Annotated in this window: 49 protein-coding genes (1 of these 49 running past the window's edge); 8 read left to right on the top strand and 41 right to left on the bottom strand. The window is 63.2% G+C overall.

Going from position 1 to position 57671, the window contains the following annotated elements; genetic code table 11:
• The 7 genes from AC1ROW_RS20040 to AC1ROW_RS20010 all read right to left on the bottom strand — a co-directional run.
• On the bottom strand, window positions 1-66 hold the start of the coding sequence (locus AC1ROW_RS20040; protein ID WP_493021177.1) for a GntR family transcriptional regulator. 603 nt of this gene lie to the left of the window's left edge; 66 of the gene's 669 nt are visible here — the first part of the coding sequence; the start codon lies at window positions 64-66; the stop codon falls past the left edge of the window.
• A gap of 85 nt (window positions 67-151) precedes the next feature.
• On the bottom strand, window positions 152-1054 hold the full coding sequence (locus AC1ROW_RS20035) for a carbohydrate ABC transporter permease (protein WP_493021159.1): 903 nt from the start codon (window positions 1052-1054) through the stop codon (window positions 152-154).
• Window positions 1051-1929 carry a carbohydrate ABC transporter permease gene (locus AC1ROW_RS20030; RefSeq protein WP_493021157.1) on the bottom strand — a complete coding sequence of 293 codons (879 nt, stop codon included), beginning with the start codon at window positions 1927-1929 and terminating at the stop codon, window positions 1051-1053. Before AC1ROW_RS20030 ends, AC1ROW_RS20035 begins: the two co-directional genes overlap by 4 nt.
• Window positions 1930-2018: 89 nt before the next feature.
• The gene (locus AC1ROW_RS20025) at window positions 2019-3194 is read right to left on the bottom strand and encodes an ABC transporter substrate-binding protein (RefSeq protein WP_493021155.1); all 1176 of its coding nucleotides are present in this window, start codon (window positions 3192-3194) and stop codon (window positions 2019-2021) included.
• Between the two features lie 301 nt (window positions 3195-3495).
• The gene (locus AC1ROW_RS20020; RefSeq protein ID WP_493021175.1) at window positions 3496-3999 is read right to left on the bottom strand and encodes a nuclear transport factor 2 family protein; all 504 of its coding nucleotides are present in this window, start codon (window positions 3997-3999) and stop codon (window positions 3496-3498) included.
• Window positions 3999-5516, bottom strand: coding sequence for a GMC family oxidoreductase (locus AC1ROW_RS20015; RefSeq protein WP_493021153.1), 1518 nt, complete (start codon window positions 5514-5516; stop codon window positions 3999-4001). Before AC1ROW_RS20015 ends, AC1ROW_RS20020 begins: the two co-directional genes overlap by 1 nt.
• Before the next feature lie 301 nt (window positions 5517-5817).
• Entirely contained in the window at window positions 5818-6654 is an 837-nt protein-coding gene (locus AC1ROW_RS20010; protein WP_493021151.1) for a class II fructose-bisphosphate aldolase, read from the bottom strand.
• An 80-nt stretch (window positions 6655-6734) separates the two neighbouring features.
• Between AC1ROW_RS20010 and AC1ROW_RS20005 the strand changes: the two genes are divergently transcribed.
• The gene (locus AC1ROW_RS20005; RefSeq protein ID WP_493021149.1) at window positions 6735-7703 is read left to right on the top strand and encodes a 1-phosphofructokinase family hexose kinase; all 969 of its coding nucleotides are present in this window, start codon (window positions 6735-6737) and stop codon (window positions 7701-7703) included.
• A gap of 30 nt (window positions 7704-7733) precedes the next feature.
• Here AC1ROW_RS20005 and AC1ROW_RS20000 read toward each other — a convergent pair whose 3' ends face one another.
• The 9 genes from AC1ROW_RS20000 to AC1ROW_RS19960 form a co-directional block, all read right to left on the bottom strand.
• Complete coding sequence (locus tag AC1ROW_RS20000) at window positions 7734-8513, bottom strand: DeoR/GlpR family DNA-binding transcription regulator (RefSeq protein WP_493021147.1); 780 nt, start codon at window positions 8511-8513, stop codon at window positions 7734-7736.
• A 22-nt stretch (window positions 8514-8535) separates the two neighbouring features.
• Complete coding sequence (locus AC1ROW_RS19995) at window positions 8536-9831, bottom strand: FGGY-family carbohydrate kinase (RefSeq protein ID WP_493021145.1); 1296 nt, start codon at window positions 9829-9831, stop codon at window positions 8536-8538.
• 1158 nt (window positions 9832-10989) lie between these two features.
• Window positions 10990-11880: a carbohydrate kinase family protein gene (locus AC1ROW_RS19990; RefSeq protein ID WP_493021143.1), complete on the bottom strand. Its 891-nt coding sequence runs from the start codon at window positions 11878-11880 to the stop codon at window positions 10990-10992.
• Window positions 11877-12875: a LacI family DNA-binding transcriptional regulator gene (locus AC1ROW_RS19985; protein WP_493021141.1), complete on the bottom strand. Its 999-nt coding sequence runs from the start codon at window positions 12873-12875 to the stop codon at window positions 11877-11879. Before AC1ROW_RS19985 ends, AC1ROW_RS19990 begins: the two co-directional genes overlap by 4 nt.
• Complete coding sequence (locus tag AC1ROW_RS19980) at window positions 12875-14944, bottom strand: glucosidase family protein (protein ID WP_493021139.1); 2070 nt, start codon at window positions 14942-14944, stop codon at window positions 12875-12877. The genes AC1ROW_RS19985 and AC1ROW_RS19980 overlap by 1 nt, the downstream gene beginning before the upstream one ends.
• Window positions 14945-14976: 32 nt before the next feature.
• Window positions 14977-15783: a carbohydrate ABC transporter permease gene (locus AC1ROW_RS19975; RefSeq protein ID WP_493021137.1), complete on the bottom strand. Its 807-nt coding sequence runs from the start codon at window positions 15781-15783 to the stop codon at window positions 14977-14979.
• Between the two features lie 2 nt (window positions 15784-15785).
• A complete protein-coding gene (locus AC1ROW_RS19970) occupies window positions 15786-16730 on the bottom strand; it encodes a carbohydrate ABC transporter permease (RefSeq protein ID WP_493021135.1) in 945 nt (314 codons plus the stop codon).
• Between the two features lie 52 nt (window positions 16731-16782).
• The gene (locus AC1ROW_RS19965) at window positions 16783-18042 is read right to left on the bottom strand and encodes an ABC transporter substrate-binding protein (protein WP_493021133.1); all 1260 of its coding nucleotides are present in this window, start codon (window positions 18040-18042) and stop codon (window positions 16783-16785) included.
• 46 nt (window positions 18043-18088) lie between these two features.
• A complete protein-coding gene (locus AC1ROW_RS19960; RefSeq protein ID WP_493021131.1) occupies window positions 18089-19264 on the bottom strand; it encodes a glycoside hydrolase family 172 protein in 1176 nt (391 codons plus the stop codon).
• 303 nt (window positions 19265-19567) lie between these two features.
• On the opposite strand from AC1ROW_RS19960, the gene AC1ROW_RS19955 reads away from it, so the two are divergent.
• The gene (locus tag AC1ROW_RS19955; protein ID WP_493021129.1) at window positions 19568-19942 is read left to right on the top strand and encodes a TetR family transcriptional regulator; all 375 of its coding nucleotides are present in this window, start codon (window positions 19568-19570) and stop codon (window positions 19940-19942) included.
• A gap of 708 nt (window positions 19943-20650) precedes the next feature.
• A complete protein-coding gene (locus AC1ROW_RS19950) occupies window positions 20651-22045 on the top strand; it encodes a ParB/RepB/Spo0J family partition protein (RefSeq protein ID WP_493021127.1) in 1395 nt (464 codons plus the stop codon).
• 51 nt (window positions 22046-22096) lie between these two features.
• Here AC1ROW_RS19950 and AC1ROW_RS19945 read toward each other — a convergent pair whose 3' ends face one another.
• Window positions 22097-22399, bottom strand: coding sequence for a hypothetical protein (locus tag AC1ROW_RS19945; protein WP_493021125.1), 303 nt, complete (start codon window positions 22397-22399; stop codon window positions 22097-22099).
• Window positions 22400-23028: 629 nt separating this feature from the next.
• On the opposite strand from AC1ROW_RS19945, the gene AC1ROW_RS19940 reads away from it, so the two are divergent.
• Window positions 23029-24045, top strand: coding sequence for an ArdC-like ssDNA-binding domain-containing protein (locus tag AC1ROW_RS19940; protein WP_493021123.1), 1017 nt, complete (start codon window positions 23029-23031; stop codon window positions 24043-24045).
• Window positions 24046-24667: 622 nt separating this feature from the next.
• On the top strand, window positions 24668-27388 hold the full coding sequence (locus tag AC1ROW_RS19935) for an AAA family ATPase (protein WP_493021121.1): 2721 nt from the start codon (window positions 24668-24670) through the stop codon (window positions 27386-27388).
• A 10-nt stretch (window positions 27389-27398) separates the two neighbouring features.
• Here AC1ROW_RS19935 and AC1ROW_RS19930 read toward each other — a convergent pair whose 3' ends face one another.
• The gene (locus tag AC1ROW_RS19930; RefSeq protein WP_493021119.1) at window positions 27399-27800 is read right to left on the bottom strand and encodes a hypothetical protein; all 402 of its coding nucleotides are present in this window, start codon (window positions 27798-27800) and stop codon (window positions 27399-27401) included.
• A gap of 265 nt (window positions 27801-28065) precedes the next feature.
• Here AC1ROW_RS19930 and AC1ROW_RS19925 point away from each other — a divergent pair, with 265 nt between their 5' ends.
• Window positions 28066-32730, top strand: a complete 4665-nt coding sequence (locus AC1ROW_RS19925; RefSeq protein WP_493021117.1) for an AAA family ATPase — start codon at window positions 28066-28068, stop codon at window positions 32728-32730.
• Between the two features lie 205 nt (window positions 32731-32935).
• On the opposite strand, the gene AC1ROW_RS19920 is transcribed toward AC1ROW_RS19925, so the two are convergent.
• The 16 genes from AC1ROW_RS19920 to AC1ROW_RS19845 all read right to left on the bottom strand — a co-directional run bounded on the left by AC1ROW_RS19920 (window position 32936) and on the right by AC1ROW_RS19845 (window position 47166).
• Window positions 32936-34303 carry a caspase family protein gene (locus AC1ROW_RS19920; RefSeq protein ID WP_493021115.1) on the bottom strand — a complete coding sequence of 456 codons (1368 nt, stop codon included), beginning with the start codon at window positions 34301-34303 and terminating at the stop codon, window positions 32936-32938.
• Between the two features lie 107 nt (window positions 34304-34410).
• Window positions 34411-34764 (bottom strand): hypothetical protein, encoded by a 354-nt coding sequence (locus AC1ROW_RS19915; RefSeq protein WP_493021113.1) that lies wholly within the window; start codon window positions 34762-34764, stop codon window positions 34411-34413.
• 620 nt (window positions 34765-35384) lie between these two features.
• Window positions 35385-35987 (bottom strand): AAA family ATPase, encoded by a 603-nt coding sequence (locus tag AC1ROW_RS19910; protein WP_493021111.1) that lies wholly within the window; start codon window positions 35985-35987, stop codon window positions 35385-35387.
• A 181-nt stretch (window positions 35988-36168) separates the two neighbouring features.
• Entirely contained in the window at window positions 36169-36612 is a 444-nt protein-coding gene (locus tag AC1ROW_RS19905; protein WP_493021109.1) for a single-stranded DNA-binding protein, read from the bottom strand.
• 110 nt (window positions 36613-36722) lie between these two features.
• Window positions 36723-37193 carry a hypothetical protein gene (locus tag AC1ROW_RS19900; RefSeq protein ID WP_493021107.1) on the bottom strand — a complete coding sequence of 157 codons (471 nt, stop codon included), beginning with the start codon at window positions 37191-37193 and terminating at the stop codon, window positions 36723-36725.
• On the bottom strand, window positions 37190-37594 hold the full coding sequence (locus AC1ROW_RS19895) for a hypothetical protein (protein ID WP_493021105.1): 405 nt from the start codon (window positions 37592-37594) through the stop codon (window positions 37190-37192). Before AC1ROW_RS19895 ends, AC1ROW_RS19900 begins: the two co-directional genes overlap by 4 nt.
• Complete coding sequence (locus AC1ROW_RS19890) at window positions 37594-39399, bottom strand: type IV secretory system conjugative DNA transfer family protein (RefSeq protein WP_493021103.1); 1806 nt, start codon at window positions 39397-39399, stop codon at window positions 37594-37596. Before AC1ROW_RS19890 ends, AC1ROW_RS19895 begins: the two co-directional genes overlap by 1 nt.
• Window positions 39396-40844, bottom strand: coding sequence for a putative type IV secretion/conjugal transfer ATPase (locus AC1ROW_RS19885; RefSeq protein ID WP_493021101.1), 1449 nt, complete (start codon window positions 40842-40844; stop codon window positions 39396-39398). The genes AC1ROW_RS19890 and AC1ROW_RS19885 overlap by 4 nt, the downstream gene beginning before the upstream one ends.
• 2 nt (window positions 40845-40846) lie before the next feature.
• Window positions 40847-42379 (bottom strand): SCO6880 family protein, encoded by a 1533-nt coding sequence (locus AC1ROW_RS19880; protein ID WP_493021099.1) that lies wholly within the window; start codon window positions 42377-42379, stop codon window positions 40847-40849.
• 3 nt (window positions 42380-42382) lie between these two features.
• Window positions 42383-43321 carry a hypothetical protein gene (locus tag AC1ROW_RS19875; RefSeq protein WP_493021097.1) on the bottom strand — a complete coding sequence of 313 codons (939 nt, stop codon included), beginning with the start codon at window positions 43319-43321 and terminating at the stop codon, window positions 42383-42385.
• A 110-nt stretch (window positions 43322-43431) separates the two neighbouring features.
• Window positions 43432-43755: a hypothetical protein gene (locus AC1ROW_RS19870; protein WP_493021095.1), complete on the bottom strand. Its 324-nt coding sequence runs from the start codon at window positions 43753-43755 to the stop codon at window positions 43432-43434.
• The gene (locus tag AC1ROW_RS19865) at window positions 43752-43907 is read right to left on the bottom strand and encodes a hypothetical protein (protein WP_493021093.1); all 156 of its coding nucleotides are present in this window, start codon (window positions 43905-43907) and stop codon (window positions 43752-43754) included. The genes AC1ROW_RS19870 and AC1ROW_RS19865 overlap by 4 nt, the downstream gene beginning before the upstream one ends.
• A 5-nt stretch (window positions 43908-43912) precedes the next feature.
• Window positions 43913-44566 (bottom strand): hypothetical protein, encoded by a 654-nt coding sequence (locus AC1ROW_RS19860; protein ID WP_493021091.1) that lies wholly within the window; start codon window positions 44564-44566, stop codon window positions 43913-43915.
• Window positions 44567-44654: 88 nt separating this feature from the next.
• Entirely contained in the window at window positions 44655-45758 is a 1104-nt protein-coding gene (locus tag AC1ROW_RS19855; RefSeq protein WP_493021089.1) for a hypothetical protein, read from the bottom strand.
• Window positions 45755-46498: a hypothetical protein gene (locus tag AC1ROW_RS19850; protein WP_493021087.1), complete on the bottom strand. Its 744-nt coding sequence runs from the start codon at window positions 46496-46498 to the stop codon at window positions 45755-45757. The genes AC1ROW_RS19855 and AC1ROW_RS19850 overlap by 4 nt, the downstream gene beginning before the upstream one ends.
• A gap of 470 nt (window positions 46499-46968) precedes the next feature.
• Window positions 46969-47166 carry a helix-turn-helix transcriptional regulator gene (locus AC1ROW_RS19845; protein WP_493021085.1) on the bottom strand — a complete coding sequence of 66 codons (198 nt, stop codon included), beginning with the start codon at window positions 47164-47166 and terminating at the stop codon, window positions 46969-46971.
• Window positions 47167-47268: 102 nt separating this feature from the next.
• Here AC1ROW_RS19845 and AC1ROW_RS19840 point away from each other — a divergent pair, with 102 nt between their 5' ends.
• Together AC1ROW_RS19840 and AC1ROW_RS19835 are read left to right on the top strand one after the other, a co-directional pair.
• Window positions 47269-47862 carry a helix-turn-helix transcriptional regulator gene (locus AC1ROW_RS19840; RefSeq protein WP_493021083.1) on the top strand — a complete coding sequence of 198 codons (594 nt, stop codon included), beginning with the start codon at window positions 47269-47271 and terminating at the stop codon, window positions 47860-47862.
• Window positions 47863-47903: 41 nt separating this feature from the next.
• Window positions 47904-49013, top strand: a complete 1110-nt coding sequence (locus tag AC1ROW_RS19835) for a site-specific integrase (RefSeq protein ID WP_493021081.1) — start codon at window positions 47904-47906, stop codon at window positions 49011-49013.
• 371 nt (window positions 49014-49384) lie between these two features.
• Here the strand turns inward: AC1ROW_RS19835 and AC1ROW_RS19830 are convergent, their stop codons facing one another.
• From AC1ROW_RS19830 to AC1ROW_RS19800, 7 genes are all read right to left on the bottom strand, one after another.
• Window positions 49385-50338 carry an IS481 family transposase gene (locus tag AC1ROW_RS19830; RefSeq protein ID WP_493021079.1) on the bottom strand — a complete coding sequence of 318 codons (954 nt, stop codon included), beginning with the start codon at window positions 50336-50338 and terminating at the stop codon, window positions 49385-49387.
• Window positions 50339-50395: 57 nt separating this feature from the next.
• Window positions 50396-51298: a carbohydrate kinase family protein gene (locus AC1ROW_RS19825; protein ID WP_493021077.1), complete on the bottom strand. Its 903-nt coding sequence runs from the start codon at window positions 51296-51298 to the stop codon at window positions 50396-50398.
• A 3-nt stretch (window positions 51299-51301) separates the two neighbouring features.
• Window positions 51302-52399 carry a glycoside hydrolase family 172 protein gene (locus AC1ROW_RS19820; RefSeq protein ID WP_493021075.1) on the bottom strand — a complete coding sequence of 366 codons (1098 nt, stop codon included), beginning with the start codon at window positions 52397-52399 and terminating at the stop codon, window positions 51302-51304.
• Window positions 52400-52445: 46 nt separating this feature from the next.
• The gene (locus AC1ROW_RS19815; protein WP_493021073.1) at window positions 52446-53342 is read right to left on the bottom strand and encodes a carbohydrate ABC transporter permease; all 897 of its coding nucleotides are present in this window, start codon (window positions 53340-53342) and stop codon (window positions 52446-52448) included.
• A complete protein-coding gene (locus AC1ROW_RS19810) occupies window positions 53339-54292 on the bottom strand; it encodes a carbohydrate ABC transporter permease (RefSeq protein WP_493021071.1) in 954 nt (317 codons plus the stop codon). Before AC1ROW_RS19810 ends, AC1ROW_RS19815 begins: the two co-directional genes overlap by 4 nt.
• Window positions 54293-54352: 60 nt before the next feature.
• Entirely contained in the window at window positions 54353-55690 is a 1338-nt protein-coding gene (locus AC1ROW_RS19805) for an ABC transporter substrate-binding protein (RefSeq protein WP_493021069.1), read from the bottom strand.
• Between the two features lie 147 nt (window positions 55691-55837).
• A complete protein-coding gene (locus AC1ROW_RS19800) occupies window positions 55838-56872 on the bottom strand; it encodes a LacI family DNA-binding transcriptional regulator (RefSeq protein WP_493021067.1) in 1035 nt (344 codons plus the stop codon).
• Window positions 56873-57671 lie beyond the last annotated feature (799 nt).

Here is a 57671-nt window from a genome sequence, read left to right as displayed (position 1 = left end):
ACCCGGCGCAAATTCCTTTTCGCGGATCGCTTTGGCGATCTGGCGAGCGATCATCTCCGGTGTCATGCTCACAGCTCCACCCTTCTACCCATAGCGTACCGCAAGGCGTTCAATGTCTTCCTTGTCCGCAACCCAACGCGGCCGGGCGACGTTACCCCTTCACCGCTCCGAGAGTCATGCCCGCGACAACATGACGCTGGAACACGGCGTAGATCACCACTTGCGGGACGAGCACCAGCATTGCTGCCGCCATGATGGCGCCATAATCCACGCTGTATTGGCCTTGAAATTGAGACACCGCTAGCGACACCGTGGTCATGGCGGGGTCGGTAACCAAAATCGACACCAAAGGAAACTCGTTGAACACGTACACCACGTTGAAGATCAGGACCGTCGCGAGGGCGGGACGCATGAGCGGCACAACAACGCGCCAGCACAGCGTGAACAGCCCGCAGCCGTCGATGATCGCCGCTTCCTCGATCTCGCGAGGCAACTCACGCAGGAAGCCGGTAAGCAGCAGAGTGTTGAAAGGAATCGAGATCGCAACGTATGGAACGATCAGCGACGCATATGTTCCGTAGATTCCGAACGCAAGGTCCAGCCGATAGACCGGGAACAGAAGGATATAAACGGGAACCGCAAGCCCGGCCAGGAAGTAGTACCTCAGAGTTGACTGAAGTTTGGGTCGGCGAAACACCATGTTGACGAGCGCAAATGAAGCCATGAACGAAATGAGCGCTCCAACCGTGACCGAAACCACGGCAAGGAGGAGGGTGTTTCCATACATCTGCAGCAGAGGCAGCGTGGATACCGCGTTGATGTAGTTGTCAAACGACAGCGTGCTCAAAGACAGCGGATTTGAGAGTATTTCATCGCTTTTCTGGAACGAGAGTAGGGCGATCCACAGAAGCGGTAACAGGATCAAGAAAGTGACAAGGTAAGCGGCGATGCCGCCGATAACCGTGCTCTTGCGCAGCCTACGCGGTCGCCCCTCACGGGATGGCGCGGGTTGCCTTGGCTCGCTGCGGGTTGCAATCAGGGTTTCAGCGGTCATGATTCGCTCGTTTTCCTTTCACGCAGGAGCAGGATGTACCCCAAGGACCCGATCGCCCCAAGCACAGTGATCACCACAGCCAAGGCCATTCCCTGGCCGTAGTGTTGGAGACTAAAGGTGACGTAGTACATATAGCTAACGAGCACTTCCGACAAGTGAACTGGACCGCCACCAGTCAGCTGGTACACAAGCTCGAAGACACGCAACGCTCCCGTAACTACGAGCACGATGCATATTGTGAATGTTCCGCGCAACATGGGGATTACGACGTACCGAATCTGCTGGAACCGTGAGGCACCATCTAGTGAACTGGCCTCGAGCACGTCAGCTGGCAGCATCTGCAAACCCGCGTAGAAGATTGTCATCAGGAAGCCGATCGTTTGCCACATGAACACCACCGACACCGAGTAGGGGGTCAACACCGTGCCACCGATCCAGGCGATGTGGGAGTGCACGCCGAACGCATTCAGCACGGTATTTATCAACCCCAACTTCGGGTCCAAGATGAACACCCAAATCAGACCAACAAGGATGGGGGCGACGATGTTGGGGGCAAAAGCAAGCGCACGAAGTGTGCCGGCTCCGCGCACTCTGAGGTTAAGCAACAATGCGAGGCCGAAGGCAGCTGGAACTAGCACCACCAGCGAAATGACCAGGACAATCGCCGTGTTGAGGAGCGAGCTCCAAAAGATCCGGTCGTTCCACATTGTCGCGTAGTTTGCTCCGCCGACAAACTTCGGATCGCCCAGACCAGAGTCATTCGTGAAGCTTGTGTAAACGGAGTAGATCACCGAATACACGATGAACACTGAATAGACCGCGAACGCCGGCAGCACCATGACTGTCAGTTTCCAACGGCTGCTGAGCCACCTCACGGACGGACCCTCCTTGCGGTTTTACGGTCGTAGCACATTCGGTCGTGTGGGCGCGGCAGTAGTCGTGCCGCGCCCACACGGCAAGCCGCCTACTTTGCTGCAAACGCCTGCTGGACGGCCTGAACTGCCGCCTTCGGCGTGGTGGATCCCTCGATAACGCCGTAGATACTGTCGTACATCGCGTTGGCGACAGCGGTGGGAACAACGAGGTCAGGCTGCGCTTGAGGGCTGCTCCAACCTGGCTTCGTCGATTCTGCAAGTGCAGCGGCGAAAGTGGGCTGCTGCGAAGCATCGACCTTCGGCGAATACTTCGTCACCGGCGGCTGGCCGTTGTCCACCAGGATCTGCTGTCCCTGATCGCTGTAGTAGAAGGCTAGGAACTTCTTCACGGCGTCAAGTTTCGTGCTGTCTTTCTTGACGCTGGCAGCGACCGCGAACGGCGCAGACGGGACATTCATCGCGAGCTTCTGATTGCCAACACCATCAGCGAACGTCGGGCCGGCCCAAAATCCGACCTTGCCCTTGAGCGACGCGTCGATCTGCGTCGCCTGCCAAATTCCGGAATCCAACATCGCCGCTTTGGCCTGCGTGAAGGAGTCAACTGCTTGCACGTACGACTGCGTGGTGACGTTGCTGGGGAAGCATCCTGCCGACTTCATCTGCGCAATGTATTCGTACAGCTTGAGGAAGTCCGGGTTATCATAGCTGGCTTTGCCGGCAAGGATTTGCTTGTACTTGCTCTCATAACCGAACCGATCGAGCATGGTGAGGAAGGCCCAAACGCTGAAGGCGCTTTGGTTCGCGCCCTTTGCGATCGGGACTACGCCGGCGTCGCTGAGCTTTTTGCAAACATTCAGGAGATCATCTGAGGTCTCGGGCGGCGTCACGCCGTACTTGCTGAAGATCTCTTTGTTGAAATAGAACCCTGTGATCAAGGCCTGGTACGGCAGTCCGTACTGAGCCGACCCATCCTTGTAAGCGCCCAGCACGCTGTCTCTGAAATTGCCAGTCAAGTTCATATCCGTGACAACGGAACTAAGATCCATGACTTTGCCCGCTTTGTACATCTGCTGGGCGTTCGAAGCATAGATCCAGAAGATGTCAGGCAGCGTGTTGCCCTGAGCTGCCACGGTCATTGCCTGGATGTGTGCCGGAACCGAGGACTGTCCCTCCAATTTGACCTTGATCTTGGGGTACTTCTTCTCGAAAGCCTGCACGACCTTAAACGTTGCCGGGTCGTTCTTCGCGAGATTTTGCTGCTGCATCGAAAGCCGGATCGTGGTCGCTCCAGGGCTTCCTGCCGAGGAACAGCCGCTCAAGGCCGCACCCACAGCGATTGCGCTTACCGCCACAGCTGCGACTAGCTTCAACCCGCGAAGTCGTCGAGGTGAGTGATTCATGAACATCTCCAATGATGATCGGTAAGTAGATGAGAAAGAGAACGAGTTTCCGCACATTACGCGGTGCGGACACTGAAGACACTAAGAGCCTCCTCAGAGCAAAGTCAAGCGTTTTGCAGACATTGTCCGCAATGCGTTCTCTTGGGCGCCCGGTAAATGGCAGTCGTCAGCGCAAACCGGACTTCGGCTGAAACTCAGAAGGGCGCCAAGGCGTGCCGTATGGCGTTCGTAGAGCGATCACCTGCTCGGACCGGGCGATGCGCCATCCACCTGGAGTCCGTCGGTAGTTTTCCAGGTAGCGCGCCGAAAACCAGCCAGCATCTTCGTCTTCGCCCACCGCAACGAGGACGGTCCATTGCCCTTCAGCGATGTCGCCATCCACGTTTATTATCCCGTTGGTAACGAAGTGCAGAGCGAACGACGTTCGACGGTGGTGGGCCCGCATGAACGCCTTCATGGCTGCCATTCCCCGCGTTACAACCATCCCATCGCCCACGGGCGCGACAAATTCCACGTCTTCTGTAAAAAGAGACTCCGTAAGCTCATCTAGGTCCCGTGGCAGGCCCGCCCGCCAATCCGTGTCGACTGCGTCCTGGTACCTGTGCTTCAGGGAGCGAATCGCCTCGATGTCCTCAAGTCGCTGGAGGCGATCGGCGAACTTTTCATCCATCACTGGCCAACGCTCATTTGCTCAGCGCGGATGAAGCCCGCTGCACGCTCTCCTATGAGCATGGCGGTCGCATTGGGATTAGCTCCAACGATGCTCGGCATCACCGAGGCATCGGCGATGCGCAAACCATCGACACCGAATACCCGCAGCTCGGGGTCCACGACAGCGCCAATCGCGCAAGTACTAGTCGGGTGCTGATAGCCGCCACCAAACTCATCAAGGTAGTTCGATAGCCCCTGGTCACTCCTGTCTTCCGGGTACAACAGGGAGCCTGTGATGATGCTCTGCAGGGGGCTTCGGTCGATGATGTCGAGGTTCAGCCGTAGGGCGTCGATGATGGTGCGCCGGTCGTCAGGGTCGGTGAAATGGTTATGGACAATGGCCGGGTTCGCGGCCGGGTGCGGCGAACGCAGACGCACTGTGCCGCGGCTTTTCGGGCGCGAGACCTGCACGAGGATGGAGAAGTGGCCACCCTCCCCCATCTGGTACTCACTAAATGGCCCGTGGTTAGAGGGGTAAACCATTGTCTCCGTGTCAGGCACGTCTAAGCCCTCCCGGGTCCGGAAGAAGCCGCCACTCTCACCCAGCGCAGACCACTCGTGCGGGCCGGGAGTGTTTGAGGTGAAATAGAAGCCAACCCCTGGATGATCCTGCATCCCGTCGCCGACAGGCAGGTCGATAAGCGGTTGGATTCCGAACGAACGTAAGTGGTCCGGGTGTCCGATGCCAGAAAGCATCAGAAGTTGTGGGGTGTTATAGGTCCCGCCACACACCACGACTTCGCGGACTGCCTCGAGGATGCGCGACTCCCCGAGGTGCTCGATCTGGACCCCCACCGCCCTGGTGCCATCGAAGAGGATTCGCTGGGCCTGGCTATACGTGAAGATGTCAAGGTTTTCGCGGTTTCGTGCCGGGTCCAGGTAAGCCGTTGCCGCAGAGACACGCTTTCCATTTTCGGCACTCAGCCAGAAGTAACCCACGCCCTCATTGGAAGCACCGTTGAAATCAGGATTGAACGCGTGACCGGCCTCGATCCCCGCCTCGATCCATGCTGAAGCGACGGGCTCGTGCTTGTCGAACGGCTCTACGACACGAATAGGGCCGCCTGTCCCGTGGTATTCCGTCTCCCCAAGGCTGCAATCCTCCATCGCTCGGAACACGGGAAGAATTGAATCCCATCCCCAGCCTGTGGCGCCTTGCGATTCCCAGTGGTCATAGTCCCAGGCAGGCCCGCGGAGATAGATCATCCCATTCACAGAGGAGCTACCGCCTATGACTTTTCCGCGGGCCAGACCGAGCCGGCGTCCTCGCAACCCCGGCTCGGCGTCTGTCTGATATCGCCAGTCGTAATTCATTCCGAAGAGATACGGCCACATCCTCGATTCGGTGAAGAGTGGCTGATCTGCGGGTCCCCCCGCTTCGACGAGCGCCACTCGGGCCCGCGCGTCCTCGCTTAGCCGTGCCGCTACTACTGCTCCCGCGGAGCCTGCGCCGACGACGACGTAGTCGTAAATCACTAAGTGGTTCCTCTCGCTCAACACACACCTGACAGCGGCGCGTTCTCAGTGTCCGCAACGAACGCAATCTTGTCAAGATGCGTCGCTGTCCCACCGGGGAAGCGAGATTGGAACGTGGTCTGACACGTCCCGACAACCTTCATGCCTGCATGTCGACCTCGCTCTGCACAAGCGACGGTCAAGCCTCCGCCAGCGTGCTTCTATCGAAAGTTGCCAGCTCGAAACCCTGCACTTCAAACACGCACCGATGACCGGGTGGTGTCGAGCATTTAACGCAACTGCGGAAATGAGGCGTGTCAACTTAACTTCCGTCGAGCACCCTGAGCATCGCCGCCACCTCGTCCGCAATACGCTCGCGGGCATTCTGCAGGGCTGGTCGGGGATCGACCTGCTCGAGATCCGTGGCGAGCGCGTCACGGACCGCTGCGGCGTATGCGATGTTGAGGGCAGTGCCGATGTTGACCTTGCGCATCCCGCGCTCGGCTGCCGTCGCGAGATCGTCGTCTGCGACACCAGATGAGCCATGCAGCACGAGCGGGACGGGAACGACCGCGGCGAGCCTGGAGATGAGGCCGAAGTCGAGGGAGGCCGTCTTGCCGGTCATCCGGTGCGACGAGCCAACGGCGACGGCCAACGCGTCGACCCTCGTGCGCTCGACGAAGAGCGCCGCCTCGGCCGGGTCGGTGCGTGCCCCGAAGGCGTGCGCGCCGTTCTTACCGCCGACCTCCCCAAGCTCCGCTTCGATCCAGACGCCGTGGTCGCGGCACCAATCGGCCATCGCGCGCGTGCGTTCCAGGTTCTCGGCGAAGGGCAGCGCGGCGGCGTCGTACATGACCGACGTGAAGCCGAGGTCAGCGGTCGCGCGCACCAGCGACTCGTTAGTGATGTGGTCGAGATGGAGAACGACATCGGTCCGCGCGTCTTCCGCGACGGCGGCCATTGCACGGGCGATCGCACGCGGTCCCCCGTGAAAGGCGATGGCGTTCTCGCTCAGTTGCAGGATGACCGGCCGGCCAGCACGCTCGGCGCCGGCGACGATCCCTTCTGCGTGCTCGAGCGTTACGACATTGAAGGCGACCAACGCCTCACGCGGGAGGCGTTCACGGGCGAACAGCGCGGCGGAAGTCTCGATCGGCATGCACCCCATCTTGACATAAACCCAATCGATCACAAATAATTGCAACTAAATCCACAACCGGTTTGGAGGAGCACAACACCGTGATCGTGACCGTCACTCCGGCTCCCGCCGTCGACTGGACGATCAACCTGCCGTCGCTCGAGTGGGAGGCGGTCAACCGGATGTCCGCCTCGGACCGCGAGCCCAGCGGGAAGGGGGTCAACATCTCGGTCGCTCTCGCGAGCGTCGGACGCCCGACCTTGGCGATATTCCCCGGCGGCGGCGACAGCGGCGCCTTCCTGAGCCGCGCGCTCACCGCGCTGCGCGTCGACCACGTCATGACCGCCTCCGACACGGACGTCCGCACCAACGTGACGCTGACCCTTTCCGACGGGAGGAGCACCAAGATCAACGAGCCGGGTGCCGCGCTCGGCCTGGGCGCCCTCGACCGGATGCGGCGGAGCGTCTCCGATGCCCTGCCGCGGGCGTCGGTCCTCGTGGTGGGCGGGAGCCTCCCGCCGGGCGTGGCCCCGGAGTTCGTCGCCGAGCTGGTGCGGATGGCGACCGACGCGGGCGTTCCCGCGGTCGTTGACTCGTCGCGGAGCGCGCTCGTTGCCGCCCTGTCGGCCAGGCCCGCCTTGATCAAGCCGAACGTCTACGAGCTCGCGGACCTCACGGGTCGCGAACTCCGCACGGTGGGCGACGTGGCGGACGCTGCCCACTCGACGCTGGACCGCGGCGCACGCGCACTCCTGGTGAGCCTCGGCGCCGACGGCGCCCTCTACGTCGACGGGGAGCGGATGCTTTTCGGGGCCGCGGCGCCAGCTCGGGTCGTAAACACCGTCGGCGCGGGCGACGCGCTGCTCGCTGGCTTCCTCAGTGGAGAGCCCGACGGGCTCGACGGGGACCCGGCGGAGCGGCTGGCCCGCGGCCTCGCCTGGGCAGCAGCGGCTGTCGCGCACCCGACGACCCAGTTCCCCGTACCGGGCGAGGGGCGATACCGGCTTGCAGTGGCCGCGGCAGACCCGTCCCGCACCCTCTCGGACCCAGGGATGCCCGGTCGGGCCTGAGTTGCGCAGCCGTGCAGCTGCGCCCGAGCTTCAGACCCGCTCGACCCCGACGCCCGCCTTGGCGAGCAGCTGCACGTAGTCCGGCTCGATCGCGCTGTCGGTGATGACCAGGTCGAGCTCGCCGATCTCGGCGGACTGCGCGGTGCTCACCCGACCGAACTTGCTGTGGTCGCAGAGCAGGATGCGCTTGCGTCCCGCCTCCACCATCGCGTGCTTGACCGCTGCCTCGGACGGGTCAGGGGTGGTCAGCCCGCGGTCGCTGATGGCGTTGGCGCCCAAGAAGGTGACATCGACGTTGATCTCGCGCAAAGCCCGGAGCGACCACTCCCCCACCTCTGCGAGCGTGTTCGTCCGCAGCCGCCCGCCGACGGTGTACACGCTCAGGCGTGGCCTGGTCAGCAGCTCCAGTGCTATGGGCAGGGAGTTGGTGAATACATTTAGCTCGCGGTCCTGGGGGAAAAGCTCCGCGAGCCGCATGGTTGTAGAGCCGGAGTCTAGGAGCACCGACCCGCGGTCCGGGAGGTGCGCGAGCGCTGCGCGGGCGATCCGCGTCTTTTCGCCGGCGAACTCGGTGCGGGAAGTGACTGCGGGCTCGAAAGAGAGCGACTCCGGCAGCACAGCCCCGCCGTGGATCCGGCGCAGGCGTCCGAGTCGCTCCAGCCGGATGAGGTCGCGGCGGAGGGTCTCGCCCGTCACTCCGAGCTCGCTAGCGAGCTCGGTCGCCTCCACCCGCTCCTGCTCGCGCAGCCGTGACAGGATGAGGTGGTAGCGCTGGTCCGCGTGTGTGGCGCCAGCCCGCTTCGTGGTCATCGCCCTCCCGATCGTCTGTGAGTCACTGTACTGGCGCGGCCGCCTGCCCGTCGGGCGGGAGCCGCCACGGCGCCTCCCCCGCCCACAGCGCGGCCGCCCGGCCGGCAAAGATCGCGGCGCCGCGGGCGCCGGCCTCGGCAACCTCAGGGCGGGTGAGCGCGCCGAGGCGGCTCCGCTTCGCCGCTATTAGCGCGGGGCTGTTGGACCATCCACCGGTCACGATCAGCGGGCCGCGCCCGCCGATCACCGCCGAGACGGCGTCATCGAGGGCGCCGACCTCGTCGGTCACTTCGGCGACAACGTCACGCCAGGCGCGCTCCGCCGCGGGGTTATGCCCGTCCTCCGCCTCAGCGAACCCCGTCAGCCCGAGTGCGTCGAGGACTGTGCCGAGGCGCAGTCCGCCCTCAGTCCCCGCGAGCACGCACCATCGCCCGGGGAGGGCGTGCCAACCCACGGTCGCGCCGACCCTGGTGAGTGCCAGTACACGGTCGCGGTCGCTGAGCGGCTCGACGGTCCGCACGAGCGCCTCAGCCGTGCCGCAGGAGTCGACCTGGTCGCCTGGAGTGGTAGCGCCCAGGCCGACCGCGGCGGCCTGGTGGTCGTGGCCGGCGATAGTTAGCACAGCTCCCTCCAGCCGGGGGTGGAATGAGCGATTGGCCGTGCCGACTGGGTCGCCGCAGCGCACGAGCGGGGGGAAGGTCGACTCCTCGATGCCGCTCCACGCTAGCGCCTCGGGCCACCAGCGGCGCTCGACGACGTCGAGCCACCCGGTTCGCGACGCGAGAGACTGCTCGGCGACGGGCTCCCCGCCGAGGGTGAAAGCGATCCATTCGGCGATGTTGAGCCGCAGCCGCGTCCTCGCCAGGTCGACTCCAGCGTCGCGTAACCAGCGGTACTTCGTGAGCGACCACTGCTGCCGGAAGGGCAGGCCGGTGGTCGCCGAGAAGGCGTCGGCGCCGATCGTCGCGGCCAAGTCTTCCAGCTGGGCGGTGTCGCGTTTGTCGTGCCAGGCGATGATCGGAAGGACGGGACGTCCGGCCGCGTCGAGCGCAACGGAAGACTCGGCCATGCTCGCGATGCCCACACCATGGACGCGGCCGAACGGGAGCTTGTCGAGCAGCCGGACGACGGCGTTCATGGCATGGTCGGCCAGTTCGGGGGCCGACAGCTCGGTGCCCCGCATGCCCCCGGCGAGCGTGGTCCGACGCCAGTCATAGGTGACACGCTCAACACTGACGACCGCGCCGTCGGTCGTGAAAGCGACCGCCTTGACGCCGCTGGTGCCGACGTCGAGACCGACAAGGAAGCCATCAGTCATGCGGCACGCCCTTGCTTCGGTTGGGCGAAGGGGCGCAGAATAGCGTGTCCTCGCACCCCCCGGTGAGCCCTTGAGCAAGATCACCCCGTCGTTGGGTACGACGGAGCACGAAGGGATCTTGACCCGGCGCCCTGTCGCTGGCGCTATTGCCCCCGGGCGAGCGATCGATCTCGCACCGGTAGACGGCGAAGTCCGCGGCGCGCACGGCCTGGACGCCAGCACACGTCAAGACGACGCCCTTCGTTTCGAGAGGCGGGATTCGGATAGTGATGTCGCGGATGATCAGATCTCCTGGGAGGTGGGGAGGATGACAAGGTCACGTATGTTCATGTGGCGCGGTCCGGTCAGCGTAAGGGACGGTGACGACAAGGCCTTCTCGATTGGACGCCGCCCCGGGCAGGGAGCACGCGGGCGTAGAGACCGCGCCGGCTTGCGCCAGCGACGATCGCGAACCAATTGGTGAAGCGACCTACGATAATTTCCCGTCCTCATTTCTCACGCTTGGCGACGCAAGATCGCCCCAATTGTGTCATAAAACACAACGAAATACATACAAATCCATATTAACCCAAACCAGCTGTGGTCCCCCAGCGGTCGGGGCGCCGGCGTCCGGGGTAGATGCGTCGGACCGTTCCCGGTGCGTAGAAACTCCGGCATGTCCCCGCGAGGTCGAGCAGCGCCCGCGCCGACTTCCGCCATAGTGGCGATCTGCAGCGCCGCCCTGGCGACGGTTCCAAGACGACCGAGGCCTGAGCGGCGTTTGCCTGTGGACCACCGAAATGTCTCAAGGCTCGTCCGTGCCCGGTGCTGTTCCAATGGCGTCGGGTCCGAGTTTCAGAGCACGATGCTGCTTCGAGCCGCCGCCCGCCTGCATCGTTCAACGCCCTAAGACAAAGCTCGCGAGGAGGCGGGTAAGGGGATCTAACGCCCGGCCATCACTCCTGGCGCAGTGATCGAATCTCGGCCGCCGGCCCGGCCGCGCGGCTTCGTTGCCTGCGCCTCCGGATGTGGTTGATCGATTTAAGTACCGGCCGCGACAAGAGGGCAGTTGCGCACAACGCGGGCCACAATGACATTCCGCTCATCCTTCGCTCCGTCGAGTCACGGCCACGCGGCTACGCCCTTCTGTGAATAGTTTCGGCGCCTGGTCGGGGGCGGTTAGCCCGCGACCTCTCCCAGCGTCGGCGGGTTCGCCCCTTCCCGACTGACAGTTATGGCGGCACATCGGATCGCGAATTCAGCGTGGCCGGCCAGATCGTCAACGGAAGCGGCCGCGAGCAGGTCGCGACTGTGAACACCAGCGTCGTTGAGGCTCGAGAGCAGCGCAGCCATGAAAGAGTCGCCAGCGCCGATCGTGTCCGCTACGCGGACGCGGGGGGCTGGCAGCCGAACCTGGCCGTCATGCGTGATCAGTTGTGCACCCTTATCGCCCTCGGTCACAAGAACGACCTTTGTGCGTCCCCGGAGCCACCGGGTCACCAGGTGGGGGTCATCAAGTAGCTCGAGGTCCTCACCACTCATCTTGATGATGTCCGCGTGTCCGGCCGCTCTGTCGATTGCGGCGCGCAGCCGTGGCCCGGAGCCGGTGATCGACGGACGAACGTTCGGGTCGAAGGAGACGACAGTTGAAGGTGGCAGGCCGGTAATCCAGTTGAGAACCTTCTCGGCTCCGGGCTCAAGCACTGCGCTGATTGAACCGAAATGTGCGATCGCTGGACGCCCCAACGGCTTCGCGTTCGGATTCCAGGTCATCTCGAAGCGGTAAGTTGCGCTGCCGTCGACGCCGATGGTGGCCTCCGCGACGGAGGTGGCTGAGTCATCGACAGAGCCTGGGGTCAGTTGGACGCCCGATGCGGCCAGATGCGTCCGGATCAAGTCGCCGTACGTGTCCTGCCCGATCGACGTCGCGAACTCCACTTCGACGCCAAGGCGCGCCATACCGAGCGCGACGTTCATCGGACTACCACCGGGCCAAGCGCGTGATGCACCTGCGGTGCGGGTGATGTCTACTAGCGACTCACCGAACACGGCCACCTGGGAGGCACTCATCGTTGACTCCTCTGTCCCGAATCAACCGCCGAGAACGTTGCGGTTAGATCAATCGCGCGGACCTCTCCGTCCGGGTTGGCCAGACGGCGCACCATCGCCTCAGCCGCGCGCCGACCCATTTCACCGACCGGCTCCTCGATCCATTCGTTTCCTAGATAAGGGATGTCGAGGTGGGTTGGGTCACGATACCCGAGGATCTCGATGTCACGGCCTTGCCAAAGGTCGGTGCGGGATTCGGCCACGAGCTGGTTGGTCAGCACATTGTTGCTGGCGACGATCGCGGTGCAGCCACGATCAATCAGGTTCTCAGCGGAGGGTCGGGCCGAATCGGTTATCGACTCGATGTAGCAGATGAGTTCGTCGTCCGGAGTCAGACCGTGTTCCTCGAGGGTTGCCTTGTAGGCGTGGACTCGCTGGGCGGTGGTCGTCAGGTGGCGCATGCTTGCCAGGAAGCCGATTCGCCGGTGGCCTCGCTGGATCAGGGTAGACACGCCGTCGTGGAGAGCCTGTGTGTTGTTGGTGGTGACGGTGTCGAAGAGGCCTTCTCCGACGCCCCGGTCGACCAGTACCACAGGGAAGTCCGGCGGAAGCGCCCCAAGGATCTCGCGACTGTCGTTGAGTGTCGAGACGAGAAGCACCCCGTCGACGACCCCGGAGGTCAGCATTCGAAGGCTGTCGATTTCGCGTATCGGGTTCTCGCGGGTGTTAGCCACGATGAGGCGGAAGCCATTGCTCTGCAACACGTCTTCGACCTCTTCGATGAGGGTGGCGAAGTAGCCGTTCGCGATGTCCGGGACGACGAACCCCACCGTGTCAAGCGATCCCGTCTTGAACTTGCGGGCCAGGATGTTCGGCGTGTATTGCAGCTCCTCAATGGCGGAGAGGACTTTTGCGCGGGTCTCCTCCTTGACGAACCGGGTGTCGTTGATGACATGCGAGACCGTTGCGACGGACACTCCGGCTAGTTGCGCGACCTTTTTTATGCTTCCAGCCACTAGCTGTCCCCCTCTTTCGTCATAGTGATGGTGACGACATGCCGGCCAGTGACGTTCGTGGCGACCTTGGGAATTGGTCGACCATCCATCATGATGCTTGCCTGTGTTCCGCTTCCACGGACCTCGATATCGAGGACAGCGTCACGATAGCGGAGGCCCTGAAGCGATAGGCCGTCAAACTCTGCCGAGACTGCGGGCCCGAAACTCATCCCATCCGTGTCGTAACGAATGCCCAGCACACCGGACAGGATGAGTGAAGCGAAACCGGCGGCGTGCCACAGTTGTCCTGGCCACCGCCAGGACTCACCGCTCAGTGCGTTGGTCACTTCGTAGTACGTCTTGTTTCTGATGACCGCCCGGACCTGCTGAGCAACGAGTTGGTGCACGAGAGCTGCGTCGCCCTCACGCGCCGCCGCTCGTGCGAAGCCGGCCTGCCAGCAGTACCAAACTGATCGAGAGAAGTGGTCGTCCGCGTCTCGATGCGGGTAGAGGACGATGCCGTATTCGGACATCGCGACCTCCCGCACTGCGCGTAGGACACTGCCGGTATGGGCATCAGCTTCAGGAGCGAGATGACCCCATACGGCCGCTTCCGCCCCGGAAGTCTCCCAGAGGCCGCGGCGATGCGCTGCGGTGCCGACGGGGCCGGAGGTGAAATACCCGAAATCGCTATTCCAGTACTGATTGGTGATTGCCCGACGCATGGTGTCGGCCCTTTGCGCCCACGTCGCACCGCGGGCGTCCTGGACGTGTGGGAGTGATGCCATCTTGGCGAGCGCCGCGTACGTCTGCATCGAGTAGATCTCGGTGCTCAAGGCATAGCCGCCCACTTCAGGCTCGTCGAAAAGATCGTTCGAAGTCGCTTGCGGTGCGCGAATGAGACTCCGGCTTTCATCGAAGCGCGCGTCAAGGTTTGCCGCTGTCGCTGCCAGCTCGGACCAGATCGCCGAAGGGAGCGATTCGTCTCCGGTTGCCAGGACGTAGTCCCAGACGGCAACAGCGGGCAGCGAGTCCCCGTCCGACCCGTTGTCGAAGCCTGCACCGGCTACATGAACCAGCGAGGCTCTGGCAACCTCCGGATCGAGGAGGTTGCCGGACCTGAGAGCGATGTGGCAGGTGTCGCGTCGCCAGGACCCGAACCCGAGACCGCTGCCTTGGAAGTACCCGGCTGACCACAGACCGGTCTCCCCGGGCAGGCTGAACTCTCCACTGGAGTTGCGCTGGAAAGTTTCCATCGCAAGCTCGAAGGCTGCGTCAACGGTTCGGAACCCCGTCGAGAGTCGAGGGAAGCGGCCGGGTTCGACTGAGGATCGCCACATCTCGACCCGATCAGCGACGCGGGTCATGTCACCGTAGCTGTTGTCGCGCCATTCGAACTCTTCGACTACACGCTGTGGCGAGACGATTGTCTGCCCGTCCGGAGCGAGGGCCGCGGCGTCGCCGTCTTCGAGATCACGCACGCTTGCGTCCGAGACGATGAAACTGTCCGACTGATAGAAACTCCGCCCTGGACCGCCGGTAGCCCTGGCCGCGTTCTCGTAAAGCCGGCTGCGCGGCTCGCGCAGCCCGAAGACTCGAGCGTCGACAAGTTGGGTACCTCCGCCGATCGTGATCCGCCCGGAGGTCGAAGGTGCTAGGGCGAGCCGGAACGCTGAGACATTCTCCGTGACGGGGGCTGCTGCCGCCTCTTTGCGTTCGGAGGCGCCCACCGGTACCTGGTGTGGTGTGCCGCCGTCAACGGCGAGGGCGGCGGAACCGCTTCGCAGCCAGAGGATCAGACTGATCGTCCCGCCTCCCGCTATCTGAGTCGTTTCTGCACCGTCGTGGAGGGTCCTGCCCTTAGCAGCGAGGCTCACTCCGCGAATGTCGACCTGAAGCGTGCCGTCTTCGGCCGGCTCGAATTCGATGTGCACTTCGTGCGCGTCCGCCGTCACATCGGATCGAGTCCCGTCCGGCGAGGTGAGCGTGATGTTGGGCCAGGTTCCGGGAATGGCGCGGAAGCGGAGGGGCAGCTCGTAGGTTCCATCCGCGTTGCGGAGTGCGCGGCGCTCCCAGGTGCGCGCCATCACGCCGGCCGCGGTCTCTTGCGTGCTGTGTGGTCTCATTTGATTCCGGTCGTGGCGATGCCCTCGCGCAAATAGCGCTGCAGGAAGACGAAGAGGATGAAAACGGGGATCACCGAAATCGCGGCCGAGGCGATGACGATGTTCCATGGGGTGTTGTATCCGGAGATCTGCCCGGCGAGGTATACCTGAACGGTCTCGAATGCCTTGTCCTGGTTCACGACTAGGGGCCAAAGGTAGTTGTTCCAGGTTCCGAGGAAGAAGGCTACGGTCAGGGGCACAATTACGGGGCGTGAGAGGGGAAGGACGATTCGCACGAAAGTCCTGAACCTTCCGCATCCGTCGAGCTCGGCTGCTTCGACGAGCTCCTGGGGGAAGTCTAGGTAGAACTGCCGGAAGAGGAAGATTCCGTATGCGTTGAACAGCAGCGGCAGAATCAGTCCGAGCATGCTGTTGGTGAGGTTCATCTGCCGAACGACGATGTAGAGCGGTACGAGGATCGTGGTCATTGGGATCATCAAGCTTCCCAAGATGATGACGAAGACCTGGTTCTTGAACGGGAAATTGAATCGCGCAAGCGCATAGCCTGCCATCGCATGGATGATCATCGCGACCACCGTGACCACTGTCGACACGATCAGCGAGTTCAGCAGAGCGTGTACCAGGTCCGGAGTGAACGCGGCGACGATGCTATCCAGGGTGAGGCCGGCTGCATTGAACGAGAGCGAGAAGACATCCGCCTTCGTCTTGAAGCTGCTGAGGAAGAGGATGACGATCGGGACGACCATCGCGACGGCGCCAATGGCAAGGATCGAACCGATGATCCACGTTCTGACTTTGTGCATGTTCAGCCTTCCAGGTTGCTTCGCCGCGAGATCCGCAGCTGCACCAACGAGATGACCACGAGGATGAGGAACATCACGACGGAGAGTGCGGAGCCGTACCCCATCTCCAGACGGTCGAACGACCGCTGGTAGATGTACAGGACCCCGACGCGGGTGGCATCGGCGGGGCCCCCACGGGTCATGACCAGGATGATGTCCAGGATTTGGAACGCCGCGATAGTGGAGGTGACGATGACGAAGATGGCGGTGGGGCGGATCAGCGGCAGCGTGATTCTCCAGAACGTGTGCCATCCTCCGGCGCCATCAAGTCGTGCGGCCTCGTTGATGCTCGCGGGTATCTCCTTGATCGCGGAGAAGAACAGAAGCGACGTGTAGCCGAGGTTGATCCAAATAACGACCACTGCGACGGAGATCATTGCCTGCCCGGGGGTGCCGATGTACTGCTGATTGGGTAGTCCGAGCAGGTTGAGGAAGGCGTTCAGGTACCCACGCTTCTCGTTATAGAGGAACAGCCACAGGGTGGATGCGATAACGGAGGTTACGGCGAATGGCAAGAGGTAGGCGGATCTCAGGAGGGAGGACGCCTTGCCGGTGAGCTTGGTCAAGGCGACGGCCAAGCCGAGCGCGAGCGCAAACAGGACAGGGACATAGATGAGGGCGAATTGCAGCGTCCTGAACATCGACAACCACCAGTCGGTGTCCCCAAGAAGCCGCTGATAATTCGCCAGCCCGACGAACTTCATCGGGGAGATCAGGTTCCAGTCGAAGAAGCTGATGAAGATCGCGAACGCAATGGGGAGCAGGACGAATACGGCGAGGCCGACGAAGTCGGGTGCGAGGAAAAGGACCGCGGCCATCGTCTCGCGCTGGCTGCGCGAGAGCTTTCGGGTCGCCGGCAAGATTCGCTCGGGCTTTGCCGCTTCGACGCGGCTCGTTGCATAATTCATGATTTTTGAGCGCCGCCGGTCGGCCGGTCGGACCGACCGGCGGCTGTCCTTATTAGTGGGCGGATTCGATCGCCGCTTGGGCCTTCTTGGCCGCTTCGGCTCCCGTGAGACCTCCGAAGCTCACATCCTGCAGCGCAGTGCGGAGCGCTTCGGTCACAGCTGCGGGGTAGCTGGGCTCCGGACGGGCACTGTTGTAGAACTTCGTGAAGTTCGCGCGGAGACCCTGGTTGAAGACATCCTTGTTGGCGTCAATCACGGACTGCCTGGCCGGGTAGGCGAACTTGGCGTCCGTAACCCAGCCGCTGGCGACCTTGATGTCGTCGCTTCCGAAGCCGGAGAAGATGAAGTCTGCCGCCTCCTTCACGTGCTTCGATGCGGCGTTGACTGCCAGCTTCTGGCCTCCGGCGACCGTGATGCTCTTCTTGCCGGACGGCGCGGGCAGCTCGAGCGCGCCGATGGACGCGCTCTTGTAGTCAGTCTCGGTCGCCTTGATGGCGTACGAGCCAGATTCCTGCATTGCCGCGCTTCCATTGGCGATATTGCCAACGTCCCAGGGGCCGACCTGCAGAGTTGACGGACTGACCTTGGCTTTCTGGAACGATCCCCAGAAGTCGAGCGCGTCCGCCATCTGCGGCGTGTCAACCGTGTACTTGCCCTTGCTGTTGGTGACGTCAGCGCCGGCCATCCACATGAACGGGTAGAAGTTGAACAGCGTATACGGGCTGTCCTCGACTGGCAGCACCAGTCCGAAGCGCTTGTCGGTGGTCAGTTTCTTGGCATCAGTCTTCAACTCGTCCCACGTCTTCGGAGGAGTGATTCCCTCAGAGGACAGGAGCTTCTGGTCATAGAAGAGGCCCAGCGTTTCGAGTTCGATGGGCAGCGCGAGCTCCTTGCCCTTGTACGTTGCCGATTTCAGCACTGAAGGCAGGATGTCCTTCTTGAGCTTGTCGCTGTAGTACGGGCTGAGATCAGCGAGCGCGCCCGATTCCGCGTACTTACTGAAGGTCGACGGTTCGACATACAGGATGTCCGGCGCCGTCCCGTTGGCCAACGCGGTCGGGATCAGCGTTGTCGTGTAATCGGTCTGGCTCACCACTTTGTGGTGGATCTGGACGTTCTTGTGGGAGGAGTTGTAGTCCTTCACCCACTTGTCGACGAACTTTCCTTCGGAGCCCTGGTAAAAGCTCCAGAATTCGAGCGTGACTTTGCCGGAGTCGCTCTGAGTCGAGCACCCCGCGGTGAACGCCATGACGGCGACTGAGGCTGCCAGTAGGGCGATGGCCCTGCGCAGCTTTGATTTGGTCGTATTCACGTTTATCTCCATTGATGCTCTGTGACGGTGCATTCGGCTCGCCGAGCTAGTTCGTGCTGATCTCGTTGTAGCTGGCCCGGACTTGCCGGGCCTGCTCGAGATTCCCGCGCTCGGCAGACGGGGTCCTTTGAGCGTTCTTCTCCAGCAGGACTGCACGCTTCTCCTGCTGGATCCGCCACCGCTCCTGATAGCTCTCTGCTGCGGCTCGCTGGTCGGCGTTGAGTTCCGGGCGAGGTGCGACCGGGCGCTGCCAGCTCTTCTTCGGTGCCGGCCGGTCATCTGCAGGCGGCACGCTGAGAGCCGACCCTGGCACGTCCTGGTACCAGTACGCCGTCGACGCCCAGCTGTCCGAAAGGTGGTTGGCGTGACCGTGCTCCATCGTGACCTTAATTGCGGTGTTGAACACGATCGGGTCGGTGACGTGGAACCGGTAAGACACCTGGTAGCCGCCGGTGTCCCCCTCGTGCAGGATGGTTCCGCTGTAGAGGGATGCGTTGCGCTGCATTCCCCACGCATGGTTGAAGTAGTCTTCGCTGCCAGTGCCGAGGATGGCCGGCTCGTCGAGGTCGTCGACGTAGATCACATCGTCCCCTTCGCCCCACCAGCTGCCCTGGAAGTGGGCGACGGAGAGGTTGCATCCGACGAAGTGGCCGCGGCCACGGATGTCGGCGATCACGTAGTTCTCGCTGTCGTCGTTCGGGACGGAGTTGACCTCGGGCGTGTTGACGGCGATGTCGTCACCCCACCCTGGGTTCGTGTTCGCGTAGGACCACGACGCGTGGAAATACGCGATGTCTTCGATGGCCTGGGGGTACATCTCGTAGTCGATGTGAAAGAAGACGCCGACGTGGAGGTCGTTCTCGTTGATGAGCTCGATCTTCGCAGCCCGGTTGAACGGCATGGTGAAGTAGGAGTTCATGGACGCAGTGCCGCCGAACGTGCCTTCTTCCTGCGGCCGCGAGGAAATGCTGAACGGCGCGGAATTGAACGATCCGGGCATCCCATGCCCGATGCAGAAGAAGTCTCCCAGGGGTACCAGCACGGCGGGCTGCGCGTCGTCCTCCCACGTGATTCGGATGAGAACTTTGCGATAGTAGTCCGGATCGTTGATCTCCCAGTTGACGCCGATGGCGTTCTCCATCTCGGTGACCGGCGCGACATCGGCGTGCAGTTCCGGAATCTGGGTGCTCGGCCCAATGACGCGGCGGCAGAAGGTGGTCATCCACATGTGCGTGATCGCGCCCGGGCCTTCGAGGTCGGCCAGAACGGCAGTGGTTCCGGGCGCGAGGAGCCAGTAGTCCTTGTTCCGACCGGACTGATCCCAGCTAGACGCCCTGCCTGAGCGCGCTTTCCGGAGGGTCGCAAGGCCGCTCAGCGTTGAGGTGGGTCCCGATGTGGTCAAGAGGTCGTCTCCTTGAGATAAACGATTACGTAAACGATTACTCCGTCACTTTAGGAAAGTTCCCCGGATTCTGTCAACTAGAGATTCAGACCCAAACCCCGAGCACCGTCTTGGCAATGCCCATTGCGCACGCCAACTTCGGCCAGGGACCCCAACCACGTCGCCCTCCTCGCGCAGCCGCATTTCGCATCGCACGGGTACGAGACCATCACTATGGACGAGATCGCCGAGCTCGCGGGCACCGGACGTCGCACACTCTTCCTCTACTTCCCGTCCAAGCCCAACCTCGTCTGGGGTGGGATGGAACCCGTCGTCGAGCGCATGCACCAGGTGCGCGACAGACCCTCCCCCGACGAGAGCACCCGCGACGTCATCGCCCGCGCCATCACCAAGTCGCTCGACCTCTCGCCGGACGCGATCGAGGCGACGCGGCTGCGACTGCGGCTCATGGCCCACCGACTCCGCGCTCATCGCGTTCGGAGTCGTACGACGCAGTGAAAACCGTGACCTGCTCGCCGGGTTCCTCAGCCGAAGGCAAGGGTCGCCCCCTCCGGCTTGCACGTTCGGGTCCTCTCCGACGCAATCAGCTCCGCGAACTTCTCAGCCCAGCCCTGGTGGGCCACCAACCGGGACGACGACAACCCGGCACGAACGGTGGTCGAGGCCTTGGACATTGTGTGGGATGCGCAGGCTTAACCCGCCGGGACGGGAAGCCACGCAATTAGCGCCGGTCACCGCGAGAGCTCAAGAGAGATCAGCCGAAGTCACCGTCACTGCCCGGACAGCGATAGCGAGCGCGTCCTCTAAATCCTGATAAGGGAAAGAAGCGGCCGCCTCTGGATCATGTTCTGATTCGTTCTAGCCATCCACTCCTAGGGCGACGCCTCTGAGTGCCTGGATCCGATCAACCCGATAGACGGAATGGGGTGCGACCGCCAGTGATAACCCTCAGGCGCGCGACGGAAGATGCCGCGGCCTGGATCCATCGTGGAGGCCGCCGGCGGAGGCTGCTTGCTGGGTTGTCCGTCTGCCTGGCCGGTCGATCGTAGTTCGCTCCCGCGGGCTGCATTCCGGACTTCGCGGCATATCCTCCCTCGCTCACGCTCGCTGCGGTATTCCACGACCCGGCACTACGCACCGCTGCCGCTCCCCCTCGATCCCCTTGCCAGACAGGCGAACAAGAACAGTTGAAGGGATCACCAAACCATGAGCGAGAACACCACCCCAGCCGGGACCATCGAACACCTCGACCCACACACCCTCACCATCGAGGACAACGTCCGACCCTCCGCACCCATCACCGCCGCGTTCGTGCAGTCCATCAAGGAGAACGGGGTCCTCACCCCGGTCCTCGGCCACCGGCGTGACGACGGCACCGTCACCGTCCGCGCCGGACAGCGCCGCGTCTACGCCGCCCGCGAAGCAGGGCTGACTAGCATCCCCGTCTACCTCGTGGAGGCGGACGGTGTGACGGCGGAGCGGATCGTGCAGCAGATGGTCGAGAACGACCAGCGCGAAGCCCTCACCGACGGCGACCGGGCCGCCGCGTTCCAGCAACTCGCGTTCGAAGGCCTCTCGGTCACCGCCATCGCCCGCCGCACCGGCACCAAGCAGAAAGAGGTCAAGACCGCCCTCGCGGTCACCGAGAACCCGGTGGCAGCGTCCGCGATTCAGGAGCATCAGCTGACCTTGGATCAGGCGGCGGTGCTGATCGAGTTCGACGGCGACGACGAGATCCGCGCCAGCCTGATCCAGGTCGCCACCACCGATCCGGCCCAGTTCGCGCACGCGGCCCAGCGGGCACGCGACGAGAAGGCCCGCGCAAGAACCAAGGCCGACACCGAAGCCGAGCTGATCGCACGCGGGTACACGATCCTCGACACCGACCCCGGCTACTACGACACCGAGTACACCCGGATCAGCGAACTCCTCACCGCCGACGACCATCGCGTCACCGTCGAACTGATCGAGAACATCGACGGACGCGCCGCCCACGTCCGCGTCTACGCGGACGGCGACGCCAACATCAGCTACTTCATCCACGACGCGAAGGCGGCCGGCTTCCACACGTACGGTGGCAGCCAGCCCAAGGGCGGTCCGATGACGGATGAGCAGAAGGCGGAACGGCGCACCTTGATCGCCAACAACAGGGCGTGGGCATCCGCTGAGGTCGTGCGCCGCGAATGGCTTGGCACATTCCTCTCCCGCAAAACGCTGCCGAAGGATGCCGCCGTCGTGATCGCCAAGGGCCTCACCATCCACCGCCACGCGGTCAGCTCAGCGACAAGGGACGACAATCAGCTCGCCCATCAGCTGCTCGGCCTCGACCCCTCCGGCTACTTCGACGCCGACAAGGTCGCCGCGCTCATCGAGCAAACTCCAGCCAAGGCGCAACACGTCACCCTCGCCATCGTGCTCGGAGCCTGCGAATCCGTCACCAGCAAGCAGACCTGGCGCTCCCCCTCCCCCACCGACGCCGACTACCTCACCCAGCTGGCCATTTGGGGTTACAGCCTCAGCAACGTTGAGCGGATCGTGACCGGCGACGAGCAGCCCGAAACTGCGGGCAGCGCGGACGACAATCCAGGCGACCCGGAGTAAGACCAGCGACAGCGGTCCGGTCAGAACGACCGGACCGCTGTCGGGGTCGGGTCAGGACAGCTCCCGCTCCGCAACTCCAACAGACGCCAGTCCCAGAAGCGGACCGCCCCGCTGGACCACCCGGTTGAACGCCAGGAACGGCACGCACGCGGTCTCCGCCGTGAGCGCGGCGATCCAGCCGATCGGCGTGCGCGGGTCTGCGGCGATCGCCCACCCATCCGCCGCGTACCGGCTCACCGTCTCCACACACTCCCGCTTCTCCTGGGCTGTGGGGGTGGCCGACCCGACCACCCCGATGAGTCCGCCCCGCAGTTCCGGACCCATGTTGCTCGTATCGATGATGAATACCCGCATGTCGCTCACTCCCCTGCGTCAACAGTTTTTGTTGCCTTTCCGGCGGAGAGATCGAGAGCGAGTGGGAAGGCCGCAGTGCCGGGACCGTGGAATACCGGAGGGAGCGCAGCGAGTGAGGATATGCCGCGAAAGCCCGGCACGGAGAACCGGGAACGAGCTACGATCGGCCGGCGGAAAGACAAACAAAGAGCAAGCGCAGCGCCGCTGGCAGGCGGCTCCCCCGCAGGGGTTCGTGTTGACGCACGTCACCGATCCAGTCGATCTCCGTCGCCCGCGACCGACTTATCTCTCGCGAGATCGGCTGGCGCGCAGCTATACGACTGAATCCGTTTCGGCTATCCGACCTAACGCCCTCTGATCGAGCCCAGTCCGACTTGCTGGATCGCGTGCAACGAACCGTGTCCGGTTGCACCGGAACAGGCAACCGGCCACACTCTGGTGACTTCTCGAGCTGCGCGCCGGCTTAGTGCCGACCTGCGAGGGAGCCCGCGTCCTCCCTCGCGATCCTTCCCGGGCCTCCCGATCGGTCGGCGCCGTCGACGGAGCGCCGGTGTCCGAGCGCTTGCGGCGCGGCATACATCTTTGCCGATTTCGCTCCGAGAGCATACGCACGCCCGCCCCTCCGACCGATGAACCCGCCGCCCGGCGCCGACCTCTGGCTGGGGAAGGTGCTCCGCACCTGCGATTCCCAGCTCGAGCAGGCAGGGGCCGTCGGAACCCCCGCCCTCCGGGCCAGCCGCACAACGGCGCACAGCGCCGAAATCGGCGAAAGAACGATGAGGGAGGTAGAGATCATGGGCGGCAAGACCAACACCCGGACCACGAACGAACGAGAGGCAGAGGCGGAGGCACTCCACGCGTCGATCGTGGTGCAAGTGCAGCAGCTCGCCGACAGCGGCCAGTGGCGGGCCTTTCTCGAGTTCGCCCGCTCCTTCCACAACTACAGCCTTAACAACCTGCTTCTAATTCTCGCCCAGAACCCGGACGCGACGATGGTCGCCGGATTCCGCCAGTGGCAAGCCAAGGGACGGCAGGTGCGCAAAGGCGAGAAGTCGATCAAGATCTTCGGCTACCGAGAGAAGAAGACCGACCGCGGCAAAGACGTATCCGACGACGAGCGCGTCATCCGGTACTTTCCGACACTGTCGGTTTTCGACATCGCCCAGACCGAACCGGTTGAAGGTGCCAACCCGCTGCCGGAGAACCCGACCCGCCGCCTTGCCGGCGACGACGACTATGGCGTCATCGCGCCACTTACCGCGCACCTCGAGTCACACGGATGGAGCGTTCGCCGCGCACCGCTCAGCACCGCCAGCGGATACACCGATCCTGATTCCCACCGAGTCACATTGGCGGAAAACCTCGCTATCCAGCAAGCGGCGAAGACCCTCATTCACGAGACCGCGCACATCGAGCTCCGCCACGTCGACGACGTCGACGAATACCGGACCCACCGCGGACGGATGGAAGTCGAAGCCGAATCAGTCGCCTACATCGTCGCCGGACTGATCGGATTCGACACCAGCTCGTACAGCATCGGCTACATCACCGGATGGGCAGACGAAGACGTCACAGTCATCCGCGACACGGCGGCACGCGTTCTCAAGATCGCCCACGCCCTAGTCGAGATCATTACTCAGCAGTAGCCGCCGCAGCGAAAGAGCCCCGATTCAGCCACTACTGAATCGGGGCTCTTTGCGTCTTGCGCCCCACTACTGGGGCTGCTGAGACTGAGGACGAAATCGTAACCTCGCCGTGTGGCGAAACGACGCGGCAGCAGTGGAGACCTGATAAAGCTGTGGCTGATCACGCTCTTCGTCTTCGGCTGCTGCATCTGGGTTCTCTCCCAATCCACCGTTGACTGCCAAGTTCAGGCCGGAACGCTGAATACGGGTCGCTGCATCGGAACCTCAATCGCGCACGGACTCGCGCCCTATTTGCCGTGGGTCATGGTCGGGCTCGGCGGTCTCACGCTACTCGCTACGCTGCGGTTCCTTCTGCGCCGGCGATAGTCGGGGCGGGCGACGCGTTGGTTAAGAGCTGGCCAAAGATCAACCACCAAATGAGACAGAACTAGACCACGACGCCAAATGATCAACGAGCCAAGGCACGACGAGCCAAGGCACGACAGCGCAAAGCACGACCGAGTGAGCCAACGCAAAGAGCAGAGGCTGAAGAGCTAATGCACGTAGGCACTCTTCGAGATGTGCGCGCGCGATGCGCGCCAAAAGGCGCGCGCAACCGGAAGTTCTAAGTGTGAGAGGTGGAGTGGCGCGCTGGAAGCGCGGGCAGGCAGCCCAAGGGGTCAAGCAGGCGGTGCACTACGCCTTCGGCGGGGTCTGCGACGCGACCCTGACTGCCAAGACCGCCGACGGTGCACTGGCCGCAGCCGGCTACGCGGACGCGGTGATGACCCGCTACATCGTCGAGAATGGTGCCATCCGTGATGACCTGCTCACCCGCTCCCAGCTTAAGGATTGGGTCGACGGTGTCGACCCGCTCACCGGTGAGCGCCGGGGGCGAGACCTCGAGTCGCCGGTGGCGGATCTGATTCTGGATGCGACGATCAACGCACCAAAGTCGTTCTCGATCGCAGCGATGCTGGACCCCGAGTTGGCGGAGGCGTACGAGGACCTGCAGGACCGGTTGCGAGATCGGATCATCAAGCTGTGGCAGACCGAGCTCAACGCGCGACGCGGGAAGCAAGGAGCCATCCGGGAGAACCTGGCTCGCATCGAAGTCGTCGAGCTGCGACACGAACGGTCCCGCTCGTTGGACCCGCACAAGCACCGCCACCTCTGGCTGAACGTCAAGGTCCAAGGGATCGACGGGAAGTGGTCGAATGTCGACACTCGCGTCGCTCTCCGGTTCCAGAATGTCGTAAACGCCGAAGGCGACCTCGCTTCCAGGACCGACCCTGCATGGATCGCGGCGCTGACTTCTAAGGGCTTCAACCTGAATTCGGATGGGGAGATCGCGCAGCTGCAGCATCTGGTGCGGCCCCTGTCGAAGCGCTCCGCGCAGATCGAAGCGAACAAGGCTGCACATCTCCGGCAGTGGATGGAGCAACACCCCGGTGAGGAGCCTTCTGCCACTGTGCTGACTCAGATCGATCATTGGGCGTGGGCGGCTGGCCGGCCGAACAAGCCCGGCCCGTTGAACGAGGAGGATTGGACGTCCATAGTGATGGCCGAGCTTCTGCATGCAGATCCGCATCTCGCCCGACCGCGGACCGCGGTCGGAGCATCTTCGGTTGTTATCGAGGACCTCGACCTTGAGTTGCTGGCCGCGACGGCGATTTTCGATGCCGACGCCCGATCCACCGGCACAGGAGGTCGATTCAGCGACATGGACGTCCGCGCGGGCGCAATCCGAGCAATCTCCGCGTCTGGCGTCGTGGACGATCGGACTCAACTCGTTGCAGTCATCGACGAAGTATGTTCCCTCGCGATCCGGACGCACACAGTCACCCTCTTGTCCGAGCCGGACGTCCCTGCGCACATCAAACGGCGAATGGCGACCTCGACAGCGACTCTCAAGGCCACCCTCGCGCTGAGGGCCGACTCGCTTGCTTCACCAGGCGAGGTACTTCCTCTTAGTGAGATCACGGCAGTTGCGATTGCGGTTGAACCGAAGCGCGCTCTGGATCAGGGCCAAGCAAGCGGCGCCTCATCGATTGCGGGCACGGACCGAATCGTCGCGGTCTCGGGCGCAGCTGGGACGGGCAAGACGACAATGCTCAAGGTGGCCGGAGCGGCGCTTCGACATCGAGGTCGGAACATGATCATTGTCGCTCCGACGAAAAAGGCCTCCGCTGTCGCAGGCCGCGAAGCCGAGAGCGCGTCCTCGTCGCTCCATCAGCTGCTGCACGACTACGGCTGGCGGTGGAGCATCAATGGAGCCGGCGCGACCGAGTGGTCGCGCTTGCGCATCGGCGAGATAGATCCAACGACCCGGACTCAGTACACCGGGCCTCGTATTGGTATTCGGGCTGGTGACCGAATCGTCGTCGACGAAGCCGGCATGCTCGACCTCGAAGCCGCGAACGCGCTTCTAGACATCGTCGACCGAACCGGGGCAAGTGTCGCCCTTGTCGGGGACCAGTATCAAGCTCTCCCTGTCGGTCATTCGGGTGCGATGGCTCTCTTCTGGCGTCGTGCGACTCGGCAGGTCGAGCTTGACACCATCCACCGGTTCAAGGATCCTGCCTGGGCAGAATTGAGTCTCAGGCTGCGCAACCCTGACCACCGCGAGGCTACGGAAGTTGCGGATGAGCTTGTCCGAAGTGGCCACGTCCTATTCGCCGACAACGACGTGGCCGCGCGGAATGCGATGGTCGCAGCGTGGTTCGATGCAGCCCGGACACGACAGACGATTGCGCTGGTCACGGCGACGCACGAAGAGGCTCAAACCGTGAGCGAGGAGATCCAGAGTCGCCGCATCGCAGACGGATCGGTCGACGCAAATAGCGGAACGTGCGGACGCGATGGGCAACCGATATTCGTCGGAGACGTGGTCCAGACTCGCCGGAATGACCGCGAAACGGACGTCCAGAATCGCCAGAACTGGGTAGTCGAGCGCGTAACAGCCGATCACGTAATGCTCGCGTCGGACAGGGACTCCACCGATCTGCGAAGAATCACGCACGAGTACGCCAACTCGCATCTCCATTTGGCATATGCAACGACCGTCTACGGTGTTCAGGGAGAGACGACGGACTTGTCCTTCGTCGGTTCCGGGGTCGATGCTTCGGGACTCTACGTCGGTCTCACCCGCGGCAAGCAGAACAACATCGCAGCAGTCGTTGCCGCGAACCGGGCCGCAGCGATGGCGGAGCTCGTGGAGACGATGCAGCGACACCTCGTGGAGGAGACCGTCGAAATGTCGCGTGCAGCCGCACTGACCGAACTGCGTCGCGCAGCCCGAGCTGAAAGCGACCCCGCGCCTGTGAGCATTTCTAACAACATCAGAGGTCCGGCTTTGCACTGAGCTTCTTTTGCTAGACGGCAGATAGTCCGTTCCCACGAACTAGCCGCCCAACCCGGTTCGCACCATCGAGATTGCCCCCCTGCGCATCGAATCGAAGGAGTGCCAAGCCGACTTCATCTGCCCGGTCTTGAGTCTCCGGCAGCACACCGCCAGACAAGAAGACCAAGGGGTACCGCCCGTCGCCGGCAGCAATCGCAGCCGCTCGCTCGACGACCTCGAGGCCAAGATTGCCGCGTCGGTTCTCCACCCAGGCCAGGAAGCGGTTGCTGTAGAGATCACACACTCGAGGAACCGACTCGGAGGCGGCAACAACGTCGACCGCGCCGAGATAGACCATCCAGTCCTTGCACAGTTCAACAGCCTCTTTGTCGGAGGCTCTCCAGACCCGCGGCTGCGGCGGTGCTACTCGCATAGGAACAGTTTCCACCCCACCACCGTTTCGCGGGTCCGCACGGTTGTTATCGGGAAGCCGTGTGATGTCGCGTCGAGACGGCAGTATAGGAATGGTTCTTGGACAGGAGGTGGATCTAATGGCACCGTCAGGAGGCGCGGCAACGGTTCTGGGTGTCGACTACCAAGCTCGAGTCGTGGCATGGTTGTCCGCTCGTGTCCTTGCCGGGAAGGCAGCATCCACGCAGCTCGGTTGGCATCCGCGTTCCCCAGTCCGGTCGATTTGGGTGGAGACCTCGGACAAGGTCGACGACATACGAATATCGACTGAGCGGGACGGTACCGCTTACCTTCAAGCAAAGCATGCTGTGAAGGCAAGCTCGTTGAAAGAGTCCCCCCTCGCCAAGACTCTTCACCAGTTTGCCGCGCAAGGACTCGACGATCCCGATCGGCTAGTCCTTGTCACGTCGTCATCCAGCAGCTCCGCGATTCGCCGCGATCTTTCTCGAGTGTTGGATCGAGTCCGACAGCTCGACTCGAGCAACCCAGACGACGTGTGCAGGACCAACACGGAAGCTCAGGTGTTCTCGACCGTAATCACGCATCTGCGACGGGAATGGGGAACGGAGGAAGGCAGCGCCGATGAGTCCGACAAGATCCGGCGCTTGCTATCGCGAATCTATATCGCTGTCGTTGACGTAGAGCAGAGTGAGTCGGCTGCTATCGAGGCCGACCAATTGCTGAAGGGGCTACTTGCCCACCCAGAACAGTCGGGGCAAGCGTGGGCTCAGCTGATCATCTTGGCGCAGCAAACGGCCATTCTCCAGACCGGTCTTGAAGCCGCGTCCATCGCGCGAAACCTCGCAAACGCGGGCATCAAGCTTGGACCGCAGCTCGACTTCCGATCCGACATAGAACGCCTTCGCGGTTTCACGGTCCAGGTGATCGAACGCCTACGCGCATACCAATCTGTGACCGGCGATGATGGAACTGCGATAGGGATTGACCGCGAGTTCGCGGCCGACCTTCTTGCGGCTACAGACACATCTCTGCTCATTACCGGCGATCCCGGTGCGGGCAAGTCGGGGGCGCTGGCAGAGTTGATCGAGTCTCTCGATTTCGCCGATGTTGTCGCCTTGTCGGCTGACTCGCTCGCGGACCTCACGACTGGAGAACTCCGTTCGGAGATCGGCCTGGATCACAATCTGCGAGAGGTCCTGGACAACTGGAGTTCTGAGCGTCCCGGATTCCTGGTGATCGACGCATTGGATGCGGGCCGGGGTTCGCGGGCGCAGCAAGCGCTTATGGAGCTCATCGCTGCCGTCGCCAAGCAAGCGGGCCGCTGGAGGATCGTTGCGACTGTGCGTCGCTTCGATCTCCGCTACAACCCGCTCCTCAAGGAGCTGTTCCCCGTCATGGGCTCCCCCATCCCCGAACGTTATAGGCTCCTCGAGTTCTCTCGGGTACGACACTTCAACATCGGCGCCCTGACTCATCTCGAACTTGCACAGCTCGAGGAAAAAGCCCCGCGTCTTAGCGAGAAGGTAGGAGACGCAGCCGTCATCCTGCGCGATCTCCTGAGCAATGCGTTCAATCTGAGGCTGTTTGCTGAGCTGGTAGCTCGTGGCGAACCTTCCGAGGGGGCAACTCCGATCACGTCGCGGTTACAGCTGCTTGACGCCTACTGGAATCGGCGAGTGCGTGATTCAGCTGGTGGGTCATACCGTCACGAAAGGCTACTTCGGGTCATGTGCGAGGACATGATCGGCCGAGGCGCGCTCACAGTCGACGGCGCAACCTTTGTCAACGACAGAGATTCAGAGGATGTGGCCGATCTAGTTACCACCGGAATTGTCATCGAAGATATATCGGGACCGTTCGGGGAAACTCGTCTCCTAGGATTCGCACACCACGTCCTCTTCGACTACGCAGTCGCCCGACTCTTCTTGTCCGGCCAAGATCTCCGGTCGGTGGCGGCATCTAACCCCGATTCGCTGTTCTTAGTGCGGCCGAGCTACCAGATGTACTTCGAAGGACTCTGGAGGACGCAGCAAGACCACCGTGAATTCTGGACACTAGCGATGAGCATCGGTGCGTCGCCAGACGTACCCGAGATCGCCAAGGTCATTGCGCCGGCCGTGGCCGCCATGGAAGTTGTTGCCGATCGGGACCTCGTTGTTCTTGGGGAAGCATTGGATGCCGATGTAGACGGCGCAGCAGGCGTGCTACAACACCTTCTCAACGCATTGCTGACAGATGAAGCTGGTCATTCTGTATCCGCTGATCAAGCGCCCGTATGGGCCAGATTCGCGGAATTCATCTCACGAAAGCTCGACATCCCTCGTGCCGTCGTTGTCCGAAATATGATCCGTGAACTGACAGCGGGGAAAGGAGCGCAAGATGAAGCAGTTGTGGACGCAGTCAGCCTCGTTTCTCGGCGGCTCCTTCGCTGGACATGGGCGAACAACCGGGTTGACCGGTTCTTTACGCACTTCGCCATCGCGGGCCTGACGTCCACCTACGTGGCCGATCCTCTGGATTCCGTGGCGCTCGTGCACGAGATTATCGAGCCCGAGCACCTGGCTCAGTACGGTTACATCGAAATGCCTTCGTTGGCCGATGCCACGCCGAGCCTTCACTCCAGCAACGCAGACTTGGTCCGCGAGATCTACGTCGCAGCATTCGGCCACGATGAAGAATCAAACGACGGGACGGAGATCACTCGTGGGATCCTCAGCATGAGCTCTAACCGTCGCCAGGACTACAACCACTCTCACTACGCATTAGCGGAGCATTTCCCGCACTTTCTGGAGGCATCGCCCCGGGAGGCCATCGAAGCCCTGTGCGTCGTTTATAGAAAGTACGCCTCGCGCTACAGCTACAAAACTAACGTCGAGGAAGTTGTTTGGCGTGGCGAGCGATTCAGCTTTGAAGACGATTATCTGCTCGAGGGCCGTCATCACGACAATGACGACGAAGTTCGGATGTTGGACGCCTTTGACACCTGGCTTCGGTCTTCCGCTAGCACTCCTGACGTGGAAGTTGGACGTTTTGCTCTCGCTGTTGAAACGCTCCGTTCGCAGGTCGCACCGGCGGGTCTTTGGCGCACCGTATTGCGCAATGTTCCCAGCACGCTCGATCTGCAGATCGTCGCGCCCCTTCTCCGTTCCCCCGCCTCACTTTGTTCATGGGGCCTCACCAAGCCGATTGGCGAGCTAATTCGGAATCGTTTTTCGGGCCTGAATGCGGCGCAGCGTCTCGAGATCGAAGAGGCAATAGCTCACCTCGATGCTGCCGAGACTCGAACGGAGAGAATTCGCGCGAATCTGATCGGGCTCATTCCCGAGACCTCACTTCAAACCGATGCTGCCCGCGCGCTCTGGCAGTCGACGCACGAAGACGAGTCTCTACCCGGAAATCCCGCACCCTCAGACTTGGGCGATGATAGCGATTTTGATCCCTACGACATGTTCAGTTCTAACGGGATCGATCCGAACACTGACGCGAATAGCACTCTGATCCGAGCTGCAGAGCCGGTCAACGCATTTAGCGACAACCACCTGAATGGAGTGCCCGCAGTAGAGGTGACAAGCGAGATATGGCCACGGGTCTTGGAATTGTGGTCCCGGCTTGAGGATCCGCAGGTTAGGCGCGACGCGAACGCGACGCTCGTGCGTTGGTCGTTTGGTTACGTTGCGCGGGCGATCGACGTCATCGCGCGATGCGAAGTCGGAGATGCTCTCGAGAACAATGAAATCGACGCTCTCGTAGACGTGACAGCGAGACTGATTCGCGAGCGAACCGACAAGCCAGAGGATCTCGACGAATTCGACCGCGGGACAATTCGCTCGTTCGACCTGCCGATGTGGGTAGTTCAGGCTTCCGTTGCCCTGATTGCGCAGGGACATGACGATGGTCGCTTGGAGGCGCTTGTCCAAGCCGCAATGGCTGACGAGTCGCCGTCCGTGAGACTTTCCGCCGTGGGTCAGGTGTGGAGACTTCGAGACGTCCGTCCGGATCTCGTCGATGCAACGCTTCTGAGGATGGAGGGCGAAGAACTGTCAGGTCGAGTCCTCACGAGGCTCGCGTATAGCATCGCCAGGATCAACTGGCAGAAACCGAACGAGCTCTTGGAACGACTCCGAAAGATCCACGAGCGCGCGACCACGTTTGGAGCTCGGGGGAACGATGCTCGAGAAGCCTGCTCTGAAATCGCTGCTTCGCTATATATCGGGTCAGGCTCTGAGTCGGCGAAATCGTTCCTGGTCGACCTAATCGACGGCGCCACGAGTACTGCCGCGGATTTGAAAGGGATCGCGGGAAACTTCCGCAACGCGTTCAGTTTCTCTGGGCCTGAAAGGGATGCCTCACGAGAGCGAGCCTTCGCGCTTGCGGTTCACGTCGTCACGGACGCGTGCGCTCGTCTCGCCGGGACACGGAGCGGGGCGGAGGGTGGAAATGGCCAAACGGGCCGCTCTGACGAGGAGCTGAAGGATATTGCCCACCTCGTCGATTCGATCGGTAACGACGTGTACTTCTCTTCGGGCGCCTATGAGCATCAGGACCAAGAAGCGAACCCCACGCCGACACCCGCGGACTACTATTCGTCGTCTAGGACATTGTTGCTCGCTCTGCCTGGGGCCCCTTACCCCAGCTTGGTCCATCACGTTCTGCAGACTCTCGACTACCTCATGCCGGTGGATCCTGCTCGGGTGTTTAGAGACATGACAGCTGTGGTCTTGCGAGGCAAGCAAGGTGGGTATGAGTACGACCAGATGGCGGCGGCATTTATCACAGGCTCTGTAAGCCGCTTCCTTGTTCAATATCGCCACCTTCTGCAGACCGACCCGGAGCTTCGCACGTGTTTGATCCAAGTGCTGGACACTTTCGTGGCAGTCGGCTGGAGTGACGCCCGCAGCCTCACGTACCAGCTCGACACCGTCTTCCGCTGATGAGGTCTGATGACTAACCGAACGTCGTTGTTGGAATCGTTTAGCCGAGCACCGCAGAATAGTCAGCACTCTTGGCCGCTGTAGTTGACCCAGTTAGGTGCACGTCCGGGCTTTCGGCTTTTCGAGCCCGGCGACTCAGCTCCGCGGTGGTGCACCGGAGTGAGGATCCAACGCTGGCGGGTTCGCGACTTCGAATCAATGCGGATCAGGTGCCCGCATCGTTTAGCGATGCAACCAGATCGATCCACGCGGAAGTCGAGATCATCCGATGGATGTCGGCGAGGTAGTTCTCGAACGGCTGAGGGGATTCATATCGCGTCAGTTCCAGGACCATCGCTTCCGACCGAAAATCCGGAGAGTTCAAACTAGGCAACAACACCAGTCGTTCATCAGCTAGTACCGCCGAGTAGTTTGAATTCTTCGTGACCCGATATTGCAAGGGCGCGTTCTCACTGCTCGCAAAACGCTCGAGCACTTCGCGCTTGACGTGCGATTTGAAGAACTCGAGCGTGAGCGCGAGGGTTTTTTGATCATCGTCAGAAATGATTGCAACCGACCCCCCGCCTCGGAGGATCCTCTCGATGTCTGCCCCGAAACGAGCCGCTTGCCTCGGACTCTTCCCGAACCAATTCTTGTTCGAACGGCCAAGCAGGATGAAACTGTTCTGGGCCTGCGCAGGCAACTCGTTCCAATATTCGTTCCCTTTAGGAACGTCGAAGACCGTCCCGCGGTATGAGACAGAGCTGCCGCTCCACTTCTCGGCAATTTCGAGCAATCCCACTGCGCTCTTGGAATCGATGGCCACCAGACCTCGCGACTGTTCTGAGTCCCGCGGAATTACCTGTGCAGGGCCGAATGCATGGTTTGTAAACATCCCGGCCTCTGAAATATCCACCGTTGATGTCGCTTGCCGAGGGACATGTATCTGAGGATTTGGCCCCTTGGGAAGGGTTCTCAGTATCCGAGCGCGAGTAATGGTAACCAAGTCGCGCAAACTTAGCCGCTCTTGGAGCGACGGATCTCCATCGTTGATGGCTCGGATAAAGGCGTTCGAAAAGACGGTCCCGCTGCCATCCTCTTCAATCCTTGCTGGCGTGCGCTTGTCTGCGGCACAAATCAGCACGATTCCCCAGTCACTGGGGTGAATATCGATGGAGCGCTTGGCCTCCGCGTCAAGGACGTCTTGTTCACGGCCCTGGAAACCTGACATGGCGGCGCCAGCAAAGCAGGCGTCGATAATTGAGACCCGGATGCTGCGGGGAGCGTATCGAGCAAGCACATTAGACAACTCTTGGATCCGGAGACTTGAGGACACCTCGTAAGGTTCGCTTGTTGCTCTAACTGGCAGGCAATACTCGGTATGGTCTTCCCCGAAGAAGGCTCCGTGCCCTATGTAGTACGTGAATATTCGGACGATGGAGTTAGCGTCAGCAGACTCTGCTGTCTCAAGGAATTTCCTCATGCGTTGATACTGCTGCTGTGGGTAATCGTTGGTGTCGAACAGATCGAGGACTCGATCGTCTTCGACTTCGAGCGCCCCCTGCAAACAAGCGAGTACCTTGTCGTGGGTCAACGAGAAAGCCGGCGCGCTACCGGGGAGATCTAGCTCGGGCCAATCGCTGGCGCCGAGCAAGATTATGTAGTCATCGAATCCCGCGGCTGGCAAATGAGGGTGGCCCATTAGCGGTTAAAGGCGTCCTTCAGGACGCTCTCCGTGACATTGCGCGCCGGACCTTCATAGACCGTCTTGCGGCTCCCATCCGACTTCACGATGGAGACAAGCCGAACCTGAGCCTTCGGCCGCATGGCCGCCCACTGCCCAATCGCGGACCCGAGTATTGCAGGGAGCCACTGATCAAGGAAAATTTGGATGATTGCACCCAAGTCCTGGGTGTTGGGATCGGCCTTAATACGAGTGACCGAATTCGCGGGCTCCACGTCCCGAAGAACGGAAGCCAGATCACCCGCCAGCACGTTGCCCTCAATCGTCGAGTCGATGACCTCAACTTGGAGAAACCGTTCTCCCTCAGTCACACTAGGCCCCTCCCGTCGGTGGTTTCACATCCTAGGGGACGGGGCCACGTGCTCCCAAGGGTAATCAACGTAAGGCTTCTCATCGGCAATCAAAAGACGGCCATATGCGTCCGGCGGCCTTCGAGCGGCTCGACGCCAAGGAGCAGGTGTCGATCGACTGAAACGGACCCAATGCATGACTCCAACGTGGACGGGGTGCTCGGCATATCCCAGAGAACTGAGAAGCTCGGAGACATATGCAGTGGCTTTGGACGCGACGGCTCCCATCGCGTAGGGCCCGTCGATGAGCCACACGCCGTACCCTTCGGAAACGGCATTCGCTAATGAACGGGCAGAGATCTCGTCGAATCCCTGGGTAAGCTCAGCGGCTTCAGTCGGACGTCCGAGATCTCGATAATTGACCGAGATGCTAAGAGTAAGAGATTGGCTAGTACTTTCGTCGAAGTGAGCGCCAAGCAATCGTGCTGGAACCCATCCGCCCCGGGCAAGTGCTATCAAGACAACCGGCCCAGGCGTGACTCTTCGGATTGAATCGAAAAGACGACTGACATCTTGGTGCACTTCTTCGTATGGCACCCAGATCTGCGAAGGTTCAACATACCGCGCGTTCACTTCAGCTCCTACGACCCCATACGATGTGCAGCTTCGCTCAACAGTTGCAACGGAGTGGAGTCATCCGTGTGGAACTCAACGATCTGATCTGCGCGTTCCGACAGTATGTCTAGATTGGCGTCGACCTTGTCTCGAAACGTCGCTATGCGATGGTTGATTTCCTCGTTGGTCTCGCGCCGGTTCTCTCGCGACACTGAGGCAAGGCGGTGCCAGATCGTCTGTTCACTGGCCCGCAGGACGATCACCTTCGTGGGCCGTGCGCGCGACCGTTGGTGTTCAACGATCCACTCGGCCTCGTGAGGGTGCTTTGGCATTCCATCGAGCAGGTACGGTTCAGGGATCTGCAAGAAAGGGGCCATCAATCGCAAAACCAGATCGAACGGCCAAGGCTCCGCGCGGTTAGACGCCGAACGTGTTTCGTCGTCGGTGGAAAACTCTAGGATCGACCGGGTTATCTCGCCTTGAGCGACATAGCGAATCGGGGCATATCGCTGAAGGTGACGAGCAAAGGTGGTTTTCCCAACGCCTGTCATCCCCATCAGTATGAGGTCGTTGTCTCGGGCAATCCGCTGCAGCCGGACTACATCCTCACTGTCAAGATTCTGATTCACCAAAAGCGTCTCGTTAGACTCCCTAGTTGAATATTCTGCCGGGACTGTGCCGACACGTTGGAATCCTACGGGCTGACCGTATCTGGCAGGATCCCCTGGCACCCCCCCTTCGAGGGTCAGGAGACCTGGCATAAGCCGAGAACGGGTGGGACGGTAAGCGAACCGCCCCACCCGACCCGCGTCACACCAGGGAGAGACCCGATGTGGTGTGCTCGGCACTAGCAGTGGGCCCGGTGTCGCCGACCGCCGGGCCGTCAGCTTTTGGGGCGCGACGGGTGACCTCCGCCGTGGTGTAGCGGAGGGACGGCCCTACGCTGTCGGCGACGACTTCGGTTGCGGCTCGGGGTTCGCCAGTGGCTTGGTCGGTCCAGTGGCGGAACTCGAGGTTGCCGTTGACGATGACGGTGTCGCCCTTGGCCAGGCTGGCGCGGACGTTCTCGGCGGTGCGGCCAAAGACAGTGGTGCGGTGGTACTGGGTGTCGCCGTCGACCCACTTGCCGTCTTCGAGCTTGCGGTCGGTGACGGCGACGGTGAACTTGGCGAACTTGGTGCCGTTCTGGGATTCGCCGTAGTCGGGGTCGGCGACGAGGTTGCCTTCAATGCTGATCGGGACGCGTGTGCTCATCGTTCTGTTCCTTTCCTTTCGCGCCCGCTGGTCGGGTCGCTGTCACTTAGAACTTCCGGTTCAAGGCCGGAAAATGCGCGCAGACGGCGCGCAAATCGCGGCCTCGACTCTCACGAATTGGCGTGGCTGCGGCGGATCCACTCGGACCACTCCACCGGGACAGCATCTTCGCTGGTTTGCGGGAGTTCGGTGTGGCCGTTATGGCATTCGCCGTTGTACCAAGTCGCCAGCCTCGGCATGGCGACGGCGAGGCGTTCGTGCCAGCCGATCGGTCCGTAACCGGCGTCAAGGCTGTCGAAGGAGACAAGCCATGCGGTGTGGAGGGCGGAGAGTTCTTCGACAAGTGCGCCGTGCTTGAACCAGCAGGGCGGGATCTTCCGCGAGGCGATGTTGTATCTGTGGGTGAACCAGATCACCCACTGCCGCAGGCTGGTCCAGACCTGCGGGGCCTCCTCGTCCTCCAGCGTGCGCCAGTTGATGACACGGATACCGAGCATTCCAGGACTTTGCCGGGGCGCTCGGTCTTCCCACCCCTCGGCAAGTGATGCGACGAGGTCATCGAGTGGGATATCGTCGGTCACTGCTGCTCCAGGGAAGCTTCGATGTAGTGCGCGATCTTGGCCTGCAGCCGGGCGATCGCTTGGACGGATGCGGTGCGGCGGGAGACGAACCCGGAGAGTGCGCGGTCTCGTTCGATCAGCTGGTGCACGTACTCGTGGCAGCGCGGATGCAGCGCCGTCAGGTCTTCGTGCTGCTCAAGGGCGGTCCAGCCGTATGGGGTTTGGGTGACCCCGCGGTAGTCGAGGTGGTGAAGTTCCAGGGAGCGGGCGCCGCCAGCGCCGAGGCAGAGGGCACAGCGGATGGTGCCGTTGTGGGCCTGTTCCTCGAGGAACCAGCGGTCGCGGCGGGCAAACCACGCTGGCGAGTGCAGGTAGCGGCTGCGGTACGTGTTGTCCCGGGCGGGACGGCGACGGTTGGACATCAGTGTTCCTCCCCCGCTGATCCACGGCGATCGAGCGCGGCTTGATACTGTTCGGCGAACACGACCTGCTGATCGAGTTCCGTGTGCGTCTTGCCGGCGCTGACCTGGCGGGCGTCGTCGCGGTCGGTCCACCCGCGCAGGTCGAGGAGGATTCCGCGCCGGTTCCGGTAGGCGAGGAGTCCGACGGTTTCGGGCATGCGGCGGATCTCGTCGAGGGTCATCACCGGCACCTTCTCGTTCTGCACGTTCGTGGACGACCCGTTGTCGTTGTAGGAGTGGCCGGTGTTCCGGATCCGGCGGGTCCCGAGGAGGGATTCGATGTCGCGTAGATGGTCGACGTCGGACGCACCGCCGAGGAGCAGCTTGGCCGTTGCAGCCGACCAGATCGTGTCGGCTTCCGAGCGCGACCATGCGGTCTCGGCTTGTGAGAGGGCTTGGAGGACGACGATGGTGGAGATGCCGATGCCACCGCCGTCGGCCATGATCCGCGGCAGCGCCGGCCAGGAGAACATGTTTGCTATCTCGTCCAGGATCAGTGCGAGCGGTGGGTCGAGCCGCGAGCCGGGCGAGGCAAGTGCTTTGCGTCGTGCTGTCTCAACGATGTCGTCCAGGACCGCGCCGAGAAAGCCACCCACGGAGCCAGCACCGGCGCCGGTACCGACCAGGTAGAGGCTGTTGGAGCCGGTGAGGAATGCGTCGAGGTCGAACTGCTCCCCTAACCCCGGCGTCATCGCCTTTCGGATCGAAGGGATGGACAGCGGGCGGAGTGCGCCGAATACACCGAACCAGGAGTTGGCAAGTAGCTTCTCGTCGCCGTTGATGATCGTGTCCAGGTCCTCGGACCAGCCAGGCGTTCCTTGGTTAGCGAGCACGCTGACGGCTTCCCGTGCGATCCGCGGGTTGGATCCCCACCGCGCCAGCGCGTCGGTGCCGCGGCCCGAGACTGCGGCGGCGTGCAGGAGCCGGGACAGCACGTTGGAGGACACCTGCGCCCATTCCTGGTTCGTCTTAGACGCGCCGAGCGCGGTGCCGGCGATGATCGCCTGCCCCCGTTGGTCCGCGACCAGCGGATCCTCACATCCGGCCACCGGTGAGATTCGGAGCCCGGAGCGAATCCCGGTGAGCTCTTGTGGGTCGAAGACGGTGACCTCGCCGACCCGTGCGCGTTCGCGCATTGTGACGGAGAGGTTGTCGTTCCGGGTGGAGGTTGTGATCAGCGGGCCGTCCCAGTCGAGGATCGCGTTGATGATGAACCGGTATCCCTTACCAGACCGAGGTGCACCCTCGACGACGATCGAGTCCTCGATCGACACGTAAACGTCCTGCCCATGGGCGCTGCCGACTTTCCACCCGGCTGCGGACGCCGCGGGGTTGACCAGCGACGGACGTAACGTCTTGGCGCGGTGCAGTGCGGTGCGGGCGGAGGTGTGTTTGCGGACTTCGCCGGGCTTGGCGAGCCCGTCTCGTCCCCGAAGCTCACGGATGAAGTAGCGGTCCGACTGCCGATAGCGAAGCCACCACACCACCCCGACTGCGACCGTGCAGAGAAGAAGAAGGACGGCGAGCAGATCGAGGACTCGGATCAACGTCACGGGCGCCTTGCAGCCCGGCAGGAGGGTGAAGCCGCTCGGGTGTCCGCCCATCGCCAGCTGCAGGCCTGCGAAGACGCTGCCCGGCCGGCCGCCACCGCCGCACGTCACGTTCATGGTCGCGCTGGCGACGCCGGTGGCGAGCGCACTGGCGACAACGATGGCGAACAGGCTGTAGAGGGTAACGTGCGTCCAGGGCGAGCTTTGGGTTCTCATGCCCGTTCTCCACCCATCGCGTCAGTACGGAAGATGCCGAGTTCGTAGTCGGTGCAGATGTTGCGCACCTTGGCCACCCGGTCCTGCCCGATCTGCCAGAGCCCTTCACCCTTGTGCAGCTTGCGGACCAGGTCGGCCTGGGTGTCGTTCCAGCCCAGGATCTCGCGTGACCTCGCGATCTCACCCGCGTGTTGGGCATACGAGATCCGGGTTTCGCAGTCCGCCAAGAGACCGAGCGCCCTCGAGTGGAGGGCGCTGTTGCGGTCGCCCAGTGCGTCGAGGTCAGCGACCCGGTGCAGCAGGTACCAGTTGGACGTACCGAGATGGCGGGCGACCTTCTCGTCCTCGACCCGGTCTGCAAGACCGTCGCCACCGGAGACATCGTTGAGCAGCTCGACAGCGGCCTCTTCGTGGATGATCACCCTTGCCTGCCGGTTCGCGCCCAGGCTGGAGCGGCGGATCCAGTTCGCTGTCGCCAGCCGCGCCAATGCCTGCGCTTCCGGCGATGCCCCTTTGAGCGCGGAGGTGTCGACGACCATCATCGGGGCGTCGGCGTCGAAGCGGACGGTGGAGGGTCCATCGAAGAACCCGGTCAGGTCGCCCGAGACCATCCGGCGCAGCGAGTGCGCGAGCCGATGGCCGGCCTCGACCACCTCAAGCGGCTGGCTCTGGTGAGGGTCGACGAGCCGATCGTAGACGTGAGTGATGGTGACGGTGGACTGGCCCCGCAACGCGTCAAGCGCGACATCGAGTGCGGTGTGCTCGACCGGTTCCAGGTTTCCTCCTTCGCGGAGGCGGCGAATGATCGTCTTCACCGTCGCCCGCCGGTACTGGAGAACGTTCTGATTCCAGTCCTCATCCGAGAACGACGGATCCCGCGCACCCTCGTCAAGGAGGTTAATCCGTGCGGCCTTGCCGGGGCCAACGCTGATCGACTTGCCGCCGACATACGCGGCGACGCGCACCCACTCCCCGTTCGGGTCGTGAGGGACCGCAATCTTGCGACCCAGCCGCGCGAGCCGGGAGGACCAGGACTTGGCCAGCATCGACTTCCCCGTCCCCTTCACCCCAAGAACGGCGACGGAGTGCGACCGGACGGCCTCAGCCGAATAGGCGTCCCACGGGTCGAAACAGAACGGCGCCCGGGAGAGGAGGTTCTCGCCGATGTAAGCCCCGGTGAGGATGTCTCCGGTCTCGGCCAGGAATGGGTACGCGCCGCCGAGCACCTTGGAGGAGCACCGGTGTGCGGGTGGGGTGGCGCGCAGCGGCCCACGCAGGTTGTGCGCCTGCTTCCACCCCCACGCCGGCATCTTCGACGCCGGCAACTCTGCGCTCTGGAGCTTCCAGCTTGAGCTCCTGTCCGAACTGGAGGTCCGACTGTGCCGCCCGTTGGAGCGTGGCTTCTCCTTCGCTGGGACACGACCAATCACATCTGACTGCTTCATGATCATTCCCCTTCCAGCGGTACGGGCAGCGCAGCGGTGACGAACCCGGCGGCCTGCTGACCCCACATGGACGCGAGCACGAGCCGTGCCGGGTGCGAGGCCTGCTCGAGGTCGGTGCGGGCTTTGGAGAGAGCGTCTTTGGATTCGGCAGAGATGGTGACGAACCCGCGGTACTGAACGTCACCGAACCCGTCGACGAGGTCGTGCTCCCGCACCGCAAGATCCTCTTCTTCACGGAGGTGGGTGAGCGGGATGCGGGAGGACAGCTTCATCCGGATCGTCGCGGCGGTCTCCATATCGGACTGGGCTCGGTTCAGCTGGGCCAGCGCCTTGTGCGTCGCGACAGGTCGCACCTGCAAGGTGATCACCCTGGTCGCGTCGCCTGCATAGAGGAGCGGTTCGAGGAACCCGGTGCGGACGTCGGTGCGCGGCCATTCGGCAACCCAGAACGTCTGGTGCCAGGACTCGTCCACCCGCATCGCATCCCAGCCCTCGTCGATCCCCATCACCGGCGACGGCGCAGACACGATCTCGGAGTCCCGCTCACGTCGCGTCGCCGCGGCGACCGGGTCCGCGGACAGCGCGTTGAGCTCGTCGAGCTCGTCGGAGGTAAGCCACCCAGCCGGAGCGAGCCGGGCGTGCTCCATCGACGTCTCGACCCCGCCCACCCGCTCTTTCAGTACGGCGGCTAGGCCGGTCAGGCCTTTCCCTGCATCACGGATCGCGCCGTTGAGCGCGGCGGTGTCGAAGGTGAGCGTGATGTAGTTCGTGAACCCCATCGACCGCTTCGACGCCGCCTGCGTGAGCGCCCAATACTGCTCGCGCAGCTCGGACGTGACTTGCGGGTCGTGCTCGTTCTCTCGCGCGACCAGGTAGTCGCGCAGCTCGTTCGAGGAGGCTCGGTCGACGCGGATCCGGATGGTGGTCTCACGCACTCCGGGCAGGTTCTCCAGTGAGCTGAGCCATTCCACGAATCCGTCGTAGGCGGCTTCCTGGGTGCCCTTGTCCCGCAGCGCCCATGCCTTGGACCCGACCTTCACCGTGATGGAGGCGAGTCTGCCGCGGGCGTTGTAGATGAAGCCGCCGGCGCCGGGGATCTGGACGATCTGCACGTCGCCGAGCGCGCCGGGCAGGAGGAACTTCGAGGTCACCACCGGGGTCACCGCGGCGACCTGGGCGTGCCCGACGTTGAGGGAGGCGACACTCACTCGGAGCCAGACATCGCGTCGGAAGCTGGTCTGGCCGGTCAGACTCCGGCGCACGTAGCGGGCCGCTTGGACGCCGATCACGATGACCGGCTCGCGCCGGTAGGTGGCGAGAGCGAAGAACACAGCGACGGCGACGATGGGAAGCATCACCCAGATCGCGTTGGTGTCGATGAACAGGGTTGAGAGCAGGACCGCGACGGCGGCGCCGATCACGACCAGCTGAAGGAACGTCAGCCCGAGGAAGATACCCCGCCGTTCGCGGGCGGCAAAGCGGACCCGGGGTGCGCCTTCCTCAGTGATGATCTGGTCAGCGGCGAGGGTGGTCATGAGTTATCTCCCAACCTTGACGACCCGTGCCGCGGTGCGGACGGGCGCGGCGGCGGTGCTGGCGCGCGAGAACTGGTCGCGGACCGAGAACCGATGATGGAGGGCAGTACCGACCTCGGCACCGGCGAACGAGACGAGCTTTGTCGCCCACAGGGGGCTGAAGGCGGCGGCGATCACCGCGCCGGCGGCCACGAGGATGACCCCGGCGCTCAGGGACGCTTTCGTGAGTTCCACGGCCAGTAGCACGACCCCCGCTGCGAGCGGTTTTGCGATGAGGAGTCCGACGGTGAGGTTCATCCAGCGCTGGGCCCAGGCGGTGAGCTTGGGCTGGCCGATCATCATCAGCCCGACCGGGGCCATAGCCGCCAGTGCCAAGAGGCCGAACTCCCGGATCGACATGGCAATGAAGAGGAAGAGGGAGGCGATCATCATCAGCCCGACGACCAGTAGCGCGACGACGTAATCGCCGACGGCGGCTGGCCCATGAGCTCCCTGGGCGGCCATCGCGTAGATGACGCCGCCTTGGGTGAACTGCGAGCTGTGCATGACCGCGTTCGCGGATTGATTGGGCAGGTCGAGCAGCCCGACCACACGAAGCAGCCCCTTAGCGAGGTCCCCGCCTTGAGCAACCGTCGTGAGGCTGCTGGTGATGTCGTCGGTGATGCCGGAGGCCTTCTGCATTCCCCAGACGCAGATCGCCGAGAACGGAATCGCGAGAGCGGCCCCGGCTGCGGTGCGGCCGATGCGGGACCAGTCCTGCAGGATCATCGCAATGCCGATCTGCACCAGGGCGATGATCAGGATGATCGGGGCGGTGACGGCGATCCAGAACAGGAACTGCGAGTGGGCGATGTTCCAACTGCCCTGATCGATGTTCGTGTTGAAGGACCCGGCGATCATCGTGGCAATGAAGTCGCCGAGGTTGCGGATCGTGGAGCCCATGAACTGCGCGAGCGTTTGGGACGCTTGGCAGCCGAAGTCGGCGACGAAGCAGCCGTAGTTCGGTGCGAAGGGATCCGGCGGAGCAGTAGTAGCGATGTCGATCATGATGGTTACGCCACGTGGAGGGACTGGCCCCAGTTGATGAGTCCGGCGATGCTGCCGGCGATGGCGACGCCGGCGACGCAGCTGATCACACCGACGATTCCGGCTTTCTGTACGCGGCCGTTGCTGGAGATGTGGCCGACGACGATAAACCCGCCGGCGATCAGCCCGCCGATCACGCCCAGGATGAGCACGATCGCGAACACGACGTTCGCGATCGCCTGCAGCGCTCCGACACCGGGCCCGGAGAAGTCCGGGCTGGGGTTCGGGACAGCCGCCACGGTGATGATGCGTGCGTGGACGGTGACGAGGGCTTCGTTGAGTGCGTTCATGATTCTTGGTTCCTTTCCGTGGGGTCGGTCGACGGTTCGGGTTCTTTCCGCTCGCTCATCCGCCATGCGGCCAGCAGCCCGGCTCCGAGGATCCCGAGCAGGGCGATGCCGACGATGAGCAGGAGGCGAAGCAGGTTGAGGATCAGGTCCATTACGGTCACTCCCCGCTCGCGTTCGCGGCGCTGGTCGCCGACGTCGGCAAGGGGACGACCAGCTGTAGAGGCTGCCCTTCCGAGGGGACATCCACGGTGAGGAAGAGCCGGTCGACGCCGGGCGGGAGGTACCAGGCTGCGCCGAAGGAGCGTTCCTTGTCGTTCGGGATCGTCCAATCGGAGTTCTTCGCGAACAAGCCCGACGGGAGCCAGGACAGCCCGGCCTCCTTCGCGGCCGCGGGACCATCGGTGGTGTCGAGGACCGCCGGTTCGGGGCGCCCATCGAATTGGGTGCCTTTCAGGGTGGTGCCGGTGACGTCCTGGTAGGTCTGGCCGCCCTGGGACGGCTTCCACTCGCCCGTCATCGTGATTCTCATGAACACCACCGGCGTCCCAGCCGGAAAGAGCTCCTGCGCAGTGTCCGGGAGGGTGCATCGGCAGCCGTGCCTGGACTTGAAGGTGCGGCCAGGGAAGACCTGGACATAGACGGTGTCGACGATGCCGTCGGCGGCCGGGGTCGCACCGCTGGACGGGGTAATAGTCGGCTTGGCCGGCGCGACCGTCGTGAACGACGGGTTGCGCGCGGGCGTCGTGCCGGCGCAACCGGCAAGTGCCAGGCATGGGAGGAGCGCCGCGACTGCGATCAGCTTCTTGTTCATCTCGATTCACCTCGGTTTCGTATGCGCCCTTCACTTGGAACTTCCGGTTAGGGGCGGTTCTTGGCGCGCATCTTGGAGATTTGTTCGGTCAGGGCACCTGAATGTGCTGGTGGTTGCAGGTATCGGGAAAGTCGCTGGTGATGTTCACGAGCACGCCGAGCGAGACATGGGCGCGGGAGCGGCAGTCGCTCTGACCGGCCAACGACCCGTGCGGGGCGTACGGATCCAGGACGTGGATCAGCTGGACTGAGAGTGTGTCGGCCCCGGTGAGGGACTGCCGGTTGATCGCGTAGAAGTCGACCGCTTTGCCCTTCCAGTGCGCGGACGCGGTGCCCGCTCCAGGGGTCATGCCGGTGCAGCGCCGGTTGAGATCGCTAACCCCAACCTGCTGAAAGGACTGAACCGCGACGACGATCAGCTGGAGAACGTGGGCGTCGATCGCGCAGTCCGGCGTCGCCGTCCCGTCGGCCATGTTGATGACTTGCTGCTGGTAGCGGGGCTCGAGGAAGTTCAGCTTCTTCGCCTGGATCGCGCCCACCAGGGCGACCGCAGCTGCCCGGGCATCCGCCGGGACCTGACACGTCCCAGCACTCGACCCGGTCAGAGCGGCGAGCACCTGCTCGGCGGGTGTCCAGAACGGGGCGTAGTGGTTCGGGTCGGCGTTGATCTGGACCGCGTGAGCGACGAGGGTCGGGGCGAGTGTCTGCCAGTCGGGGACGTGCAGCATGCGGGTGTAGAACGCGGCGGCCGCGGTCGCTGGGTCCATCCGCTGCGCGGGGGTGCCGTAGCCGGCGCCTTGCTGGAAGACACCGATAGTGGTGTTGTCGACGGCGTCCCCGTGGTTGAGGTTTCGGAGTCCGGACTCGCCGATGGCGACCATCAACGCGAGGGTCTGCCCGCGTGGGGGCACGCTCATCTGTTGGCCGACCGTGATGATCGTCGCTGCGATCTGCAGCTGCTCGGGTCCGTACCCGTCAACGTTCTGGCCGGCCTCCACGGATGGCGCGGATCCGCCGCACGCTCCCCCACCGCCTCCGAAGCCGTTGGCACCCATCGCAATGACCAGGCTGACCGGCACGGCGACGAGCGCGATAGGGACGACCAGAACGATGACCGCCGCGACGATCAGCACGTTCCGAGTCGTCTTCGGATGCGACACCGCGTGAGCGGCAGCCGCCCCGACGCTCCTCATGCCGCCAGCTCCTGTTCGAGGACGGTCTGGGCAATCATCAGCAGCCGCTTCGCTGTTGCGATCCGGGCCCGAGCCGAGCCGGGGTGAATGTGAAGTGTAGCGGCGATGGTGCCTGCGTCGTCGCCGATCATCTCTGCGACCTCTCGGAACCCACCGATCTCGGGCACGCACGACACGATCATGGAGCCTGTCAGCGGTAGTCCCGCATCCGCGGCAGCAAGGGCAGCGAGCACGGTTCGTGCGGTCTGGCACACGCGGTCGTGGATCGTGCGGACGCCGCGCTTGGACAGTTGATGGGCCTCGGCCACTCGCTCGGTGTTACCGTCTGCCAGGCTCAGGTCGCTCATCACGTGCCAGTCGGATGGGCCGACGAAATCGGCGACCAGCACCATCCACCGGTGCGCGCTGAACCGCCGGATCAACGCCTCCAAGGGGTCGATATCGGAGTTGGACTCGACGTCGTCCGGAACGTCGTCCATCGGCACGTGCTTCCGCTCTATCTCCCGCAACACGACGTGACGGGTGATGCCGAACACAAACGCGTGCGGCGACCCGCGCTTGGGGTCGAAGGTGGAGGACCGGTGCCAGACCGTCTCCCGGGCGATCTGTAGAACGGCGTCGACCTCACTCGGCCAGCCGCGCAGTTGGAAGCGGACGTACGGTCGCAGGGTGTCGACTTCACGGAGCAACTCCGTGAGAAGCGCATCCGTCCGCGTGCGGACTTGGGTTCCTCCAGCCACGAGATCACAACCTTCCTTGCATGGAGGTGGCTACTGCGAAGGACCGGGTTCGAGCCAGGCGGCTCGTGAGACTGCGTTTGGGTCAGCGCGAATGGGCGCGCGGGAGCGCTCGTGAAGATGAGTGGGTGGATGAGCCGAGCATCGCCGGGGAGGTTGGGGCGACGAGCCCGGATTCGGTGATGGAGCAGCGACTACGACTCTGAAGTTCGGGAGTCTCAGTCACGATGGGTTACCGCCGCTCTGACTCGAGTTGGGAGCCGGGCGTCACTGTGATCGGGGTAAGAATCAGCCGCTCCATTTGATGCCGCACGCTACCCCCGAACAGGGGGATGCAATGGGATGGCGCGCCGGGGTGAACCAGCAGTTCTACTGACAGCTCTCGCACTGCAAGTCATCCATCGGATCGACCGGCACGAGATAGCCATCCACGAAGTCCTGGATGACCCCGGGGCCAGCGGGCGCCGGCTCGGCTACGCGTACACTCCGGTCTTCGTCTGGGCGCTCGCCTCCAGCCATGCCAACACCTCCGACCGCTTGTAGAGGACGGTGCGCGGAGTCGGCTTGTAGAACCGCGGCCCTTTGCCGTGATAACGCAGTTGGGCAAGCGCAGCGATGGACAACCCTGTGAGCTCCACCACTTCCGCTGGCTGAATGAATTCTCCTGTCATTTTGTCTCCTCCGTTTCGACAACCTAGGAGCATCTGAGTTGTTGAGAGCACGGTAGCAAAGAATTGAATACTTGACAACAGGTTGGGCACTAAGCTGTTGAAATGGCAGACTTTCGAGCGGAGACAAGCATTGGTGTGCGGATCAGATTGGCGCGCCGAGAGCGTGGCTATCGCACGACGGCAGACTTGGCCGAGGCCATCCCGGGCGGGAACGTGACCGAGGCGATCCTGGAGAACATCGAGTCCGGCAGGAAAGCCGACATCAGCATCAGTCAGCTGCTGAACATTGCACGCGGACTGAATGTGCCGGTGAGTATGCTGCTTGCCCCGATCGGCAGGCCAGACGCCACACTGGATCTTGGGAACCTCAGCGACGACTTCACTGGGATGACAGCGGCAGAGTTCGACAGCTGGCTGTCATCCACCCCAGCCAGTTCGTATCGACCACGCCTGGCGTCTGAACGAGCCGACATCGCCATCCTCAACTCCCTGCGTGAGCTCGGCACCCTTCGGCGTGAACTCGATCGCCTAGAGATCGTGCTGAAGACCCAGGACGCGTCCGGCGATCCCGACCTGATCGCTACCAACACCGCGGTGAAGAAGCGCATCGACCGAATGGCGAAGGAAATCGCAGATGTCGCCGAGCTGCTCGCGAGCGCGGGCCTAATTGGAATCGCAGAAGCGGCGGAGTCGTAAGCCAACGATCTTCGTGGCATCAGAAGGCGGGAGGAACGCCGATGGGGAGCGTCGAAGCCTACGAGAGCGCAAACGGGCGCCGATATCGAGTCCGTTATCGAAAGCCCGATCACAGCCAGGCCAGCAAGCGCGGCTTCCGCACGAAGCGCGAGGCCGACCTCTATCTCGCCTCAGTGGAAGTCAAGAAAGCTCGAGGTGACTACATCGACTCAGCCCAAGCGCGCGCCACGATCGACGAACTCGGTGAGCAGTGGATGACGTCGCAGACCCACCTCAAGCCGTCGTCTGTTGCTGTCGTCGAATCGGCTTGGAGACTTCACGTACGACCAGCGTGGGGCTCGAAGTCGATCGGACAGATCCGACACAGCGACGTTCAACAATGGGTCTCTGGGCTCAGCGCCGGCGGCAACGGCTTCGGTAAGCCCAAGTCGCCGGCACTCGTGCACCGGTGCTACGGGATTCTCGCCAGGATCCTCGACGTGGCCGTCCGCGACCATCGGCTCGCGTCGAACCCGGCGCGCGGGGTCGCGTTGCCTCGCAAGGTCTCCAGGGAGCACCGCTACCTCACACACGAACAACTCCACCGGCTAGCCGGTGCGAGCGGCGAACAGGGAACGCTCATCCTCCTGCTCGGGTATACGGGTGTGCGTTGGGGCGAGGCGACCGCGCTCCGCGTCAAGGACGTCGACCTCTCTAGGAGGCGGCTGCACATCGTTGAGAATGCCGTCTTCGTCCGCGGCGAGGTGATCGTCGGCTCCCCGAAGACGCACAAGCGGCGCAGCGTGCCGTTCCCCGCGTTCCTCAGCAACAGGCTCGGCGAGGCGTTGGACGGCAAAGGCGTTGACGATCTCGTTTTCCCCGGGCGATTTGGCGAACACCAGACAACGCCGACCATTCGGCAGAACTCCTGGTTCGACAAAGCACTTGTGACAGCAGGTCTACCGTCGATGACGATTCACGATCTGCGTCACACCACGGCCAGCCTGGCAGTCTCTGCCGGCGCCAACGTCAAAGCGGTGCAGCGCATGCTCGGTCACGCCTCCGCGGCCATGACCCTCGACGTCTACGCGGACCTCTTCAACGACGACCTCGATGACGTCGCCTACCGTCTCGACGAGGCCGCCTCGATCGCGCTGAACCACTCCGCGTGATCACCACGTCGCACGGCTGATCTGAGTGACTGAGCGTGCCCGGAACCAGCCCCGCTGATTTGGAGTGTGTCCAAATTGTGTCCAAATCGCCCCGACAACGAGAAAACGGCGGCTGATCAACAGCCGCCGTTCCCCGTGTTTTCAAGCTATGTAGCGAGGGCGGGACTCGAACCCGCGACACCACGATTATGAGCCGTGTGCTCTAACTATCGCTCTTAGAGGACTGACTTCGCGGCGGGCTCCCGCAGGATTCCGCGAGATTTGTGCTCGTGAGCATCACCGTGATCGCGTGCGTCGCCAACCAGTTGTGGGCAAGATGTGGGCAAGTCAGACCTGCTCTCAACCGAGTTCCGTGTGCAACTGACGGAGGCCTATGACAGCGGGTCCTGCGTTTTCTGCTTGAGCCGCTCGTAAGGGGTCTGTCCTTTGAGGGCTCCGTGTGGTCGATCGTAGTTGTAGTAGTCCTCCCATTGTTGGAGGCGGTCGTTGAAGAGATTGACGTCGTCGATCACCTGGCCCTCCAGCAGACGGTAGAACTCCTCCGCATCAATCCGGTGCGAGCGCTCGACCTTCCCATTCAGCCGCGGTGTGGCCGGCTTGATACGAATGTGGTCGATGCCCTTGTCCAGCAGGTGCCAGTGGAAGGACTGGCCGAACTCGCTGCCGTTGTCGGTTTGGACTTTCTCAACCTTGAACGGCAGCTTGGAGAGGACGTGGTCGATGAACCGGATCGCGGTCTTCTGATCGTGGGTCGGGTAGGCCTTCAGCACGCGCAGGCGTGTGCAGTCATCGATGGCGGTGTATTGGTAGTAGCGCTTCTTCTTGCCCGTCTGGCCCAGCGGTTCGATGAACTTCACATCCACCTGCAGGGCGTGGCCGGGGCGTTGCTTCTCGTAGCGTTTCCACCGGATCTCCCGACGTTTGTAACGCTGCGAGGCCGGCAACCGGTTCAGGCCCACCTTCTTCAGGATCCGCCAGACCCCGGAATTGCTGATCGTGATGTCGTGATACCGCTTCAGATACATCGCGATCTTCTCCGGCCCGAAGTGATACTGCTGTCGCAGCCAGAGGATCTTCTCGATCACCTCCGCGTCGGTCGCGGTCGGTGAATGGTGCGGGGCGCTGGAGCGGTCCTTGAGCCCCTCGAACCCTTCCGCCTCGTAGCGCTTCAACCAGGCGTAGTAGGCCTGCCGACTCACGCCGAAGTAGCGGCAGCTCGCGGCGATGTTGCCGCTGACTTCCTCGACATGCCGCAGCAACGCGAGCTTGTGATTCGCCCGCCGTTCAATAGCCCGTTGAGCTGCAGTGGAGAGTGCTTTCGTCATGAGGTCTTCCTCCCAAGTGGAAGACCCGACTGTCAACAACCTCCGTCAGTTTTATACTCAACCGAGTTCCGCCCACGTTGGCGGGTCCGCGCCACGGCGGCCCACGGTGATCGCGGCGGCGCGGGCTGCCTTGTGGAGGATGCGCGCGAGTGTTTCGGCGTCGACCTGGTGCAGATGGTCACGCCGATTCGCTCCTGCCAGCTCCTCCGCGAGCAGGCCGTCGAGAAGGGCGGCGGTGAACGTGTCGCCGGCGGCGACGGTGTCCATGACCACCACCGGCACAGAGTTGATCTCGACCGTACCGCTGCGGGCGAACCCGAGCGCTCCCCGCGCCCCGCGCGTGATGACGACAACCGCCGCCCCCGCATCAAGCCAGCGCGTCGCGGCGGTCTCGGGAGGGATTCCGGGCCGGAGCCACGCGAGGTCTTCATCGCTCAGCTTGATGACGTCGGCGAGGGTGAGGATGCGTTCGATGCGGCTGCGCTCGTCCTTGCCAAGGAGGGTCGGCCGGACGTTGGGGTCGACGCTGATCGTCGCGATTGCCCTCGCTGCGCGAAGATAGTCTTCGACGACCGTGGCCCCGGGATCTAGCGCTGCGGCGAGGGACCCGGTGTGGATCACGGCCGCTGGCTCGACTCCAGTCAGTTCTACGTCCCAGTTCACGTCGAACGCGTATGTCGCGGAACCCTCCGGGGTGAGCGTCGCGCGCGCGGTGGACGTCCGGGCGATCGGTGAGGAGTCCACGTCGACGTTCGACGCGGCCAGCCAGTCGCGCAGTCCGTCGCCGCGGTCGTCGGCGCCGAGCGCGGTAGTGAGGCGCACCGGGCGGCCGAGGCGCCCCAGCGCGAGCGCCGTGTTCGCGGCACTTCCCCCATTGGCCTCCTCGGGCCCAGTGCTTCGGTCGAACACGTCGACCAGTGCCTCCCCGATCACGAGGACGTCGGCATGCGTCGCCGTCATCTGCTACCTCGGCACGCGTCCGGCTGCCGAGGGCAGCTCGGGGAAGACCGTGTGGGGCTCGGTTTGGTACCAATACGCGACAGAGAAGATGTCGTCGCTCCGCTCGAACAGGCCCTTGTCCCAGACGCCGATCTGCTGCACCGTGACGCGCAGGTCGGACTCGAACCAGATCGGGTCGGGCAGGTGCCAGCGGTAAACGGCGTGCATCGGCGCTGTCGACTGGATGAACGTCGCACCCTTGGTCTGGTCCCGGGTCGAGAAGAACGGGTATCCGCAGTATGGCGCGCTGAAGGTGATCGGCACCGGCTCGGGGTCGTGGCGCAGTTCGTCCTGGAACGCCCACGCGCCTCCCGCGTAGTCCTCCAGCCCGGTGCTGCAGAGCGTCGGGAGGTCGGTGTCCCCGTCGACGAAGAACTTCACCTCGCCCTCGCCCCACCAGTAGCGGGTCAGGGAGGCGAGACCGATGTAGGTGCCGAGGTACCTGCCGCTGCCCTTCACACCGTCGAGGATGACGTGATCCTCCCCGAGAGCAGTCGTCGCGTTGGAGCGACGCCACTGTGCATGGAAGTACGGGGTGTCTGCGTCGAGGTCGTCGCCGACGGTGTAGTCGACCTGGAAGAACACATGGTCGATCGTCTGCGGGTGCTCGCTGTCGATGACGATGCGGGCGCGGCGCCGGAATGGCATCGGGATGTACGAGTTCATCCCGCCTGTCGGCGCGACGACGATCGGCTCCGAGGTCACGAGAGCGCGTGCCGCGAAGCCGTTGCAGAAGAAGTCCCCCAGGGGCGACTCCACCGACGGCTCAGTCTCGTCGTCCCAGTAGATTCGGAGCACGAGGTCGCGCAGCACGAACGGGCCTCCGTCGGTGCGGTCTGGGACGGTGATCCAGATGTGCCGGATCACCCCGGGACCCACAATGTCCGCGAGCGTGAGCTGGCCTCCCGCCGGCACCGGCAGGTAAGCGCTCCCCTTGCGGCCGGGGCCGAGCGGCGAGCTGGCGGCCGCGGCCGCTCCCGGCTCGCCTGTCAGGTTCTCCGCGTTGATCGAGCGGGAGCGCACGCCCGACGGGGCGCGCAGGGCGGACGGTGAAGGAAGCAACGGTTCTCCTCTGATAACGGTGCGGAACGGGAAAGCGGGAAGCGCGCTACTTGACCGAGCCGACGGTGACGCCGCGGCTCAGTGTGCGCTGGAAAATGACGAAGAAGACCAAGGTCGGCAGCAGCGAGAGCAGCGAACCGGCATTGAGCGCGGTCACGTTGATCGAGTTCTGTCCCTGCAGCGTGGCCAGCGCGATCGGGATGGTCTGCACCGACTGGTCGGACAGCAGGATGAGGGGGATGTAGAACTCGTTCCAGGTCCAGACGAAGAAGAAGACCATCAGAACTGAGAGCGTCGGCCGCATCACGGGGTAGACGACCGACCACAGGATGCGCCAGCGGCTCGCGCCGTCGAGCGCTGCGGCTTCCAGCAGCGACGGCGGGATCGTCGACATGACGCTGGAGAGCAGGTAGGTGCCGAACGCGGCCTGCAGCACGGTGAAGACGATGATGACGCTCCATATCGTGTTGAAGGTCCCGGTGGCCTGGGCGCCGTAGAACAGCGGGTAGATCAGGGCTTCCTGCGGCAGCATCGTCGCGAGCAGGAAGATTGCGAGGAGCGCGGTGCTACCGCGCACCCGGCCGATACCGATCGCGTACGCGCTCAGCAGCGACACCAAGGCTCCGAGGATAGCGACGAGGCCGGCGATCACGATCGAGTTCCAGAGGGCGCGGAGGTAGTCGACCCGGCTCAGGTAGTCCTGGAACGATCGGAGGCTGAAGTCCTGCGGCCAGGCGAGCGGGCCGTGCGCGGAGTAGTCCGCGCCAGTCTTGAACGCATTGAGGACAAGCAACAGCAGCGGAGCCGCCATGACAAGCGCGATGACGACGGCCACCGCGAGGATCAGCCAGCGCAGCGGCCGGCGGCGCCGTCGCGTACGCGGCGTGGCAGGCGAGGGGGCGGGTGTGCCCGTCGCGATCGTTTTGGTCAACGTGGTGGTCACGAGCGGCCCTCCTCCTGGATGCCTCGTCGCTGCAGCCAGAGCATGATGCCGGCGACGAGGAAGATGACGATGGACATGGCTGTCGCGATGGCCGAGCCGTAGCCGACCTTCGACAGCTCGAAGAAGTTCCGGTACGAGTAGTACGAGGGCACGACCGTCGACCCCTCGGGCCCTCCCCCGGTGAGGATGAGGATCGGCGCGAACACTTTGAGTGCGCCGACCGTCGCGGTGATCACCACGACGAAGATCTCGGGCCGGATCTGCGGGATGGTGATGGCCCTGAAGCGACGCCACCAGCCGGCGCCGTCCAGCGACGCCGCCTCGTATAGTTCAGGGTCGACCCGCTGCAGCGCCGCCATGAAGATGACGACCGGATAGCCGATCTGCAGCCAGATCAGCATGAGCACGACGGCGTAGATCGCGATGTCGGGATTACCCAGCCAATCGGGAGGGCTGGAGACTCCGAGGGCGTGGATGACGCTGTTCAGCAACCCGTTCTGTGTGGCGAGGACCCAGCTCCAGACGAACCCGGCGACGGCGATGGGGAGGATCTGCGGCAGGTAATAGGTCGCACGCAGGAACGCCGCAGCTTTGCCGCCGAACTCGCGGCCGATGTAGTCGAACAGCATCGCCGCAAGTAGCAACCCGAGGAGCGTCGGTACGACCACGATGCCGACGATCATGAAGATCGAGTTCTTGAACGCGAGCCAGAACTGGGCGTCCTGGAGGAGGTCGGCGTAGTTTCCGAGCCCGTACCAGTGCATCGGCGCCAAGCCGCCCTTCCACCGGAACAGGCTAAAGTACACGTTCACCGCGAACGGCAGCAGCACGATCGCGACTGTGCCGACCACCATCGGGACGAGGTACCACCAGTACCCGGCGCGTCCCGCTCGCCGTCCGTTTGTCGAGCCCGTCGCTCGTACCCCGCGTGCAGCCGTCTGTGTCGTCATGTTCTCTCCTGATCCGATGGGGCCGTGCGGGGACGCCGGGGTGGCGTCCCCGCACCGTCCTCAGCCCTGTCCGACTGCGTTCTTGCCGTCGTCGTAGAACTTCTGCAGCTTCGCGGTGAATTCGTCCGCGGTCTCGTTCTTGTTGGACATGGCGGCCATGTTCGACTGGATGAAGTCGAGGAAGCCGGGCACCGGGTAGTCCGGGTAGAAGGTGAGGGTGTCGTTCTTCACCAGCTGGTCGAAACGCTGGGTGTAGGCGCGGGTCACCGGGTCGGTGATCTTCGAGGAGTCGCCGGCGAGCGGGAGTCCGCCGAGCTCGCCGATCTTGTTCTGCACCTCCGGGCTCAGCGTGATGTTGATCCAGTCGTAGGCGAGGTCCTTGTTCGCAGCCTTCGCCGGCACGCCCCAGAGGTGCCCGGAGGAGCCCATCGACATTTTCGCGCCGGGGAGGGTGAAGTAGCCCCACGGGAAGGAGGACTGGTCCTTGACCCGCGAGAACACGCTGTTGTTCCAGATCAGCATGCCGGTCTTGCCGCTGAGGAAGTTGACGTTCGCCTGCTCGTAGGTGAGACCGGCGAGGTCGGTGCCCAGGTAGCCCTTGTCGATCCAGTCCTGGAACTGGGTCGCGGCCTTCTTCCACGGGTCCGCCGAGAAGTCGACCTTGCCCTTGAGGAACATGTAGTCGTCGATCTGCTGGCGGGTCGCGTACGCCGAGACCAGCGAGTACCAGACCCACATCTGGTTGAAGCCCTGGTTGGTCGACGCCGACGACGACACCGGGGTGATCCCGGCGGCTTGGAGCTTCTGCATGTCGGCGACGAACTCGTCCATCGTCGTGGGCTCGCTCGTGATGCCGGCCTTCTGGAACAACGCCTTGTTGTAATAGAAGGTGACGTACTCGCCGATGTTCGGGATGCCGTACCAGTCGCCCGAACCGGCCTTGCCTGACGAGTCGTATTTGGCAAACGACTGCATCGACCCGGTGATCTTCTTGTCCCAGCCGTACTTCTTCACCTCGTCGGTGAGCGGCGAGAGGAGGCCCTGGCTGGCGAGCTGACCTCCATCGGCGTTGCCCTTGTTGAACTCGACGACGTCGGGCACCTTGTTACCCCCGAGCACGAGCTTGGCGTTCTTGCGAACAGCGTCAAAGCTCGTTGTCTGGAAGTCGACCTTCACCCCGGGGTGCTTCTTCTTGAAGATGTCGACCGCGAGCTTCCAGCCCTGGCCCTGCGCTGTGGTCGGGTCCTCGTACTGGAGGATCGTGAAGGTCTTGCCGGCGTTGCCGCCGGAGCCGCTGCTGCAGCCGACCAAGGCGGTCGCCGCAATGGCGAGCGCCGCTGCGCCGACGGCGATCCGGCGGAGCCCGCGACGCGGGACTCGGGTGCGGAGTGTTGTCATGAGGTGCTCCTTTGCATGGGTGGATGGGTGGGGCGGGGTGCAGGCGTGCCTCGAGGAGGCACGCCGGGTTCGTGTTTTGGGCAGGCTTGCGCCGCCGCGGGGTCGCGGTGCGTGCGCGGTAAGGATGGTGCGGTCAGGGGGTTCGAGTCAGCTTGGAGGCGGACCTATCGAGTCGCGGAGTACCGGCGGGCACGGCATCAGGAAGCCGTCGCGCGGTGAGCCGTCCAGGCTCCCGTCGAGGCGTCCGGCAGCGCGGCGGATCGCCCATTCACCCATCTCCCTGTGCGGAAGCTGGACTGTCGTGAGCCCGGGGTCGAGCGCGTCCGCGACGAACTCCTGGTTGTCGAACCCGGCGATGGACAGATCGCGCGGGATCTCCAGGCCGAGGTGTCGAGCGACGTTGTACAGGCCCATCGCACCCTGGTCGCTGAAGCAGAAGACCGCGGACGGTCGATCGGGCCGGTCGAGCAGCCGCCGAGCTGGCTCGATCGCGAAGGTCGTTCCGGCATCTTCCGCAACGACGGTGAGCGACGGATCGCGGAGGATCCCCGCGTCGGCCAAGGCACGCTCGTAGCCGCGTTCGCGGAGGCGAGACGCGATCGGGTATGCCTGCACGTTGAGGAAACCGATCCGGCGGTGGCCGGCGGCGATGAGCAGCGACGTAGATGTGTACGCGCCGCTCTCCTCATCAGGGACGACGAAGTCGACCAGGTCGCCGCCCGCGGTCTCGTCGGGACGCCCGTCGAGGATGACGACGGGCATCGTGGAGGGGACCATCGGGAGTTCGACCACCTTGTGGACTTTGGTCGCAACAATCAGCGCCTCGATATTGCGCTGCAGCAGTGACTGCACCGCGGGCACCTGGACACTGTCGTCTCCGTAGGTGTCGATGAGCATGAGCATGAAACCAGCGCTCCACGCGGCCTGCTGCGCGCCCGCCAGCATGTGCCCCGAGAACGGCACGGTGGCGACCTGATCGGACACCACGCCGATCGTGCGGCTCTGTTTGGTTTTCAGGGACCGCGCGAGCTGGTTCGGCACATAGCCGAGCTCGTCGGCCACGCTCCGGATACGGTCGGCGACACGAGCGTTAACTCGACCCTCTCCGCGGCCGGAGAGCACGAGGCTTACGCTGGAGACGGAAACGCCGACATGCGTCGCGATGTCCTTCATCGTGAGCATCGTCGCCTCCTTCGCCTTGGGTCGTCAATCGTTTGACTTCAATCGATTGACGTCACGCTAAGAGCGTCAAACGCTTTGACGCAAATCCCCGTTATCAAAGCGTTATTCGGTTGGCCGCATCACGACCTCAATGGGCACCCGGAATGACGACCCGAACGACCTAGCTACAAGCGGCCTGAGCTTGCCCGACTCCACTGGCCATCGTCTCCGACAGATAATGCCGGCCTACACCTTGCGGAGCCGGTGCTGAACGCGACGACGGAGGGAGTTGAACAGTGACGGGGCCGTTTTTACCCACCTCCAGATGCACGGAAAACCGCGGAATTCCGCGGCCCCTCGACATCGTATTGCTCTCGGTTACTGGAGTCGTGGGGTTCCTGTGGGGCTACCAGCGGCCGTGGCCCTACAATCCCGACGGGACAGACTTCGACGCCACCGTTCGCGCACTGTTCTCGCGGCCTGCTAGTCGATGAAGACCGTGCGGCCCCCGCTGAGGGCGTGGGATTCGAACTCTATCCGGGGTACTTGTGCGGTATAGCCGTCGGTATTCTTGCGCGCAAAATCAACGATCTACGAGCCCACTCGTGCCCCTTCGACCCCACATGACCTGACTCGATTGTGCGCAAAATGTGCGCAAGTTTGCTGGCCCCAAGGGCTTGGCCAAATATAGAACTGACGGAGGTTGTTGACAGTCGGGTCTTCCACTTGGGAGGAAGACCTCAAGTAGTGCCCCGTAGAGTGGTGTAACGATCCCGGCCAGTAAACGTCAGCGTGGCCACCGGGATCTTCCTTCGAGGAA

It is taken from the genome of Leifsonia sp. GW821-FHT13C09 (assembly GCF_058806435.1).
This window is presented reverse-complemented; position numbering and strand designations above follow the sequence as displayed.

Excerpts from the sequence above, each read along its gene's own strand:
- AC1ROW_RS19880 (WP_493021099.1), bottom strand. The coding sequence starts at position 42,379 with ATGACCACCCTCGCCGCTGACCAGATCATCACTGAGGAAGGCGCACCC.
- AC1ROW_RS19905 (WP_493021109.1), bottom strand. The coding sequence starts at position 36,612 with ATGAGCACACGCGTCCCGATCAGCATTGAAGGCAACCTCGTCGCCGAC.
- AC1ROW_RS19800 (WP_493021067.1), bottom strand. The coding sequence starts at position 56,872 with ATGCTCACGATGAAGGACATCGCGACGCATGTCGGCGTTTCCGTCTCC.
- AC1ROW_RS20025 (WP_493021155.1), bottom strand. The coding sequence starts at position 3,194 with ATGCAGCAGCAAAATCTCGCGAAGAACGACCCGGCAACGTTTAAGGTC.
- AC1ROW_RS19970 (WP_493021135.1), bottom strand. The coding sequence starts at position 16,730 with ATGAATTATGCAACGAGCCGCGTCGAAGCGGCAAAGCCCGAGCGAATC.
- AC1ROW_RS20010 (WP_493021151.1), bottom strand. The coding sequence starts at position 6,654 with ATGCCGATCGAGACTTCCGCCGCGCTGTTCGCCCGTGAACGCCTCCCG.
- AC1ROW_RS19865 (WP_493021093.1), bottom strand. The coding sequence starts at position 43,907 with ATGGACCTGATCCTCAACCTGCTTCGCCTCCTGCTCATCGTCGGCATC.
- AC1ROW_RS19825 (WP_493021077.1), bottom strand. The coding sequence starts at position 51,298 with ATGACGGCGACGCATGCCGACGTCCTCGTGATCGGGGAGGCACTGGTC.
- AC1ROW_RS19885 (WP_493021101.1), bottom strand. The coding sequence starts at position 40,844 with ATGAAGCAGTCAGATGTGATTGGTCGTGTCCCAGCGAAGGAGAAGCCA.
- AC1ROW_RS19945 (WP_493021125.1), bottom strand. The coding sequence starts at position 22,399 with ATGCGGGTATTCATCATCGATACGAGCAACATGGGTCCGGAACTGCGG.
- AC1ROW_RS19810 (WP_493021071.1), bottom strand. The coding sequence starts at position 54,292 with ATGACGACACAGACGGCTGCACGCGGGGTACGAGCGACGGGCTCGACA.
- AC1ROW_RS20020 (WP_493021175.1), bottom strand. The coding sequence starts at position 3,999 with ATGGATGAAAAGTTCGCCGATCGCCTCCAGCGACTTGAGGACATCGAG.
- AC1ROW_RS19975 (WP_493021137.1), bottom strand. The coding sequence starts at position 15,783 with ATGCACAAAGTCAGAACGTGGATCATCGGTTCGATCCTTGCCATTGGC.
- AC1ROW_RS19870 (WP_493021095.1), bottom strand. The coding sequence starts at position 43,755 with ATGAACGCACTCAACGAAGCCCTCGTCACCGTCCACGCACGCATCATC.
- AC1ROW_RS19845 (WP_493021085.1), bottom strand. The coding sequence starts at position 47,166 with ATGACAGGAGAATTCATTCAGCCAGCGGAAGTGGTGGAGCTCACAGGG.
- AC1ROW_RS19895 (WP_493021105.1), bottom strand. The coding sequence starts at position 37,594 with ATGTCCAACCGTCGCCGTCCCGCCCGGGACAACACGTACCGCAGCCGC.
- AC1ROW_RS19855 (WP_493021089.1), bottom strand. The coding sequence starts at position 45,758 with ATGAGGAGCGTCGGGGCGGCTGCCGCTCACGCGGTGTCGCATCCGAAG.
- AC1ROW_RS19860 (WP_493021091.1), bottom strand. The coding sequence starts at position 44,566 with ATGAACAAGAAGCTGATCGCAGTCGCGGCGCTCCTCCCATGCCTGGCA.
- AC1ROW_RS19890 (WP_493021103.1), bottom strand. The coding sequence starts at position 39,399 with ATGAGAACCCAAAGCTCGCCCTGGACGCACGTTACCCTCTACAGCCTG.
- AC1ROW_RS19835 (WP_493021081.1), top strand. The coding sequence starts at position 47,904 with ATGGGGAGCGTCGAAGCCTACGAGAGCGCAAACGGGCGCCGATATCGA.
- AC1ROW_RS19940 (WP_493021123.1), top strand. The coding sequence starts at position 23,029 with ATGAACCCGCCGCCCGGCGCCGACCTCTGGCTGGGGAAGGTGCTCCGC.
- AC1ROW_RS19995 (WP_493021145.1), bottom strand. The coding sequence starts at position 9,831 with ATGACTGATGGCTTCCTTGTCGGTCTCGACGTCGGCACCAGCGGCGTC.
- AC1ROW_RS19840 (WP_493021083.1), top strand. The coding sequence starts at position 47,269 with ATGGCAGACTTTCGAGCGGAGACAAGCATTGGTGTGCGGATCAGATTG.
- AC1ROW_RS19990 (WP_493021143.1), bottom strand. The coding sequence starts at position 11,880 with ATGAGTGCCTCCCAGGTGGCCGTGTTCGGTGAGTCGCTAGTAGACATC.
- AC1ROW_RS19930 (WP_493021119.1), bottom strand. The coding sequence starts at position 27,800 with ATGCGAGTAGCACCGCCGCAGCCGCGGGTCTGGAGAGCCTCCGACAAA.
- AC1ROW_RS19960 (WP_493021131.1), bottom strand. The coding sequence starts at position 19,264 with ATGACCACCTTCTGCCGCCGCGTCATTGGGCCGAGCACCCAGATTCCG.
- AC1ROW_RS19830 (WP_493021079.1), bottom strand. The coding sequence starts at position 50,338 with ATGACGAAAGCACTCTCCACTGCAGCTCAACGGGCTATTGAACGGCGG.
- AC1ROW_RS19805 (WP_493021069.1), bottom strand. The coding sequence starts at position 55,690 with ATGACAACACTCCGCACCCGAGTCCCGCGTCGCGGGCTCCGCCGGATC.
- AC1ROW_RS20035 (WP_493021159.1), bottom strand. The coding sequence starts at position 1,054 with ATGACCGCTGAAACCCTGATTGCAACCCGCAGCGAGCCAAGGCAACCC.
- AC1ROW_RS19875 (WP_493021097.1), bottom strand. The coding sequence starts at position 43,321 with ATGGGCTCCACGATCCGCAACCTCGGCGACTTCATTGCCACGATGATC.
- AC1ROW_RS20000 (WP_493021147.1), bottom strand. The coding sequence starts at position 8,513 with ATGACCACGAAGCGGGCTGGCGCCACACACGCGGACCAGCGCTACCAC.
- AC1ROW_RS19950 (WP_493021127.1), top strand. The coding sequence starts at position 20,651 with ATGAGCGAGAACACCACCCCAGCCGGGACCATCGAACACCTCGACCCA.